This is a genomic window from Dyadobacter sp. LHD-138, from assembly GCF_030929615.1.
GTDB lineage: Bacteria > Bacteroidota > Bacteroidia > Cytophagales > Spirosomataceae > Dyadobacter.
In genome coordinates this window covers 115,344-173,014 of record NZ_JAVFVU010000012.1, presented here as the reverse complement: position 1 = coordinate 173,014, position 57,671 = coordinate 115,344, and the positions used below count along the sequence as shown (strand labels likewise).

Below are 57,671 nucleotides of genomic sequence, written 5' to 3'. Positions count from 1 at the left end.
TATCTTTCACTTAAATTTTGCCTCAATGAAGCAGTCATTTTCTGTGCCCTTTAAGCATCCGTTTAAACCGGATAAAAACTATACGAAATCGGTTGCCTATTTTTCAATGGAATTCGCCCTGGACCAGGCTCTGAAAACATATTCGGGCGGTCTGGGTTTTTTGGCGGGTTCTCATATGAAAAGTGTTTATGCTTTAAAACAGAATCTCATCGGCGTTGGCATGCTCTGGAAGTATGGCTATTACGATCAGGGACGGAAAAAGGATAGCAGCATGGAACCGCAATTCCATGAAAAAATATATCATTTTTTGACCGATACCGGTATCCACTTTCAAATCCCGATTTTGGGAAAGGATGTTTGGGTAAGGGCTTATTATCTGGAACCGGAGATTTTCAAAACCGCACCCATGTTTTTTCTGACCACCGACACGGATGGAAACGATGAGGCCACGCGGGCAATTTCTTATTCGCTTTATGATTTTGATGTTACCATGAAGGTGGCACAATGTATGGTGCTGGGAATAGGCGGGGCCAGGTTATTGGACGCGCTGCACTATGAACCCGAAGTGTATCATTTGAATGAAGCACATGCGGTTTCCGCAGCCTTTTATCTTTATCAGAAATATAAAAAAGTACCTGATTTGAAAAAGCGCTTGGTTTTTACAACCCATACGCCGGAAGAAGCAGGAAATGAAAAACACGATATCAATTTTCTGGAAGGACTGGGATTCTTTTCAGGTATGAAAATAGAGGATGTCAGGAAGATAACCGGCATTAAAGACAATACTTTTAACCACTCTCTGGCCGCCCTGCGACTTAGCAGGAAGGCCAATGGCGTATCCAAACTGCATGGTGAAGTATCCCGTCAGATGTGGAAAAGTTTCCCGGGTATTTGTGAGATCATTCATATCACCAACGCGCAGAATAATACGTACTGGGTAGATCCGGTGTTGGAAAAAGCGCGGGTGAAAAAAGATTCCAAAGCAATTGCTGCCCGGAAAAAAGAGTTAAAAGCAGTTCTTTTTAAAACGGTCGCTGACCAGTGCGGAAAGCTTTTTGATCCCAATATTTTGACGCTGGTGTGGGCTCGCCGGTTTGCTACCTATAAACGTCCGGATATCCTGACCTGGGATATGGAGCGGTTTAAAAAACTGTTGGAAAATAAAGCGCTGCCGGTCCAGATTATTTGGGCAGGCAAGCCTTATCCGAAGGATGAAGGCGCTGTCAATACCTTCAATGATCTTTTTTACCTGAGCCATTATTTCCAGAACATGGCCGTTCTGACCGGTTATGAACTGGCATTGTCAAAACTACTGAAAGACGGTTCCGATGTTTGGCTGAACACGCCGGTGGTGACGCGTGAAGCATCCGGAACAAGCGGAATGACGGCGGCCATGAACGCTTCGCTGAACGTTTCTACCTTCGACGGATGGATCTGTGAATTTGCTAAAAATGATGAAAATGCATTCATCCTCCCGGTGGCGGAAGGTGATGATATCAACAAGCAGGATTGTGACGCATTGTTTGACGTGATTGAAAATAAAGTGCTTCCTGCTTATTATCAAAACGAGAAGGAGTGGCAGCGGATCACTTTGAACAGCATGAACGACGTCAGCGAAGCATTCAATTCTGACCGGATGGCGCGGGAGTATTATGAGAAGTTGTATTGATATTGGTATAATTTCCTGGAACAAACCTCCGGCCAGCGTTTATGGGTCGGGGGTTTGTAAAATCACACCTTGTATGGAACGTCTCTTACAAGTTTCTTTCCAAATTTTCCGATCTCAATATAATCGTCGGGGCCGATCACGCCGCGTTCAATCCATTTGGAAACCACCTGCGTGGTTACGTTGTATTTTTGAGAATACTCAGTAATACTAAGCCATTTGCTTAGCTCCAAAACTTTTCCATCATTAACAATAAAATCCGCCCCCTCTTTGATAAGGGCATCAGCTCTTTTAAGAAGTTCATCGATGCTGACCTTTTCAATTGTCGTCGCCATATCTATTTCTGTTTTAAGGGGAGATTTCTCCTCCTTGATTAGCTTTCTAATTTTCTTACAATGTCCAGCAGGTAGCTTAGCCGATCTAACAATTTGTCCACCTGATCAGGTGCCAATGCTGCATCTTCTGAATCCCTAAGTGCCTGTCTGACTGCGACGATTTCCATTCGAAGATTGACGATCAGCAGGTTTTTATCCGTGCAGTGTGCTTTTTATTATTTAATGTAAGATCGCGAATGACACGTTTCGTGTCGAATATTTGTCGTTATTTTATCACCTTTTTACTTTACTGTTTTGAAATCGGTCGTTAAATGGGTGATCTGATAATCACAGATAGCATTCAAAGTGAATTAATTAGCTTACCTTATCAACCAAACCTGGCTAATTCGCTTTTATATTTTGATATGCCCGTTTGTAACTAAATGGTTCGGTTTTTTCTATTATGCTGGTTAAGTTTGGATCGTAGATTCAAACTTAAACGAACCTAATCCACTTCAAAATGAAAGACTATACTTTTGAATACATCAATCAGAAATTATTGTTGATACTTTTCGGTATTTCCGTAGCCGTTCTTGCAGGGCTGATAGCATGTATGTCCTATCTCGCTCCGGTTATTGATAAAAATATCTCTTTCATACTCGTGCTTGGCGGACCGGTTCTTATTTTTTGGTTAAATAAAGGAAAATTAAAAAGGCGATGCACGGCACATTTAAGCAGCACATCGGTAAGTTTTAATTTTGATGACAATATTGAAAACGTTGAGTTCACGGATCTTATGTCCTATAAGATTGAGCATTATAATGGGACAACTTTAGTCATGAAATTCCATGGACGCAAGAAGATAAAGCTTGTCGCAAATGGAAATTTCTGCGATTCTACTCCAATGGAATCATTTTGTCAGGCTTTGGAAGATGCGATTACGAAAAGTAACGTTACGGGACTTTCGGAAGTTATGCGCGCCAAGTCTGTTTTTGAGCAAAAATGGATACCGTTTTTTCTGACAATCATGACAGCAGCCGTTATCTGGGTTGTGGTCCATGCGTATCAATCGGGAAAATCAGTCCCCGTGTCGATTTATACTTCAATAGCCATTTTTTTAGGCATGTGGGGGGCGTATTTCAAAGCGAAACAAAAAAAGTCCAATACAGATCTTTAATAATCAAACCTTTGCTCCTATGAAATTTATTTATCTGATCTTTCTCTGCCTTTTAGCTCAGGCGGCATTTGCCCAGGATTATTCCGATAAAATAACGCTCGTCATTCATGGAGGCGCCGGGACGATCACGCGTGTCAACATGACCCCGGAAAAAGAAACAGCATACCGGGAAGTATTAAACACAGCACTCCGAAATGGTTATTCGGTTCTACAAAAAGGTGGTACGAGTGTACAGGCGGTGGAAGCGGCGATCATGGTGATGGAAGATTCACCATTGTTTAATGCCGGGAAAGGTGCCGTTTTTACCAATGAAGGCAAAAATGAACTGGATGCGGCAATCATGGAAGGGAAGACTCTGAAAGCGGGTGCGATGGCCGGTGTAACAACCATTAAAAATCCGATCAGGGGCGCCATTGCCGTGATGGAAAAATCACCGCACGTAATGATGGCTGGAAAGGGGGCGGATCAGTTTGCTAAAGAGCAGGGACTACAAATTGTTGATCCGTCTTATTTTTATACAGAGGCCAGATTTAAAGCCCTGCAAAAAGCAAAAGAGCAAGAAAAAATAGAACTGGATCATTCGGAAAACAAAAAGGAAATTAAGAAGGTGTCGAAAACAGGTTATGTTGAGGAAGAAGAGTTGATTTTTACGGAAGGTAAAAAATTTGGTACGGTTGGATGCGTTGCACTGGATAAATTTGGAAATCTAGCAGCCGGGACTTCAACGGGTGGAATGACGAACAAGAAATACGGACGTATTGGCGACGCACCGATTATCGGTGCTGGCACTTATGCCAATAATACAACCTGCGCCGTATCGGCAACCGGTCACGGGGAGTTTTTTATCAGATCCGTGGTGGCTTATGACATTTCAAGCCTGATGGAATACAAAGGTTTGTCGTTGCAAGATGCAGCCAATGCAGTGGTGATGAAAAAACTCGTGGAACGCGGCGGAGAAGGTGGCGTCATTGCGCTGGACAGAAACGGCAATATCGCGATGCCCTTCAACAGTGAAGGCATGTATAGGGGATTCATCAAAAGTGATGGAAAAAGTCAGGTGATGATCTATAAGGATGAAAAGTGAGGTTAATGACGCTAACACCGATTTGTAATCGGGGTTGCATGGTCTAGCGTTTGCAACGCGTGCATTAGCAATAATTGTAATAATCGCGTTACAAACGCTGAGCCATATCCGCCCCGATTGCAAATCGGGGCGAGCGAGGTAAAGCTGGTATAACTGTAAGTTACACCATACTAGTTAACAGTTCATTGAAGACATCGGCCTTTTCCCAAGGCATCAGATGTCCCGAATTTTCGATAACTGAAATAGAGCCATGCCAGTTAGCAAGAGTCAAGGATTCCAAATAGGTACTACTAGTAATCTGATCCCGGTCACCATAGACAACTAGAACTGGAAACTTACTGTCATTGATTAGTTTAATCTCGTCCTTGTAGCCGCTGTGGAACATACCCTGAAGAATTGCGTCATGAACATTAGGATCGGTCCTGGCAAAGTCTTCTACTATAAATGACGGAATTTCATGTTGTCTTGGGTGTAAAAGAAGAAGTGAATATTTTTCCAAAGTTTTGCGATCAGGATCTTTCTGATATACTTCATTGATAACACCAAGAGATTCTGTTTTGAACATTAACTCAAACTGAATAGGCTTCACAAGAGGATTTGTCATAATGAGCATTCCAAGGCAGCCTGTTAAGTAAGGCAATGTTTCCAGAACGATGTAACCTCCGAATGAATGACCTACCAAGAGATAGCGGTCAAGTTTTTTGATTGACAATATCTCAAGTAATAAATCTCGATAGCCAAACAAGCTATAATCCACTAGGGGATTTTGTGAATGATCGGATAAACCGTGTCCTGGAAGATCGATAGCAATCAAGTGATGCCGTTTTAGCTGATTACTGTTGAATTGTCGTTCCCACATACGTGTCGACAGACAGCGTCCATGGATCATAACGATGGTTGGCAGGTCGCCTGGCTTTTCGACAAAGTGGATTTGCTTACCGTCAATACTAATAAAGTAATCCGTAATAGTTCCAGTCATAAAATTCCTTTTATGGTAGCAAATCTTATTAATTCTGTTGTGTTCTGGGCATTAGTTTTTTCCAGCATATTTTTGCGATGGGTGGTTACCGTATGAAAACTGATATGAAGCCGATCAGCTACCTCACGACTGGTGTATCCTTCCTGAAGCCACTTCAATATCTCAATTTCTCTTTTACTGAGTAATTTGTTCTCCTCCAGATCGGGGTAATAGGATTTCGTAAGAACCGGTATCCAGCCGCGGTCTTGATCCCACTTTTCAATCTGATGCATTACTTTTCCTACTCCACTACAATGTGTGATATCAAGGACTGCTCCAAGTAATGCAACTGGTCCTGAGCCATCTTGCGATGGAATGAGAGTACAGTGTTGGAGAATATTGCTATATGCCCCATCAGTACGTTTAAAACGATAATTATGTGTAAAACGATATTGAAAAGAGCTGTCCGTGACCAATGAAGATAAAAAATGAAGCCGATCAGGGAAAATCAATCTATTATAGACTGTCAAATCTCTTTTATGATAATTGTGCAACATGAATTCAAGACCGCCTTCAATAAATGCATGCCTTGAGTGACCTACTATCGCCCTGGAATGTGCGTCAATGTAAGGATAACTTTTTGTAGAATAATCCAGTAAAAAGACGGCACTGGAAGTAAGATGGCAAATCGAACCAACCGTGGTTTGCTCTTTGAGATACTGCGCATAATCGAAAGCACTGGACTGCGGGTTTAACGCCAGATCACGGAGATATTCGTGATAAGTTTGGGGAGATAAACTTTCCATAGAGCCAATATGAATTCTTAATTGCGAATAAAGTCAATTCTAATATGTAAAGTTTTTACGTTTAGCTACTTACATGTAAATATACCTAAAATTAGGTATTTCAATACTGTTGGTATATGCTTTATTTGTTGCAGAATTTCGAACGAGGAATTCACACATTTATATGATGAACTTTTTATTAAATCTTACAGAAGCCAATATACTCTTTGACTCATACGATCTTTTGACATTGTTTGGGCACTGTTATGTTGTGTGAGGATTAAATAGGTTTAAGAACTCTTTGTCACTCACCTTAATACTGAATCAAAATGGAGAACTCATTACTTAATAAGTCAAATTATGGTTTCAAAGCCTGGTTGCAGTCGGTGATTTTGGTACTGCTAGCAATTACATCAGGATTGGCACAGTCTTGTGACTGTCCGTCAGCTCCAAGAAATCATTCCTATAGCCGTTCCTTCATCAACGCTCAAAAATCCCTAAGTAAGCATAGTATTGAGGTCGCAACTAATTTCAAAGCGCTTATTCCACTAGATATTCCAATTCCAATAGAGGGAAGCGGAAAATATCAAGAAGACGAGGCTATCAATACTGAACATAACGAAGCTGAGGCCATCCAGATTATTGACAGAGAATTAGACCAATTTCCGGCTCAAATCATGGCTGAAGCCAGTGCCTTTCTTTGTCAAATAGCCTGTAATAGTGAGAACGTTAATGGAGGCCAGACATACCAGGCATGGCACGCGATTGATGCATACACTAAAATTTGTGAACGAGTACTTAGTTTGACAGCGTTAGGAGGACGTTCTGTAAATAATTTTAATTACACTGTAAATAATGTATCTAACTACATCCCGGTTGAACCAAATTGCAAAGCTGGATTAAAAAAGGCCAATGTTACTATAATTAATAATTTGGGTAATAATAAATTTCTTTCTGATTTAGATCCTGGTATAAGAGGTCGAAAATATTTTAAATTAAAAAAGCAAGTTCGCATTCTTAGGTATAAGGTTGATATACCTGCAAATGTTACCCAACCTATTGAACGGAGGCTAGTTTTATATCCGAAAAATAATAGGAATAATCAGACGGAGGTAAAATTTATTATTTTTCCAAATTATGGCCCTTATCCAGAAACGGACTTTGGAGAGCTCAATCCTAATAGTTTTATTGATCCCAAATCAGTGGGCGGATATCCAAGCAGTAACCAGCTTTTTTATCCATTGACTTGGTCGGATCAAGGGCCGAAACGTTCCATATATGCTTCTAAAGGCACGGAGCAATATTATCACGATGGAGTTACCCCAAGGGCGAAAGCCAATTCGGAAATATTTTTCACAAAAAGGCAGGATAATAATTCAATTGTACATACTATTGAATTTAGCAACCGTTTGGCTTCGGAATTACTTGTGCAAAATGACTATGAATTACTGGCATCATTGGCTCCTATTTACAAAACAACAATTTATGTTAGCCCCAATACTACTTGGGAAGGCCATATTTCTTTCCAACCCGCTTTCAATAGTCGAGTCAGCATTGACCCAAAGGGTGTACAAAACTTTACCATTACTTTGAGTCAAGCTACCAAGCAAGTAACGACTGTTTCATTTTCAAGGGAAGGTCAAAACTTCATTTTCTCGCAAAGTAAACCGATAAGCCTGGAAGGGGGATCCCAAGGAAATCGATATACATTAACTATTCAATGTCCTTCAATGCAAATTTTAAGGGATCATGGAGTACTAGGCTCATTATTGGATGTTTATGGCAATGCCGTTTTTACTTTCAATTATAAGCAAAAGGAACCAAAGCGATGCCAGTAATCTTGGACGCAGGGATCATGTTCACCCCGTTTTAGCATGTACAGAAAAGTGGCACCAACGCCGATTTGGACTCGGTGCGGTCCGTGTGGGGTTGCAACGCGTGTATTAGCAATAATTGTAATTACCGCGTTACAAACGCTAAGCCATATCTGCCCCGATTGCAAATCAGTACCAGCTGCGCGCGATCATACACCAATCTGTTTTGCCAAAATCGCTATACCTTCCTGAAAAGTATGTGGCTTGTATCCCAGTATTTTTTCTGATTTTGTCAGATCAAAACCGGTGCGTGGGGGACGTTTGGCGGGTTGTGTGAAGCTGGAAGCATCCGTTGACGTAATCAGTGATTTATCCAGACCAAAATAATCGGCCGTCATGATGGCCATCTGATACGGTGTGTAGAGCTCTTTGCCTGAAATGTTAAAAATGCCTTCCGCCTTTTGATCCGCGATCAAAAAACAACCCTGAGCCAGATCTTCCGCGAGTGTTGGCGTTCTGAACTGATCCGTCACCACTTTTATATTTTTCCCTTCTTCCAAAGATTTTTTTACCCAAAGGATAATATTACTCCGGCTCATGTCGTGCGCAATGCCATACACCAGGACAGTCCTGGCAATCGCCCATTGAATATCGGAATGAATGACTATTTTCTCCGCTGCATACTTGCTCCATCCGTAAAAACTGACCGGGTTAGGTTCTGCTTCTTCCGTATAAGGACCGGCTTTTCCGTCGAAAATGAAATCGGTGGAAACATGCACGAGAAACACATGATGTTTTTTACAGGCTGAAACCAGAAATTCAACCGCATTGACATTTTGTTTCCAGCAACCGTCTTTTTCCAGTTCGCACTGGTCCACATTGGTCATGGCGGCGGTGTGAATGATCACGTCTGGTTTTGTTGCGGCAATGACTTCTTCAATCTGCTCAGGATCCGTGATATCCATCGGCAGATATGCATAGTGATCTTTAAATGGCAACCTATTTTCGCCACGTGCTGTCGCGATGGTATGGATTGATGAATCCTGAACCAATAATTCCACGAGTTTCTGCCCGAGAAGACCATTGGAACCTGTTATCAGAAAACGTTTTTTTGATGAATCTGCGTTTGAAGTAACCGTCATGTCGGTAGTGTCAATGTTTTTTGGATGCAAGATAGGATATTATAGCGTTTGCGTTATTATAAAAAATAATCCCTCAATTTTATGGAAAATTGAGGGATTGGGAAACTAACTGAAGTTAATTAATATCTGTTCAGCTTAGCTGGCAAAAACATAGCCGTATTTTTTTGTGATCTTTTTCTTCTTCATTTTTTTTACCGAAACCTTCATTTTGATATCCTTATCCGGGCGGTCGCGTTCATCTTTTGGTTTTGCGCTCATCGCATCTACCACCGCCATGCCATCAATCACCTGACCGAAAACAGTATAGGCACCATCCAGATGCGGCGTGCCACCCTCCGTTTCATACACCTTTTTCTGGGCATCCGTTAGTTTTCTGGCGGCGCGGGAAGCCTGTTTATCGAGCTCCGATTTGCTCCACTTTCTTCCTTCCACAATATAAAACTGGCATCCGCTCGATTCCTTTTTAGGATTATTATCTCTTGCAGCGGCCAATGCGCCTTTGCGGTGAAACAGGTTCGGTTCTATTTCGGCAGGAATTTTGTATCCGTTATCGCCTCTGCCCAGCATATCCTCCGGTTTTGCATTTCTGGAGTTAGGATCACCACCCTGAATCATAAAATCTTTAATGATCCGGTGAAAAAGCAGGCCGTTGTAAAATTTGTCTTTTGAAAGTTTTATAAAATTGGCTTTATGCTTGGGCGTTTCATCAAACAGGATCAGACGCATTTTTCCCTCATCCGTAGCAATAGTCACCACATAGTCTTTTTTTGATTTTTTTTGCGCAAAGGTGTTTAAGGCAATCAGACAGAAAACGGTCAGTAAAGTCAGGCGGTTTAATTTCATTGTCAATTATTTAGCAGCAAGTACATTTTTGTCGGGCGTGAACTGAAATTTCAGGCCGTAATCTTTTCCTTCCGATACATCTTCCATCGTTACATGTATCGCGTTTTTGTTCCAGGTAACTGTTTTGTCTTTTTCTTTTGGCGCTTCATAGGTTTCCGTAAAATGGGTTTTGCCAGCATTCCACAGTTGTTTTGTCGCATCCGGACTGTTCAGATATACATCGACAGTAATTTTATTTACGCGTTTGTCGGCCGTCAGGAAATACTGAATGTCGATCGTTTCAAGCTTTTCTGTTTCTTTGGTAAAACCCACATGATCCGCAACATCTTCGAACATTTCAAATGTTTCGGTTGCTTTGACCTTGCTCAAAGGATCTCCAAAAGTTATGCCACGAAAAACACCTTCGGAAGAATTGCCAAGTATTTCCAGGAGCAGCGCAGACTGGTCGCTGTTCAGTTCTTCGGTCGAAGGGTTGGCCAAGGCAGCGGAATCGGTGACCGTTGCTTCTTGCTCATCTTTTGTTTTACTGGTGCAATTTCCAAGTGCAAAGGCCAGAAGAACAAGTACTAATGTGTTTTTTAGGGTGGTAAAGTATGTCATGTTTCGCTAAAAGAATTAATACCGCAAATCTAACTATTATCGGCTTGTTTTTTAATGCGGACGGTCAATTTGTAGCAAAATGTTTAGCATTGCTTTTCAGCAAAGCAGGAGAATAACCCCCTGCTTTGTTATGGAGAAGCTAAAAAAGAAACCTATGTGGATAGTTTTTGGCGCTTTTTACGTCAACTGATCAGGGAAATATTCCCCAATTTTAATTTAAATCAGAATTCTCTGGCGATGTTAAAAAAGAAGCGGCGTTCTCCTTTGCCGTTGATGGTAAGGTTGAAACGGGCCACGATATTGTAAAAGGTCACAACATCAATTCCTGCGCCGCCGCCGTAAATTACTTTGTTGCCGAGCCGGGTATTGCTGAATTCCGGATAACTGTTTTTGACATAGGCGGCATCGGCAAAAGTATTCAGGTAGGCTGCGAGCGGGATGGTATTAAACTGCCGCACAGGAATCCAGGAGATATGTTTTTGCAATGAGAACAACTTATATTTTAGCTCGTTTTTGATTAATCCGTAGTCCTGGCCATCAACAACGTAAAGCTCATAGCCACGTACCAGATCATTGCGATAACCCAGCCCAATCGTTTGCAGATAAGGCTGTCTTTTCGGAACAGAAATACGGGCACGAATGCCGGAATTGGCAAATATACGTTCACTTAGCTGGAAAAATTGTTTGTAGGAACCATAGGCATAAGCCTGGTTTATTTTGTCTGACGGCAATAATCCAATTTTCGAAAACTGAATTCCCCCGACACGTCCTCTTAGCGGGTATTGGAAATTGTCTCGCTTGTCGTAGCTGTATGAATACGTAAGCTGGAAGTACGTTTGCTTGGTTCTGCCTTTTAGGAAATAATTTGGATTTAAAACAGCTATGGTATCTGTAATATTTGTCGAACTCCAACGCAGATCTAGGGAATGGAAGGTGTAATATTGATTCCGGCGTGTTAAGGTTACGAAGGAATAAAAGCGTTTTTTGTTGATGTCTTCACTGTTGAGATAACTTAGCTTATCGCGCCAGGTCCGGTATGCCATCGTTTTATTGGTCGAATAAGAAGCGCCGACGGTAATCCCCGTTTTTTGTGCTTTATCAAGATAAGGCAGGGAATAGGAAACCTCAAATTTTGGAATAAAACCAAATTCAGCGAGCACGCGCAGCTTGTCGGCACGGCCCGTTAGATTGCCATAACTTACATAAACACCATAAATCGTGCGGCTGAAATCACGGTTACGATCGTACCACCATTCGTTGAAATTTCTGTCGGCCAGCTGAAATACAGGCGTCGCAATCAGGTACCAGCGCTCTTTAACGACAACGCGCACATCGGTCCGGACTGAATCTGCATTGGGTTCAGGAATCATTTCAACGACTACAAACAAATTGGTGTTGACGATCTTGCGACGGTCGGTTTCCAGCGTTTCAGCGAGCAGGTTGGTGCTGATCGTATCCCCCGATTTAATGGCCAGCTCCCTGGTAATGATACCGGTCCGGGTACGCTGATTGCCCTCTATACGTATATCACCGATGGTTACGTGTCCGGTACTATCCGCAGGCGACTGAGCCCGTAAGGGGCCCGCAAAAAAGAAGAAAACAAATAAAAAGTAAATCGTTTGATCGCGTAGTGTATCCTTCATTCTGCCCGGCCCGTGTTTCTGTTTTGTCACGATTTTTAATTGCGACTGTGCTTTATATTTTTTCAAAAATACGCTTAAATCATTTGTTATGACGAAGTCCCGTCAAATAAACTCCGTGATCCTTCCAAATACGCCTAACCGTTTTCTTATGTTAACGTACTGTTAATTTAAAAAAAACAACTAAAAATGATAGTCTCTTCTTTCGGCGGTACAGTATCATATCACAGACTAACCAGCTAAGCACATGACACCTTCCCGGGCTGACAAATTGATCGGCAAACTGATCGCTAACAAGCTTTCCGGGGAAGAACTGGGTGAGTTGCTGGAAGGTATTAATAACGAAAATGAACAGCAAAAGTATTCCGATGCTCTTGAAATTTATTTTGACCGGTTGTTGAAAGAGAATGAAAAGGACAACGTACAAAATCAAGAGAAAACAAACCGGTGAAGCAACCACTCTTAATCCTCAATTATTATTGTATGTTTTTAACAATTACTCACTTGTAAGGCGATGAACTCAAAAACAATTATTCAATCAACATTCCGATGTCTGCTGGTGCTCCTTCTGTTGGAAGGGGTCGGGGCATCGGTTGTATTTGCAAATGCGCCTAATGGCAATTTCGCAAATAAGAAGATGATTAGTAAGCACGCTGATGTATTAACCAAAGCGCTTACGGCAGACCGGACCATTACCGGAAAAATAACTTCCGCGAAAGACAATACCGTGATGCCGGGCGTAAACATTATTCTAAAAGGCACTCAGATAGGAACAACCTCTGATGCCTCCGGAAATTATTCCCTATCCATAGATGAAGCCAGAAACCCAATCCTGGTATTTTCATTTATTGGATTTGAAAACCAGGAAATTACGGTGGGCAACCAGTCCATTATTAATATTTCCTTAAAGGAAGGTGCTGAGACTTTACAGGAAGTTGTCGTTACTGCCCTGGACATAAAACGCGATGCGCGTTCCCTGGGGTATTCAGTAGGACAGGTGGATGGAAAAGAAATCAGCCGTGTGGCTCAGGAAAATATTCTTAACTCCCTTTCTGGAAAAGTGCCTGGTGTTTCCATCAGTGCTACCGGCGGAACAGGATCGTCGGTGAGTATGATTATTCGGGGTGCTACTTCGTTAAGTGGTGATAATCAACCACTTTTTGTTGTGGACGGGGTGCCTATCGCAAACACGCTGAACAACATCAGTCAGGTTGGTAGTGATAACCGCGTGGATTATGGAAATGCAATTTCCAGCATAAATCCGGATGATGTTGAAAGTGTTTCAATTTTGAAGGGACCAAGCGCCGCTGCACTTTATGGATCCAGAGCAGGTAGTGGTGTCGTGCTAATTACAACGAAGAGCGGAAGTAAGGCTAAGAAAATGACCATTTCGATCACCTCCAATACGGTGTTTGACAAGCCCTATCGCTTTTTAAAAATGCACTCCAAGTTTGCGACGGGCGTGCTTCCTTTCACGCCTGACAATAACCCATTTCCGGGAGGCGTGCTGCAAATTGAGGAAGGATCGGCGGGTGGTGTAGGGCCGGAATTGGACAAGGGGTATAAGGCCATTCAATGGAATAGTCCCAAGGACGATCAAGGAAATCCAATACCAACTGACCTGGTTTCACATCCGAATAACGTTAAAAACTTCGTTAGAACGGGTATTACGACAACAAACGGTCTGTCGATTGCGAACAATACAGAGTTGATTACTTATCGCCTTTCGTATTCCAATATGACGAACCGCGGCATTGTCCCGAATTCTGACCTTTTCCGGAATTCATTGAATGTGAGTTCATCACTTAAGGCGAGTAAAAATTTGAGAATCAGTACGAATATTGATTTTAGCAGAAATAATTCAAACAACCGTCCTTCCGGTAACCGGGGTACCAATCCTTTGCAATGGGCCTATGCGGTATCTCCGCATATAGACATCCGTGACCTGAAAAATTACTGGGTGCCAGGGCAGGAAGGTTTGCAGCAGCTATCGCAGTCACAAAAAAATTACAACAATCCATACTTCCTGGCTTACGAAGTTAATAATGGTTTTGTTCGTGACCGTGTTTTTGGTAACCTGAAAGCCGATTGGCAGATCACGCCGCATTTGAGTTTGATGGGACGTTATTCTTTGGATACCTACAACGAAACGCGTGAAACGAAAATGGGCAATAGCTATACCGGCGATGCACGTGGCGGGTATGGAATTTTCAATCTTAAACGTTTCGAACGTAATGCGGACTTCTTAGCCACTTATAAGAGAGACATCAGTGATTTTAGCCTGTCTGTTTCTGCCGGCGGTAACACACGATATCAAAAAAACAGTAATGTGCTCAGTGCGACTAAAAATAAGACGGGTTTGATTATACCAGGATTATATACCCTGTCTAATATTGCTCCGGCAAGCCTTGATTATAGCAGTTCCTTTTCAGAAAAAGCCGTGTTCAGCGTATATGGATTGGCGAACTTAGGGTTTAAGGATATGATTTTCCTTGATGTTACGGCGCGTAACGATTGGTCAAGCACGCTGCCTAAGGCAAACCGTTCCTATTTTTACCCATCGGCTTCTTTGAGTATTCTGTTGAATGAAATGCTGCCGATATCGGAAGAAATTAATTTGCTTAAACTACGTGGTGGTGCCGCCCAGGTTGGTAAAGACACCGATCCATACACGCTGTTGGCAACATTGGATAACTCAGGGGCATGGGATGGGATTACAAGACTTTCAAAATCAAACAAAATACTATTGCCTGACTTGAAACCGGAAATTGCAACCTCTTATGAAGCGGGTATCGATTTGAATATGTTTAGAAACAAGCTGCGGTTTGCCGGTACCTATTATATGGTAGAAAACAGGAACCAGATCATTCCTACGGGCTTGCCGGGATCCAGTGGATTTACATCTAAAAATATTAACGCCGGTTTGCTTGTAAGTAAAGGTGTCGAGCTTTCTCTTGGCGGAACACCTTTGGACAAAAATGGCTGGAGATGGGATCTTACTGCAAACTGGTCAAGAAACAGAACAACAATTAAAAAGCTGTCGGACGGACTGGAATTTTATGATCTGTGGAGTGATGCAAAAGGTGGAGCCAGAACGTATGTTGGAGAAAAAATTGGAGATCTGTACGATGCTGAGGTCGTGACGGTTACCGATAAATCTTCTAAATATTACGGATATCCGATTTTGGATAGCGATGGTTCATGGCAGAGTGTTAGTTTTTCAAATACGAGAAACAAGATCGGGAATTTCAATCCGGATTTTATCCTGGGTATGCAAACCACGCTTACATACAAAGGGTTCAGCCTGAACATGACGTTTGACTGGAGAAATGGCGGGAACTTTGTTTCACAAACTTATCGCTATGCTGAGTCAGATTTAAGATCGCAAAGATTTTTGGATCAGTTAATTAATCCAAATGGATTAACGGGAGACGCACTGGCTAGTAAATTGCTTTCAGATCCTGATAAATATATCAAAATCAGTGGTAATCATTTTCCAATCGTAGGCGGGCCAACAGCTGAATATGGCGGATTCCCATATGAATATGGAGGCAATACTTATCCATATGCGGTATTTAATCCGGGTGTTATCGCCTCATACGATGCAGAAGGAAAGATTACCGGCTATACTGAAAACCTTGGCGGTGCGGGAACAAAATATATTCCATACGGCGATAACTATCCATGGAGCTTTATGCGCGCAGCTACCTTCGACGCATCCTTTATAAAACTTCGTGAAGTTTCTCTGGGATATGAACTTCCTACGGCATTTGTGAAGAAAATTGGTTTGCAGTCTGCTAATGTCTCGGTTTACAGCCGTAACATCATGCTTTGGACAAAAGCTAAAATTGGTATAGATCCCGAAACAGCGTTTCAACAGGAATCTGGTGCTCAGGCAGGAACACAGTTCCGTCAGGGTATTGAGCGCTACAACGTTACGCCATGGGTCATTCCTGTTGGTTTTAAACTTGGTTTAACTTTCTGATATCACAACATCGTTGTTTGACAACTATAATCATGAAACGAATTAGCAAAAAAATCATATTGTTTTCACTATTGTTCTGTGGCCTGACTTTCTCCTGTAAGGACTTGTCAGAACTGAATGTGAATCCCAATGGCGTTGCACCGGAGTCGGTGAACCCCAATCTTATTCTGCCTACTGTATTGACTGAGGCGGCGAAAATCTATGTAAATCTTGGTTATCAGGATATTGCAGGTGTGGTGCAGCATACACAAAAAGATGCTTGGGCGAGCGGCCATAATGACTATGACTGGGGCGGAGATCAAAATTGGAACGGTTATTACGATGTTTTGAGAAATAACGACCTGCTGTACAACAGAGCCGTTGCGATGAAACTTGAATTTCATCAGGGCGTGGCTTTGGTAATGAAATCATTTATGTTTGGTTTAATTACCGATTTGTGGGGCGATGCGCCTTATACCAATGCACTAAAAGGAGAGCTTGGAGGAGTGCAGGACATCAAACCAACTTATGATGACCAGTCTGTTATCTACGCCGGTATCATCGCTGACCTGGAAAAGGCAAATACTTTACTTTCAAAGTCAAAAGCAGATTACTCAAGCATTGTTGATAACGTGGACGTATATTATGGCGGTGATCCTGTGAAATGGAGAAAAATGGCTAATTCACTGCTGTTAAGATATTACATGCGGATTTCTGCCAAACAGCCTGATATTGCAAAAGCAGGTATCGAAAAAATTGTAGCCAATGCGGCGCAGTATCCTATCATTTCTGTCAATGCAGATGATGCCGCCATGTCTTTCCCGGGTAACAGCGAAGCCGATTCATGGCCAGCCAATACGGTGACGGATGTCAGCGGAAGTAATTACAGAAGATTAAAAATGTGTGCGACTTTCGTTGAAAAACTTCAGGGACTGAAAGATCCAAGACTTGCCATTTGGGCGAAAAAAGTGGAGGTTCCCCTAGTCGTTGATGCATCACTTCCAGCAGGCACTGATAAAATTGAAAATGGGAAGCGGTATCTTTCACCAGATAAAGTGGGTACGACGAAGGTGAATACCAATCCGGACTATGTTGGACTACCACCTAGTTTTTCAGCATTGCCTTCTGCCTATAACCTTAATCCGACGCCAGGGCAAACGTCCTTTAACCCGCACGTGTCTTTCCTGAATGAAATTTACAAGGCTGCAAAAGGTCCATTGCTGAAGGTCCGTTTGGTCTCAGCTTCTGAGGTTCATTTTATTCTTGCAGAAGCAGCCCAAAAGGGTTGGGCTGCTGGAGGGGCCAAAGCACATTATGAAGCGGGGGTTAAGGCATCCTTTACCACATGGACTGTTGGTGGGTCTTATGACGCGTATATTGCACAAACTAGCGTTGCGTTTGATAATACCCTGAAACAAATTATTGAGCAAAAATGGATCGCCAGCTGGACGGCCGCTACGGAAGCATGGTTTGATTATCGTAGAACAGGTTTTCCTGAATTGAAAGCAGGCCCTGCAGCCAAGCGTCAGGCTTTGCCGTTACGTTTTTACTATATGCGTGACGAAATCAATATCAATAAGGTGAATGCACAGCAGGCATTGAGCAAGCTTCAGATTACAAGTTTCTCACAGGCTGATAAGGAGAACAGTCCATGGTCTAAACAATGGCTTGTTCAAGGGACAAACAAACCTTGGTAATTGATATCATTCTTTAAAATGAAGACGAAAACGGGTCGATGTACTGTCACCCGTTTTCGTCTTTTTAACACATGAAATAATTTGGCTCCGGTGATTTTAATATTTGAAAATTCAATATGAGAAAGCTATTAACAGGGGTTTTTTATTTTTTATTTTTTTTGTCAAATACGTACGCTCAAACCTTTAAAGCCGCAGCCGCAGTTCGGGTTATTACGCCCAATCCACTGCTGCCGGTTTCGGGGGGGATCGGTACGCCAAAGGCAACGAAAGAGAAAAATGGTGATCTGTTTGTCAGGGTCTTGGTCGTGGAAAAAGGGGCGGCACGCGTTGCAATTGTAAATGTCGACAATCTGGGCTGGCCGGCCGCATTGGGAAATAAATCCAGGGCTTTGATCAAAGGCATACCACCTGAAAATGTTCTTATTGGCGCTACACACACGCATAGCGGGCCCGATGCTTATGCTTTCCCCAATGAAAAAGGTGAAAGTTTTGCGGATCTGAATTATCTGGATTGGTGTACCAAACAAATTGCCGAGGCCGTTAACGAAGCCGTGACGAAGCTTGAACCAGCTTCACTCAAAATTGCTGTTGCGGAAGCAAAGGGGAAAATCGCTTACAATTATTACGCAGAGCAATTATACGATCCCCGCTGCGGCGTTATTCAGGCGATCGCCAATGAGGGGAAAAACAAAGGCAAAGCAATTGCCACTTTGGTTAACTATGCCATTCATCCGGAAGTGATCGGATCCGGGAGAGGTATTTTAAGTCCCGATCTTTGTGGCCCGCTTTATGCTAAGATTGAAGCAGAAACCGGTGGTATTGCCCTTTTTATGAATGGCGCCCAGGGCGGAATGGTAACGGCTGATAACCGGACCGAAGATAAAAAGGAAGCCAGCGATTATCAGGAATGCAAACGGATCGGAGAATTGCTGGCCAGCGAAGCATTAAGGATTGTCGGCAGCGCGGAAGTTTTGCCCAATCCATCGCTTTACTGCACCTCCCGAAAAATAACGTTTCCCGTTGATTCGGAAATTATGCAGTATATTCTTAAAAAATCACCTATTAAAAATGAAATGGTGGGAGAAAATAAAGTGGTCACACAGTTGAATCTGATCAACATCGGTACCGCACAGATCCTTACCGTCCCGGGTGAGGCACTTCCGAATATCGGGTATTATGTAAAGCGTAAAATGCATACCAAACTTCCTTTTCTTTTTGGGCTTACCAACGACGCATTCGGCTATATGCTTACCAAAGTAGATTTCAACAGTTTCAAGCGTTATGATTATGTAAGCCGTACGAGTCTGGGTGAAATGACAGGAGAAATTTACATTGAGCAGGCATTGAAATTAATCGAAGAAAGTCCGTGGCCGGCTGATATCGTAAAAACATCCAAAAAATAACTTCATTACCAATAAACAAAAACCGCTGCACCATGAAAAAAAATACAATAAAACTGGCTTTTAAAGCGCTTCTGATCCAAATTATTTTCATAACGGGTGTACAGGCCCAGCAAAATATTACGCCGGAAAACGCCCTTCAGAGTTACCTGAACAATGGCGATAAGTCTCTGAAATGGGAGTTGAAGGAGACATTTACACAGGAAGACAATACCTTTTACAACCTGTTGGTGACCTCGCAAAAATGGCGGGAATTTACCTGGACACACCAGTTAACGATCATTGTTCCCAAAGCAAACAAATTTGACGGCGCGCTGCTTTTCATCACGGGCGGGTCAAATAAAGAAGGGCTGCCGAATTGGAGTAACAAAAAGGATGACAAGTTATTGTTATCGCTTGGTGGTGTTGCCAAAGCAAACAGTGCGATTGTCGCGTTGCTTAAACAAACGCCCAACCAGCCCAATTTTGGTGATCTGACGGAAGATGCCTTGATTTCATATACGTTACATAATTTTAAAAAAGACAAGGATTATAGCTGGCCGCTGCTTTTTCCGATGGTGAAAAGTGCGGTGCGGGCGATGGATGTGGTACAGGAGTTTTCGAAGCAAAAACTGAGCCATGACATCACGAGATTTGTCGTTTCGGGTGCATCCAAACGGGGCTGGACAACCTGGCTGACGGGTGCAAATGACAAGCGTGTGGTGGCGATTGCGCCGATGGTGATTGATATTTTGAACATGCCGGTCAGTCTGGATTATCAGATTAAGTCGTGGGGAGATTACAGCATTCAGATTGAAGACTATGTGAAACTGGGGATTCCGCAAAACAGCAACACACCGGATGGTTCTGCCATTACGGCGATGATCGATCCGTACTCCTATCGTGATAAGCTGACGATGCCGAAACTGATCGTAATGGGAACGAATGACGAATACTGGGTGGTGGACAATATCAAAAATTATCTCAAAGATATTCCGGGCAATAACATGCTGCATTATGTACCGAACGCAGGCCATGACCTTGGCGGTGGAAAACAGGCGATGGAGGCATTGGGCGCATTTTTTGGCAATACATTAACCAGAAGCCCATACCCGGTTTGTGAATGGAAACAGTCGACAAATAAAAAAGGGGTTAATTTGTCTGTAAAAGCTTCGGCTGACCCGCTGGTGGACGTTATTCTGTGGTCGGCAGATTCAAAAGACCAGGATATCCGTGATGATAAATGGACGGGCAAAAGTCTCGGGATAAAGAATAAATCTAAAATCAATGTCAACCAGGAGTTTCCGGTCAGTGGCTTCCGGGCATTTTATATCGATTTAAAATACAAGGATGCGAATGGCGGTACTTATACCGAAAGTACCCGCGTTTTCCTGACAAATGACAAAGCTTTGCTGTAACTTATTGCGTCGAAACGTAACGACGGTCGCGAGCGGTTGTTACGTTTTTGCTTATTTCCCAAACTCAATTCTTTTAAAATGAGATTTTATTTTAGTCTGAAAAACGTATTGTATTTTTTCCTATATCTCAGCTTTTTATCCTGTGAAAAGCAAAAGCCGGTATCAGGTACCATTAAAAGTGTAGTGGATGATGTAGTGACCAGATTGTATAAAGATCTGGACGAAAAACAGCTGGATACGCTGAGCGATAACTATATCATGACTTTTCTGACAAAAGACGAAAAGCAGGTGTTGGCGACAAAATTCTGGACATTTGATGTAAATGTGCCGGTTACTGTTTCGCTGATGCGTGATACGGCTCAGTCCGTTGTCCCATTCTGGATTGCGGAAAGCGGTTTTAAGAAAACGGCGATGATCGTTAAAAATGAAGAATATACTTATGAAGTCTGGCAAAAGGATTTTGATAAAGGTGCCGTTGAACTCGGAATTAATGGTTTTGACAAACACAGACCGGTTTATTTTGTCAGCGTAGGCGCTCAGAAAAAAGGCGATGATTTGAAAGTGACCAATGTTTATCCGTCGGAATTTCCGCTGATGACCATGAAACAGGGCGGATTTACTTATCATGACTGGGATGGTTTGATTCTGACAGAGGTACCCGCTGAACTTTCGGGTCAGGTGCTTTTTACAACGGTTCGCGGACGGGCAAGGGAGGCACATCTGGTTAGCGCATTCAGAAAAACGCAAACACCTTCTTCAGATATGCCGGATCAGGTTTTGCTGACATTCAGCGGTGATCCCAAAACGACGATGAATGTTCAGTGGCGCACGGCAGATGCCGTTGACGACGGGATTGTTAAATATTGGCAGGAGCAAACCAGGGATACCTTAACAGCAAAAGGATCACAGTTTAGAATGGAAGATCGCTTACTACAAAATGACCGTTTTGTGAATCGTTATACGGCAAAACTTGACAAATTAAAGCCGGGCACGAATTATCATTATACGGTTGGGTCGCTGTCGGGAAAATGGTCGCCGGTTGCGCATTTCAGAACCGAATCGGCTGCGAACGATGGATTTTCATTTATCTGGTTTGGTGATACGCATAAGTCGGAGATCTGGGGTGATATGACTCAGAAATCGCTGAAACGCCATCCTGAGGTTGCTTTTTATGATATTGCCGGTGATCTGGTCAGTACAGGTCTGAACCGGGATGAGTGGGATGAGCTTTGGCAGCATTCCGGCAATGTTTTCAGTTATAAACCGTTGATGGCAGTGCCGGGAAATCATGATAGTCAGGATGGATTGGGGGCAGGAATGTATCAGGAAATGTTCAGTCTGCCGGAAAACGGACCTAAGGGATTGCCCAAGGAAATGACTTATGCCTTTAATTATCAGGATGCGTTGTTCGTCATGCTGGATGCCACGCTTTCGGTTCCTTCACAAACTGCGTGGCTTGAAGAAAAATTAAAGGCCTCCAAGGCAAAATGGAAATTTGTTTTCTTTCATTTTCCTCCCTATAATTTTGTTGAGCCTTATGATGAGATCCGAAAAGAATGGGGCACGCTTTTTGACAAATATCACGTTGACATGGTCATGAGTGGGCATATGCACTACTATTTGCGTACAAAACCGATGAACAACGGGAAAGAAATGGCGTCGCCTGCGCAGGGCACAATCTATACGATGTCCATCAGTATTCCGGGAAAACAGGACGAGTGGCCAGCAGAAGATTATGCCGTGAAACGTTACCCGGACGGCCCGCTCTATCAGCACATTTCGATGAAAGGAAATAAGCTGGTTTACAAATGTTATAATCCGGAAGGAGAGGTTAAGGACGCTTTTGAGATTGTGAAGTAGGGGGGATTTTCCCCCACTTTACAATCTTTCAATACAAATTTTGAGGGCGTACTTTGCAAACGCCCTCAATGTAAAATATCTGCTTCCAGGTGGTTCAGCATTTCGATCCAGCTTGGATATGCACCGGTTTGTCTGGCCACTTTTTCGGGAGCGTTCTGATGTAATGTAAGTTTTGTCTTTCCGTCAAAATCTTCGAATGTAACGGTCACAATCGTTTTTAGAGGCCAGTTTTGATGTTGGGTTATCACCACATCATTACCGAACTCATCCGTATTTTCCATGCTGTAAACCAGTTTTTTGGGTGCGTCGATTTCAAGATAAACACCTTTCGCCCAACAGTCGTCATAGTTGGGGTTTTTGATGCAGGAATGAAAAGTACCGCCTTCTTTGATGTCTATATGCCTGAACTCAATCGTGCAATTTTCCGGTGCGTACCATCTTTTTAGCTGCTCGGAATTTGTCCAGGCTTTGAATACAAGTTCCCGTGGCGCGTTAAAAATGTGGGTGATCAATAAGTCCTGATCCGTCTGATCTTTAATGAGTTCTCTGTCCTGATTCATGGTTTTACTGATTTATACTGTTGATTAATTAAGCTGTTTTTGTTTAAAATTTACCCGGTCATTATTGTAATGCAATCAATTGGTTGCAAATATATACGCAACCAATTGATTGCGCAAGTGTTTTAAGAATTTTTAACTGAAGAAAATGATGAAGCCGGATTTATGTGCTTTGTGGCCGTTGTTTACCGAGCAATCGCCTGATAGAAACCAGGTGACCGAACAACACCACTGGCACTATAAACGTAGGCAGCCAGCAAAAAGGGAAATGGAGAATAGCGACGTTGGGCTGGGCAAAATCAAATTTTTGAAATGGCGTAGGTGCGGAGAAGATACCCGTGAAAACAACATGAATAAGCAAGCCAAGGCAGATGAAATTCCACGTTAAAATTAGCTTTCCATTGGAACCCGAGGTGAGGAGCCAGGCGGCAACCGGTGCGGTAATACCTGAAATAATGTCAAAATTCTGGCCTTCAAATGTCATTGATTTTGGAACGGTGTGTTCGGTATACAACCAGTACAACACCAGTTCAACCGGTATTCGGACGATGTTTAAATAAGTAAGATTGGATAGTGGCAGACTGTCAATAAACCTTTTTCCCCGTCTGGTTGAAAATAACAGTATCATGGTAAAGGCAGCCGGAGCGACACCGAGTATGAGAATTTTGGGAGGAACAGCATTTAAATCCGTGTTATAGGTGCCATTCAGTGTAAGCACGGCCTGCACGACAAGCCATAACACCAGACTTGCCAATATCAGGGTTGATTTATTCCTGACAATTTCAGAAGCGGATTTTAGCATCGTTACATAAAACAGAAAAAGTGTAACGAGTACCGTCAACTGAAAAATAACCGTAATATACAGAGGCAGATCTTTTATCATGACTTTGAGCCGACGTTGGTTATTCCTCAATATAATCAAAAAGGATAAAATAAGGCGCATACGCCATGGTATGTATGCGCCTTTGTTCCCCAAAGATCATTACCAGTCGTACGAACCCTCAATTGAATCTGTGTTCCGCGCCGTTTACTTCACCATGTGAGCTGACGGCGATGACCGTCATTAAGGCAATAGCGATGAGGATAAAAAGAAGATTAATCATCCAGCGGCTGATGTTGAGGCCGCGGTTGGTAAATGACGGCTGATAACGGCCAACCAAAAACGCGAGGGCTACAAGGTTTACAATGTATAAATATTGCTCGATCCGGTAAAGACTGATAAAGGCGCCGGTGATCAGCAGACTGAAAATGGTGTATAAGCCAAGATGTCCGAGGAAAAAAGTGTACAGATCCTGGTAAGCGATGGTCGTTTCGTTTGCTTTCTGTTTGAAGTAAAAATGATAGAGCCAATAGGAAGCAGTGATCAGAATAAGCAAAAATGACAGCCACTGGGTATTGACGGCAATGCTTTCCGCAGGAGCAGCATGATCGAAGCCTTTGGTGGTATTGACAATTTTTTCAGTTGTAAACGACTGGTCCCAAACGATAAACGGAATGATGAGTGTAAGAATAAGGAGCGGAGCCAGAAATTTATTCCGATTCGAATTTACAGCGGTTTCAGGCCATTCCGATGTAAACGTACCATAAGCCATCCCAATTCCTCCAAAAAAACCTATGCTGTATTCCATCACATTCCAGAAATTGAACTTAATCTCTGAGGCAGTCCCGACTGTCTGTAAGAAATTTCCAAAAGCAAAACCGAAAGCGGCGCCCGCGCCTGTGAAAACGGCAAGCCGCAGGGCGGAATAATGCTGATGCCGGATCATGTACCAAAACATCGCGACACTCATGCCAAAGCAGGCCGCCCAGGCCTCGGAGCGTGGCGGTGTCATAAGCCAACCCAATTCTTCAATCAGCAGATAGTAAAAAATAAATCCGCCGATTGTCATTTCCACAATAAGACGATGCCAAAGTACAGGTTTGTCTTCCCGGTCGGAAAGTACCAGGCCGAATAACCCGCCGCCCAGTAAGCCAAATAACCCGCCAATGACAAACAACATGGAGAGTCCGTAATAGACATTTCCAAAATCGATGCCGCGGCCATAACCGACCACGATACCATAACTGATGATACCGGTAACACCCCAGCCGGCGGCTGATGCAAGGGCCAACTGGAAAACTTTTGCGTACCAATCCTTTCTTTTGGCCAGTAAAACAATGCCCAACGCGCCAATGCCGCCTGCCCAGGCCGCTCCTTGCTCATGTCCAAATTGTCCGCGGATTGCCCAGGCGGTACCGAGGGACATGCCTGCTATGAGAAGGGTGGGTAGTAGGTGTTTGTTCATGGAAATAGCTGATTTTCGAAAAAAAGTTCTGTATTCTTTGGTAAATACCAGGAAGTAGAAAAAATGGACTATTTTTTACTTCTTGTATTGATTCTATTTGGTGCGTGGCGTTGACTGTTATAGGAGAATCATGAATTCGATATAAATAAATTACATACTGAAAAGATTTTCCCAAAATAGCCCGTTATGCACCGGCGCAGGTATTAAGCCATAGAACAACCTCTGAATTAATAAAGTATGAGCACCCATCTGGCAATTAACGGCGGCCCGAAACAAATTACCAGGACATTCCCCTGGCCCATATTTGATGCGCAGGAAATTCAGGCGGTTTCCGATGTTGTGGCAAGCGGAAAATGGGGGAATCCCGATTGCGGCGATTTGGTGGAGAAATTTGAAAAGGAATTTGCAGCCTTTTGCGGCAGCAAATATGCCGTCAGCTGTGTCAATGGTTCTGTATCGCTTCGGCTGGCTTTAATTGCCTGCGGCGTAAAACCGGGCGATGAAGTGATTGTACCACCTTATACCTTCATCGCGACGGCGTCGGTTGTAATTGAATGTAACTGCGTTCCGGTTTTTGTGGATATTCATCCGGAGACTTATAATCTTGATCACACAAAGCTGGAAGCGGCGATTACTGAGAAGACAAAAGCCATTATTCCGGTACATTTTGGTGGACTGGCCTGTGACATGGATGCGATTATGGATATCGCCAGACGTCATCATTTACGTGTGATTGAAGATGCGGCGCATGCACACGGAGCAGAATATAAAGGGAAAAAATTGGGTTCTATTGGTGATGCAGGCAGTTTTAGTTTTCAGTCGTCGAAAAATCTTACGGCGGGAGAAGGTGGAATTGTTGTCACAGATGATGACGATTTATACGCCATGATGAATTCGTTAAGGAATGTCGGGCGCGTGGAAGGCGGGCAATGGTATGATCATTACAATCCTGGCTGTAATTACCGGATTACCCAAATGCAGGCTGTTTTGCTTTCATATCAGTTAAAAAGACTGGAAGAACAAACCATGCGTAGAAATGAAAATGGATTGTATCTGAATGAATTGCTTCAAAAAGTAGCAGGTATTTCACCACTGACCAGAGGTGCGGAGATCACAAGACACTGTTATCATATCTATATTTTTAAATATGATGCGTCGAAGTTTGGCAACGTTTCGAAAGACCAATTCGTGGAAATGTTGGCGGCGGAGGGTGTTCCCTGTTTTAAAGGTTATCCACATCCGTTGTACAAACAGCCGCTTTTTCAGAACCGAAATTTTATGTGTTATGCCATTCCTGAAACGGTGGATTATACCCAGGTTTGGTGCCCGGTCGCGGAACAGGCTTGCAGCACCGATGCCGTCTGGATTTTACAACACGGTATGCTGGGAGACCGTCAGGATATGGAAGGGTTTGTTGCGGCGGTTTTGAAGGTTCAGAAGGCAGTAGACTGATATAGAATTTTACAGATCAAGAACACCAAATTGCGTGTGAAAAGGTATAGCTAAATCTATGAAAGTAAATTTGGGATTAGTTTCGTTTTTAAGAAGGTTATAAATTTTTAGACTTTCTGAGTCCGAAGAAAGATAGTATTCGACGCTTTTGTCACGGTCAGCTTGTGCAAATAGCTTAGTGTCATTTGGAATAATTTTCCTTTCATTAAGATCGAGTTTACCTTTGTTTCTGAAAATAATTCTAGCGAACTCGGCGGTCCTGAGCGCATGATCCAGATTAAAGGGAACAATCTGTAAATTTTTCAACGGCAGCTCATTGATTTCCCCTCTGACACAATACTCCGCAATCGCGATGGTACTTATCATAAGTTGGAAACCCGTTTCACTTAAATATTTGAAATACCCCTTCGCATTATTGTGTAATGGGTCATTTTTATCCAGTAACCGGATAAAAAAACTAGTGTCGCAGAATACGCCTGGTCTAACTTTCATAGTTCCCTCTTATTTCTCTCAGCCAGGAGTCTTTGTCTGTGATTTGAGCCCAGTTATTAGAGGCCTTATCAATTAGATTATTTAAATATTGCTCGTCATATTTAGGATGATAGTCTATCATTGAAACAAATTTAAGACTGGATGTGTCGATTTCCCCGGTTTCGGAGTGTTGCTTTCCGGTGGCCCTTATTCCAAAGGTTTTGTAAAGCAAGTTATCGTTATACTCTTCGAGGAAACTGATAGGTGTTTGTATCCTGATACTTCCCAGGTCTTCAGTCAAAACGTGTATGTTAGCCTTATCCTTCCCCCCCGCATTCGTTACTTTTCCGTAAAAATAAAATTCAGCATCTGCCCAAATCGCCTCGGTTCTGTGAAAATTTGTCGTTGCGTCAATCTCTATTGAATTCGTGTCGTTTAAAGATGTTCTGATGGTAAAAGCGTAGTTTCTTTTGGCTGCGATGTTTTGGATATTTTCAAATGCCTGTGCGGTAGAAAGGTCTAAAAAATCAATGTTCTGCACTTGATTGATTTGAGCTATAATTGCATTAAATCCAATAATATATTGAATTGAGGTTTTGAATATATGTCTTACCGAGCCTTCCTCAATTTTGTAACTTATTGTGGGGCGATCTTTTTTGTCGCCTGGATATAGCAAACCTTCCGCATTTTCGAGAATTGAAATGATCTCGCGAATGTCGTAATTGTCAGGCGAAAGGTCCAGATTTCCTTTTGAACCTGTAATTCTGATTTCTATATAACCGATTTTTTCCACGGTTGAAGGTAACGATTTTCTTAATGTGAGCAATTCAATTTATTAGGAACTATAACATAAAACGTATGGCAATAAAAATTATGTAAAACGCACGGAATTTTTATCAGAGTGATCTACATTAATTATTTCATAAAATACCATTTAACATTTTAACAATCAGGAAAAGTATAAACACTGCTCGTTGCCACTTTGTACAATATGAACGTTCTTTAAATATTATGTTTAAGGAAATATAATTTATACAGATACAAATTGTACAGAATTTAGTTTTATAGCATATGCGTACGGTAATTTTGATTGGTGCTGTTGTGATCATGCTCGTTCTTGGAAAAATTTATGTGTTTCCTAAATCGGAAAGTGATAAATCGGGTGGAGCGAATGGAGGCAAAAGTGGCGAGAAGCCGGCAAGCGCATCGGCCATTCCCGTGAACGTATATGTGGTGGGCATGGAAACGGTCGATAACCAGATTTTTGCATCGGGCACAGTTTTGCCAAACGAAGAAGTTAATCTGATGTCTGAAATTTCGGGGCGGTTAATCAAACTGAATATCCAGGAAGGTGCTTACATTGCCAAAGGGCAGCTGATCGCCAAAATTAATGACCGCGAATTAAAAGCACAGCTGCAAAAAGTGAATTACAATCAGGAGCTTGCCCGAAAAATAGAACTTCGCCAGCAAAAACTGCTCAAAGTGGAGGCCATTAACCTGGAAGAATACGATGTAACTGCCAATAATATCCGCGTGCTGGATGCAGAAAAAGAAGTGATTGAGTCACAGTTGGAAAAAACAGAGATCCGCGCGCCATTCAGTGGCAGAATTGGATTGAAAAATATCAGCGAAGGAGCATATCTGGCTCCGGGCACGTCCATCGCGACCATTGTGCAAAGCAATCCGATCAAAATTGATTTTACTGTTCCCGAAAAGTATGCCTCGGATATCCGTGTGGGCGGTCCGCTTACATTTAATCTGGACGGTGATGTGTTCAACTATTCTGCAAAGGTGATTGCGCTGGACCCAAAAGTTGATGAAAGTCTGCGGACCCTGCGCATCCGGGCAACGGCGGCCAATTCTGCTGGTAAATTTGTACCCGGCATGTTTGTAAAAGTCAAGGCAAATCTGGCCGCGAATCACAAGGCTGTGATGATCCCGACGGAGGCGATCGTACCGGTGCTGAAAGGCAAGAAGGTTTTTGTCGTTAGAAATGGTAAGGCTGAGGAAGCTATGGTTACTACGGGTTTACGCACGGACAAAAGGATTCAGGTTTTGGATGGGTTACAGCCTGGCGATTCGCTGATTACTTCGGGTATCATGGCTTTAAAGCCGAATTCGACAGTTAAAGTTAAATAACGAGCGCACGATCCGACTTTCCATCGCGGTGATCCGCGTAACAAATAGCAATTTATTATGAGTATTTCAACGCTCTCGATCAAGCGACCGGTTTTAGCCATTGTGATGAACCTGCTCATCATTTTGTTTGGGTTTCTTGGTTACAAATTTCTGGGGATGCGGGAATTTCCTTCCATCGATCCGCCTGTGGTTTCGATCCGTACCAGTTACACGGGGGCGAATGCAGATATCATCGAATCCCAGATTACCGAACCCCTGGAAAAACAGCTCAACAGCATTGAAGGAATTAAGTCGATTAACTCGACGAGCAGTCAGGGGACCAGCCAGATTACGGTAGAATTTGATATCGGCGTGGATATGGAACGTGCGGCAAACGATGTACGCGATAAGGTGGGTTCAGCGTCCCGCACATTGCCTTTGGATATTGACGGGCCGCCGGTGGTGAGCAAGGCCGATGCAAACTCGGAGCCAATTATCGTACTTACTTTTCAAAGCAACACCCGGTCGCATCTTGAAGTGAGTGATTATGCCGAAAACGTGATCGCGCAGCGTCTGCAAACGATCGAAGGGGTAAGCGAAATCCGCATATTTGGTCAGAAAAAATATGCGATGCGTATCTGGATGGATCCTGTGAAAATGGCGTCTCTCGGTGTTACCACGCAGGATGTAAAATCCGCTTTGGATAAGGAAAATGTGGAGTTGCCAAGTGGAAAACTGGCTGGTGACAACACAGAACTGACGGTTAAAACGGTTGGTCGATTTAGGACCGAAGATGATTTTAACGAGATGATCGTTAAAAATACGACTACACAAACGATTCATTTAAAGGATATTGGGCATGCGCTGCTGGGTCCTGAAAACGAAGAAACAATTCTGCGCCTGAATAATGTGCCGATGATCGGTTTAGCGATTTCGCCGATGCCTGGGGCAAATTATATCAATATTTCCGAAGAGGTTAACAAGCGTCTGGCTGAAATCAAGAAGGAATTACCGAAGGATTATGAGCTGGATACGCTGATAGATAATACCATTTTTGTAAAAAGATCGATCGAGGAAGTGGGAGAAACACTATTGATCGCAATCATTCTGGTAGTGATTATCATTTATCTGTTTTTCCGCGACTGGCTTATCGCGTTCCGTCCCTTGATCGACATTCCGGTTTCGCTGATCGGGACGTTTTTTGTCATGTATATGATGGGATTTTCCATCAATGTACTTACCCTGCTGGCCATTGTTCTGGCGACGGGTTTGGTGGTGGATGACGGGATTGTGGTCACGGAAAATATTTTCAAGAAGATCGAAGAGGGGATGAGTCCCATAGAAGCGGCCATCAAAGGATCCAATGAAATCATTTTTGCCGTTCTTTCAACCTCCATCACGCTGGCGTCGGTTTTCCTTCCGGTGATCTTTATGCAGGGGTTTGTCGGGAAATTATTCAGGGAATTCGGGATCGTTATTTCGGCGGCAGTACTCATTTCTGCTTTTGTTTCGCTGACACTGACACCGATGCTTAATGCGTATCTGGTGCGTAAAACACATAAAAAGAGCTGGTTTTATGAAAAGACTGAGCCGTTTTTTGTCAATTTAACGAATAGTTATGGCGATGCGCTGGCGCAATTTTTGAAGATACGGTGGGTGGCTGTTCCGCTTATTTTCCTGACCCTGGGCATGATCTGGTTTTTTGGAAAGGATCTGCAATCGGAACTGGCACCACTGGATGATCGTAACTGGTTCAGGATCCAGATGACTGCGCCGGAAGGTTCTTCATTTGAATTTACGGATAAGTATGTTCAAAATGTGGGGCAGATGTTAATGGATTCCATGCCTGGAAAGAAGGGAATTATGCTGATCACTTCTCCCGGAAATTCGGGTTTGGGAGCCGCCAATACCGGAAGCGGCAGGATTGCCCTGACCGACCGGATGGAAAGAAAGGAATCTCAGCAGCAAATTGCAGATTTTATCACCAAACAGCTGAAACGTTTTCCCGACGCAAAATCTTTTGTCGTACAGCAACAGACGATTGCTGTGGATTCAAGGGGCGGTTTGCCGGTTCAATATGTGATTCAGGCGCCTGATTTTGAGAAGTTACGTGAATACCTTCCGAAATTCATGGAAGAAGCCTCCAACGACCCGACTTTTGCCATTACCGACGTCAACCTTAAATTCAGCAAGCCCGAATTACAGATCATGATTGATCGTGAAAAGGCAAAATCTCTGGGAATATCCGTGCAGGATGTGGCACAAACGATGCAGTTTGCCTTTGCCGGACAGCGTTTTGGCTATTTTACGATGAATGGAAGGCAATATCAGGTGATCGGTCAATACGACCGGGTAAACCGGGATGAGCCGCTTGATCTGAAAAGTATGTTTGTCAGAAGTAGTAACGGAAGCCTTATCCAGCTGGATAATATCGTCAAAACGGTAGAAGAAAGCAGTCCGCCGCAGCTTTTCCACTTTAACCGCTACATGAGTGCCACGGTTCAGGCGTCACTGGCGCCTGGAAAAACCATTGGCGATGGGATTGCGGCCATGGATAAAATAAGGGACAAACTAAAAGATGAGGCGATCCAAACCTCATTGAGCGGGTCTTCACGGGATTATGCGGAGAGTTCTTCGAATACGCTGTTCTCGTTTTTCCTGGCTTTGGTCCTCATATATTTTATCCTTGCAGCGCAATTCGAAAGTTTTATAGATCCGTTTATTATCATGATCACGGTGCCTCTGGCGATTGGCGGAGCCGTATTTTCGCTTTGGTATTTTAACCAGACGCTTAATATTTTCAGCCAGATCGGGATGATTATGCTGATTGGACTGGTGACAAAAAATGGGATCCTGATCGTGGAGTTTGCCAATCAGCTGCGGGAGACGGGACTGGGCATTAGAGAAGCGGCCCTGGAAGCGGCGACGCTTCGTTTCAGGCCGATCCTGATGACCAGCCTGGCAACGATTTTGGGCGCATTGCCCATTGCCATGGCGCTGGGTTCCGCAGGACGCAGCCGTATGTCGATGGGGATTGTGATTATGGGTGGATTGCTGTTCTCGCTTGTCCTGACGCTTTATATTATTCCGGCCATGTACACTTTCCTCTCAAGAGAAAAGGATCTGGAAAAAATGAAAATGATCGAGCGAATCGCCAGAGAAAGCGAGATCGACGAGCAAGCCCCGGTATAAAATCTTCTTTGTAAATTATGCGATTGTCAAAGACGATTCCGTACCCATTTTTCGAAGCATACGCACGTGTGATCCCAAAGCATTGATAAAGTCAGATTTTGCATTATAGTCCAGGCCAAATTCTTTGGCTGTTTGGCTGACAATCGGGGAAAGCGCGTGGTAATGGATATGGGAAATGGATGGGAATAAATGGTGCTCGATCTGGTAATCCAGCCCGCCGATATACCAGGATAAAAACCTGTTTTTTCCCGCGAAATTTGAAGTCGTTTGTAACTGGTGCACTGCCCAGGCATTTTCTATGCTTCCGGCATTGTCCGGCATTGGTTGGTCGGTTCCTTCCACGACGTGTGCCATTTGGAAAACCGTACTTAAAATCATGCCTGCTGTGCAATGCATCGCCATAAAGCCGATAACCCACTCCCCAAAAGTCAGGGATGTAAAACAAAGAGGCAGCACACAGATAAATAAAACGTAAGCCAGTTTACTTACAATAAGCCGTACCAGTTCTTTCTTTGGATACGGTTTGGTCATACCGGATTCGGCCATTTTATTGAAAAGCGAAATCTCTTTAAAGTCTTTCCATAAAAATGAAATCGTCATCAAGCTATAAAGCAGAAAGGCGTAAACATGCTGAAAGCGGTGAATGTATTTTTGTTTTTCATGATAAGACAACCGAAGCAAAAACTTTCCGGTGATGTCTTCATCTACTTCGTGTATGTTGGTGTACGTATGATGGAGCCGGTTATGCTGCACTTCCCAATTGTATGCGTTGCCGCCTAAAAGGTATATTGAACCGCCAAAAATTTTATTGAGAACATTGGATTTAGCCAAAGAACCGTGAATAGCATCATGCATAACGGACATGCCAACGCCTGCAACACCGACGCCCATAATGACCGAAAGTCCGAGCATGGTCAAATCAGTAAAAAGGCCTGAAAGGATTAGTGCATAAGGAATAATATACAGGCTTAACATGAACAAAGCCTTGTAGATAATTTTTGATCCACCGGTTTTACACAGGTCGTTTTCAGAAAAATAGAGATCAACTCGTTGTCTTAGCGTGGGAAAGAAATTGGATTTTTCTTTGTTGGTAAATTTGATCTTCTGGTACTGCATAAAAGGCCTGACGATGAGGTCATAAGGAGGAATAATTTTTATTCGACTCCATAACAACGAATTAGAGGGTTGATTATTAGTCAAAAGTACTCATTAATTACCCATTCCAGAGAATTATTCTAAATAATACCTAAAATTCATAATAAAATAATGTTGAATTCTGTAAATGGTGCAAAAAATTAGGCCGACTAATGGGCCGGCCTAATTTCACTTTATATAATTATTGTAATTTAAAGAGCGAAAGCTTCTTTAATCTTATCAACGTAATCAAGTTTTTCCCATGTGAAAAGCTCAACTTCAACTTCTTTTTCTTTGCCGTCTGCGCTCTTGAATGTTTTCTTAACGATCTCATTTTTTCGCCCCATGTGTCCATACGCAGCAGTTTCCGAATAAATCGGGTTACGCAGTTTCAATCGTTGTTCGATCGCATAAGGACGCAAGTCGAAGATCTGCTCAATTTTAGAAGCAATTTCTCCATCATGACCAGCCACTTTTGAAGTACCGTACGTATTGATATACAAGCCACAAGGCTGCGCAACACCAATCGCATAGGACACCTGAACAAGTACTTCGTCACACAAACCGGCAGCTACCATGTTTTTGGCAATATGACGCGTTGCATAAGCCGCAGAACGGTCTACTTTGGAAGGATCTTTTCCTGAGAATGCACCACCGCCGTGGGCACCTTTTCCACCGTATGTATCGACAATAATTTTACGACCGGTAAGGCCAGTGTCTCCGTGAGGGCCACCAATCACAAATTTACCCGTTGGGTTGATATGGAACGTGATATCTCCTGAGAACAATTGCTGCAACGCCGCTGTCAATTTTGCTTTAACACGAGGAATTACAATGTTAATGATATCTGTTTTGATCTTGGCAAGCATGGTTGCTTCCGAATCAAAATCGTCATGTTGCGTGGAAACAACGATCGTGTCAATCCGCAATGGAACGTTCTCGTCGCTATACTCAATCGTTACCTGAGACTTGGCATCAGGACGAAGGTATGGGATAAGATTTGGCTCGTTGTTGCGGATGTATGACATCTCCTGAAGGATCTTATGTGCAAGATCGAGTGCAAGAGGCATGTAGTTGTCCGTTTCGCGGGTCGCGTAACCGAACATCATTCCCTGGTCACCGGCACCCTGCGCATTCGCTTTTTCTTCAAAAGTTTCGCTGGCCACTGCGCGGTCAACACCCTGGTTGATGTCAGCACTCTGATCGTGGATCGCTGATAAAATACCACAAGAGTTCGCTTCAAACATATACTCGCTTTTTGTATACCCGATTTTACGGATTACTTCACGAGTGATTTTCTGTACATCCAGATAGGTATTTGTTTTCACCTCTCCTGCCAATACTACTTGACCCGTCGTAACCAATGTTTCACAGGCTACTTTGCTGTTGGTATCCCAAGCTAAAAAATTGTCAATAAGGGCATCTGAAATCTGGTCAGCTACTTTGTCGGGATGTCCTTCAGATACGGACTCCGAGGTAAATAGATATGGCATAGTATGTACTAAGTTTTATGTATGGTTATAATTTATGCTGATTAATAAAGGACTGTTTTTAGAGTAACAAAATTGAATTTTTTTAAGACATTAACCAAATAATCAGCAGGGAAAAATAAATAAGGTCCCCTTATATGGTCAATATGAAAAAGATTATATCGTTTTGGAGGCAAATAATTAAGCCTGACCAGGTTTCGACCGGATCAGGCTTAATATAAAATTATGGATTTTGTACGAATCAGATCGGCACATTCACATGGCGTTCTGCATGGTAGCTGGAACGCACCAACGGGCCGGATTCTACATATTTCAAACCACGTTTCAATCCTTCTTCTCTGTAATTATCAAACATTTCGGGTGTAATCCACTCGATTACTTCATGGTGCATTTTAGTGGGCTGAAGGTACTGGCCAAGTGTCAGGATATCGAGTCCGTTGATAACCAGGTCGTCCATCGCTTTGTGTACTTCGTCCTGAGTTTCTCCCAAGCCAAGCATGATCCCGGATTTGGTACGTTGCCCAAATTCCTTAGTTCTTTTAATTTGTTCGAGACTTCTTTCGTATTTAGCCTGTGGCCGAACCGAACGGTAAAGGCGTTCAACCGTTTCCATGTTGTGCGAAACAACTTCCTGCCCCGCTTCGATCATATGGATCAATGCATCCCAGTTGTTTTTTACATCCGGAATAAGGGTTTCAATCGTTGTTTCAGGTGTATTTTCTTTAACCTGACGAACAGTCTGATACCAGATTTCCGCACCACGGTCTTTCAATTCATCCCGGTTTACCGAAGTAATAACCGCATGTTTAACCTGCATAAGTTTGATGGCCTCGGCAACACGGCGTGGCTCATCTGCGTCATACTCATTGGGGCGCCCGGTAGCGACAGCACAAAAACTGCAACTGCGCGTACAAACATTCCCTAATATCATAAAAGTTGCCGTACCGGCTCCCCAGCATTCACCCATATTCGGGCAGCTTCCACTCTCACAAATTGTATGTAATTTATAGTTGTCAACTAGTTGGCGAACCTTACGAAATTCAGGTCCTGCCGGCAGTTTTACTCTTAACCAGTCCGGACGTTTTTTGCGCGCAGAAGGTATAACTGGAAGTTCAATCATGATTTTCTAATCAAAGTCAATAATCACCGTTGGAATTTCATCCTCGGATGGAAATACTATATAAATTTAACGACTTATTTCTTGCTGCCAAAATAAAGTGTGATGAAGCCCGAAGGATAGAAGCTGCGATTTTCCGCATAACCCATGATTTCAATTTTTCGTGTAAAAGCTTCTGCGAGAAAGCCAATTTCTACACCGGTTACGTTATCGCGGAATGCACTTAATTCGAAACTCAAAGCAGTCTTGATGTGTAAGCCGGGTACTACTTTACTCTGACCAAATCCGGAGAAAAAACTGCCTACACCGACAAAACCCTCATAAGGGTCTGTTGTTGTATTATTTGGATCGATACGTACGGGGGCATTAATGACTTTCCCGCCGGTAAGCTGCTTTTGTATCATGTATGGTTTTTCAAAACCAAGTGAAGGACCTGCGGCAACGATTGCGCTGATTGAAATGCCCTCATCTTCGTGACGGTTAAACAGGGTTATTTCTCTTCCGTATTCAGGACGAAGTACAAAAAGATAGTTTTGCTTGCCAAAAATAAAACGGGCGCCGGTATTAAAAGTTTGAGCGAGTTCTTTTGGATGTCTCACATTGACCAGCTCAACCGCCATGTACTGGTATTGATTTTTACCAAATAATGTTCCTGAAACCGCGTTGGATTTGCGAAATACAACACCGCCTAAAATCCCTGAATTGGTATTGGTCGTTAAACCAATGGAGGTAAATGACTTGTAAACGTCCTCTTTGTCATCACTGTTTTTCACCCGGCGCTGGGCGAAGATATCCGTGGAGATGACAACCAGAATACAGATCGAAAGTAAAAGTTTTACACGAATCATATTTACACGAATATATCTCTTGGTGACCTTTTTATAAAAGCGAATAAGCAGTAAAATTACGAAATATTCGTATATCCGTTCTCATCCCGACTTCACTTTAACGGTTTTTTGTACATTTATGTTCTTGAAACAAAAAAAGAATCAAAAATGCCTGCAATTCACATGATATCCCTATAATAATCTGTTATTGTTCTAACGAAAATATACGCTAGAAATTGGGTGTTTGATGCAATGCGGATGTTATAATTATAAGTCTAAAATTTTAATAATCCTATCATTTTGTCCGAATTTTTGTACCAATTGGCGATGCATGGCTTTTCCGGGATTATGCGTCTGGCTGCTATGTTTATTCCCAAGGTAAAACTTGGTGTGACAGGGCGTGAAGGTCTTCTGGAAAAGCTGGAACGAGCGTTGCCTGATTTAATCAACAATCGTCCCGTGGCCTGGTTTCACGCGGCATCTCTGGGCGAATTTGAGCAGGGGAGGCCTGTGATGGAACAATTTAAAAAGGATTATCCCGATTATTTTATCCTGCTGACTTTTTTTTCACCATCAGGATATGAGGTCAGGAAAAACTATAACGGAGCGGATTTTATCTGTTATCTGCCCCTGGATACCGCCAGAAACGCGAAAAGATTTGTCGCCGTTTTTAAACCCAGCATTACGTTTTTTATCAAGTATGAATTTTGGTGCAATTATCTAGCCGAACTGAAACGGAGTGGATCTTACATCTTTTCCTTTTCGACCATTTTCCGTCCCGGGCAAATATTTTTCAAACCCTACGGCGGTTTTTACAGAAAGATGCTTGCCTTTTTTGACCACTTGTTTGTTCAAAATGAGGTATCGCTGCAACTGATGCGTGAAATTGGGATTTCAAAGTGCTCACTTGCCGGAGATACCCGTTTTGATCGTGTCAGGACCATCGCTGAGGGTATTAAGAATCTTCCCGAAATTGCTGCATTTAAGCAGGATAAACCCTGTCTGGTTGCCGGTTCGGTTTGGGAAGCTGATATGCAGGTACTTATTCCTGCGCTCAATTCTGCGGGTCAGGCGCTGAAAGCGATCATTGCTCCGCATGAGATCGACTCAGGTCATATGGAAAGCTGGCGGAAATTACTTCGCGGAAAAGCGATGCTGTATTCAGAATATAAAAAGGCTTATGATCAGCAAGCCGAAATTAGTGCCTTTGATTATCTGATCATTGATAATATTGGGATGCTGTCTTCCCTGTATAGCTACGGGGATATGGCTTATATTGGCGGTGCTTTTGGATCTGGTTTACACAATATTCTCGAAGCTGCGACTTTCGGTGTTCCGATTATCTTCGGGGATAAAAAATACCAGAAATTTCAGGAAGCGGTCGATCTTATTGCCGAGGGGAGCGCAAAGGCAATTGCTGGTACCGATGAGGCAACGCAATATCTTTCGCAATGGGTGGAAAATCCGGAACTGAGAGGGAACCTCGGGGCGATTTCTGAAAAGTATGTCGCATCACGCACAGGCGCAACAGACATGGTGATGCAGGAAGTAAGGAAACTTTTGTAGACCGTTAAGATACAAAAAAGCCGTTCATGAAGATTTTATTCATCATGAACGGCTTCGTTTTTATATGGGTCAGGTAAACTCTTTAACGATCAGATGTTCAAACAAATGAGCCTGAGTACCCAGCAATCTCGCTTTGGGGCCTAGTTTTGAAATGTGCAAAGAAAGTGTATTCTTAAAATCGGAAAGACAATATTTATTGATGGCCTGCTCGATCGGGTTTGAAATAAACGGACCGGCTTCGGCTAACAAACCACCTACAATTATAACTTCGGGATTGAAAAGATGAACTGCCGTAGCCAGGCCTTTGCCCAGTTCAGTACCTACGGTACTCAATAAGTCGATCGAGAATTCATCACCCGCATGTACCGCTTCAATGATATGGCTCGTGTCGAGTAAATCCAGATCATGATTAACGAGCTGGGAAAGAATTGTAGCGCGCCCATTCGTTATGCCTTCCTTGGCCTGACGAATTAACGCCATCGCGGAAGTGATGGTATCCAGACAGCCGATTTTACCGCAATGGCAAAGTAAACCATCCGGTTTTACCTGAATATGGCCCAGTTCTCCTGCAAATCCGGAAGCACCGTTGAAAACTTCTCCATTCAGCAAAATGCCCAGACCGACGCCCCAGTCAATATTAATCGTTAAAACCTGGGACTTATTGACCGCATAGCCGAAACGATGCTCGCCTATGGTTGTTGCTTTGGTATCATTGCAAAGACAAACCGGAAGCTGAAAGTTTTTCTTTAAATGGGAAACCAGCGGAACTCCGGGAGGTGTCAGATTCAGGTAGGTAAGATTCACACCTTGCTTTGCATTGATCAAACCAGGCATGGAAACACCGATTCCCCACAACTTGTCACGCGGGATATCATGGAATTTTAAGAAATTATCAGTCTCTTTGAACAGTTCTTCAAGAAAAGTTGCCGAATCATCCAGCCGAATATCGACTTTGCGCTTCACGATGATCTGATTGTGCAAGTCAAAAATAACCAGATGTGTGTCATGGCGGTTGATATCCATGATCAGCGTAAGATACTTTTTGCTGTTTAGTCCGTATAACACTGGCGGGCGACCTGCGCGGGCGGGGCCTGTGCCGGTTTCAGAGATCCAGCCTTCACGGATAAGCTCGTTCACAATACCCGTTGCAGAAGGTATGCTGGCATGGAACAAGCGGGCCATTTTGTTAATGGAGGTATCTCCGGACTGGTATAATTCTAATAAAAGATTACTCCGAAGACGGTTTTTTCTAATGTCAATAACGGAATTTGGCTCTTCAACAGCGGAATTCATAGCTTAATTTAATCATGTGGCAATAATGGCAAAAACCGTTATTGGCCAATAAAAATGATAGTCTGGGACTAATATATAAAATAATATATTAAGAAAGTGTTTTTTATTAAAAAAAATTAATATATTATTTTCAATCTCTTTCCGGTAAACCCATATAGTAAGTAAAGACGACATCGACAAAAAAACTACTTAACCGGAAAGTCTCTTTTTGCAATTATTTCAATATCACATCAAACAAGCCTAAAAGTTCTGTTATATTCGTTACTACATAATGATATTGAAAGTTCGAATGGAGTTTGAAAAAGGATTAGTGATTCGCTCGACCGGGTCGTGGTATGAAGTAAGGGATGACAGGGATGGGCATATCTGGCAATGCAGGTTGAAGGGGAAATTTAAAACGATGGGTTTAAAAGTGACAAATCCGATCGCTGTGGGGGATTTTGTGCGTTTTGAAATAGAAGATGAAAATGAAAATTCAGGCATTATATTTGAAATTCTTCCGCGGGTAAATTACGTTGTGCGACGTTCTGTGCATAAAACGGCCCACGCACACCTGATTGCCGCCAATGTGGACCAGGCCATTCTGATTGCTACGCTGGTATTTCCGCGCACCTCACTGGGTTTTATGGACAGATTTCTCGTTGCCATCGAGTCTTTCCGGATTCCGGGTGTTATCATTTTTAACAAACAGGATTTATTGAATGATGAAATCAAGGATTTTCAAGCGGAATTGATGGAGTTGTATACCGGTTTGGGTTATACCTGCCTGGCTACAACGGCTGTAACGGGGGAAGGATTGGAAGATTTTAGAGAATTGTTAAAAGGGAAGGTGTCTCTTCTGTCGGGGCACTCAGGGGTTGGGAAATCCACCCTGGTTAATTCTATTGCTCCGGATCTCGATATTAAAACACAGGAGGTTTCAACATTTGCCAACAAAGGCGTGCACACCACGACATTTGCGGAAATGTTTGAACTCGCACCCGGCATGTTTATTATCGATTCGCCGGGTATCAAGGAACTTGGTCTGGCCGACATCAAACCCGAGGAGATCAGCCATTATTTTCCCGAAATGCGCGAGTTATTGAATCAGTGCCGCTTTAACAATTGCCAACATATCAATGAACCGGGTTGTGCGGTAAAGGATGCCGTAAGTGGTGGTGAAATTGCTTTTAGCCGGTACGAGAGTTATTTGAGTATGGTTGGCGGAAGCGATAACCGTAAATAGGTTTCAGATTAAAATGAGCACTGAGGAGATGAAGAATGTTGAACACATCGGGATTGCTGTAAAAGATATTGAGGCTGCTGAAAAGCTGTTCAGTTCTTTATTTAACAGCCAGCCCTATAAACGGGAGACGATTGCGTCCGAGTTTGTGGAGACCTCTTTCTTTAAGATTAACGAGACCAAAATAGAGCTGCTGGAAGCAACCGATCCCAACAGTGCGATTGCTAAATTTATTGAGAAAAAAGGAGAGGGCTTTCACCACATTGCCTTTGAAGTTGACGATATTCTGGCTGAAATGGAGCGGTTGAAAGCAGAAGGATTTGTACTTTTAAACGAAAAACCCAAACCCGGCGCAGATAATAAGCTTGTTTGTTTTTTGCATCCGAAGGGGACAAATGGGATGCTGATCGAGCTTTGTCAGGAAATCCGGTAGCAGGGTTTTGTTGGCAAACCTGCTACCGGATAATATTTAAAATGGAAGTCCAACGGCAATATTCAGCACAAGGTTTTCTTTTCTCCACGCCTTGCTTCCAAAATTAATCTCTTTAAATACCCATGGGTTTTTATATTTGACGGGAGCATCCGGGTCAAATGGCGCGTTCGGATCTACGTCAACCGGAGTGACCGTATACCAGGGTTTTCTGAAGGGCGTTGCCAGGTCGAGACGGAAAACCAAAAAGGAGAAATCCATACGTAACCCAATTCCTCCGCCTACGGCAATCTGATTCAGGAAACTTTTCTTGAAAACGGATTCGGCACCGTAGCCCTCAAAAGCATTGCCCCGATAGGACCAGATATTACCCGCGTCGACAAAAATCGCTCCGTTAAGGATATCAGTAAATTTCATCCGAACTTCTGAATTGACTTCCAGTCTGATATCGCCAAAAGCATTGTATCCGAAAAGATTGACTGATGCGGTGTCCGGATTATAAGCCCCCGGACCAAGAGCCCGGGCTCTGAACGCGCGAAGTCCGGTGCTTCCGCCCGCGAAATACTGTTTAAATGTGGGAAGCTGCATCGTTTTAGAATTTCCGAACGGAATTCCTACGCCTGCCACAAACCGGTTAGCCCATTTGATTTTCGAATTGATGGTTCTGTAATAACGAACATCTCCATCCAATTTGACAAATTGTAAAATCGGGACATTGAAAATTTCTTTTGCCTCAGTTTTTAGTGTGTCTTGTTTATTTCTTTTACCAAATAAACTTAGCAGATTTCCACCATAATCAACGCCTCCAATAATCACAAACTGGTTCTTACTAAATGGTTTGGGTGTTGGTCTGAACGACACGCTGTAATTGGAACCCGCTATAAAATAACTTGTCTCAACTAACTTGATATACCGTTTAGCATCCAAAGGATTCGTATTCGGGTTCGTAATGATGTTTACGTAGCGCTCATAATTTACATTTAGCGGTTCCACCAGGTTGAGTGCAATGGGTGTAAGCGTATGTTCCAGACGAGCGTTTTTACTCCAGACGTAAGACCAGTCAAAACGAATGGATCTTGTCGTGTAAAAATCTTTCTGTATTCTGTTCTCGTAAGTGAGTGCCAGAATGGTTTTTGGTAAAAGCTGGCTTTTTTCCGGGCGTATTTTCAAAAATGGAATAATGAACCGCGGGATAGAAAGACTGGCAGAGGCTCCGTATCGGGTATACTCATTTCCAACTTTGTTTGGATTTTCCACCCGGTTGCCGCCTAGCTGGACGTCAAACCCGAAATATGGACTCAGTGTTAAAATTTCTCCGCCACGGAAGAAATTTCTGTTTTTTAGGTTAACGGTGATCTGTGAGCCGCCAAGGTTGTTAGACTTTGTACTTGCACTTAAAACCGTTTGCAGCGATTTCTTTTTTAGGGGAGCAAGGTTGTAATAGACATTTAACAACGCTGAATCTGACCTTGGGACCAGCTCAAAGCTGTTTTTTACAAACTTGAAATTTTGAAGATTAACCAGCCTGGTCACCGAGATATCCTGCATGGTATTTGTATACAAAACCCCGTGTCTGAATCCGATTGCATCATAGAAAATCCGCCGTTTATAAAGTTTGCCTGGGTCGTTAATTGTTAACCCCCTTCTTATGCGCCCTTTGTTGGATGCACTGTCTGCACTTTTATCCTGACTGGTACCTGTGTTGACAAAAATTTTATTGATATAATATTGTTTTAATGCGGTTTGTGCCGTTTCTTTTTTTACTTCTAAATATAAATTCACCTGTTGGCGGGCCAGTGTTGAATCCTGTTTTCCGATCGTTGAATCGACCCGGACAATTAATTGATCCGGATTGAAATAATAATATCCTTTTCCTTTTAATTGCTGCTCAATACGGGAGCGTTCAGCGGTAACCACATCAAGCCGGATCGGATCACCTTTTCTCAGATAGGTGTCCTTTTTAGAAAAAATCAGGTCTTTATTAAATTGTGCGCTGTCTTTTACGACAAAATTGACCTGATTAATAAAGTACCTTGGCATTACGTACGCTTCGTATTCGGCCTTTGCGGTCCTTTTTTTAGGATTAGCGTTTAACTTCCCCTTTGCCGAAGACCTGTAATAGCCTTCGTTGTCCATGAGTCCAACCATGTTGGCGGCATTAATATCAATCACACGCTGTGTAGCAAAAACAGGCGATTGTCCCAGTTTTTTACGAAACCAGCTCCGTAATCCTCCCTCATCTTTTGGTTCGCCGATCCAGTAGTAAAACCATACTTTCCAAGGGAATCCAAAGATGGTTTTATTTGGCGGTGGCTTGACAATACCTTCCAGGCTTTCTGACAAACCAGTCACATCCGGCTTTGAAAGCGAATCAGGCGTTACTTTTACACTATTCCCAACGTACAGGCTTTGGCCAGCCGGGACATATTTTCTTACTGAGCAGCCGCCCAACAGTATACATATCACAAAGATGGCGAATGCACTAATTCTCATTTTTTTTCTTTTGAAAAATTTCACGGAACAGATCGTAATCTGCCGTTATAATAAAACTGACACCTGTTTCAATGATAAATCCTTCCAGAATGGACTGGTACTGGTTTTTTCTGTATGCCCGGAACAGATACCGTCCATCTTTACTAAGGGAATAATCAAGGGCAATATTGTCGAATACTTCTGATGAACTTGGTGTCTGCGATTTACTTTCCAGCTCAAAGTTTTTACCCACAGAAATTTTCAGCCGGTCGCCCAGAAATGCTTTGCTCAATCCAACATTCAGGTCAGTTCTTGCGCCGGCACTCTGATCGGTTGTGGAATTCAGGTTTAGATCCAGGTTAACGCCTTTTACCAGATCGCCGGCCAGGTTATTCAATTGATCACTTAACAGCTGGCTCACACTTTGGCGTGCAATAGCTTCGGCGCTTACACCTGACAAGAACCCGGAGGAACTCTGGTCAGTGATAAATTTATTGGTTATAAGCAGGGCAAATGCCTGTTTGTTCATCTCGGAAGGGTTGTTTTGCATGTCGGACCAAAACGTTTGGGCGGTAATGTCACTTTTGACCGTTTGCGAAACTGACTCCCCGGGAACCACATTAAATGTAATATTCGGGGTAGATAAATTGCCTGTAATAACGATCTGAACCGCTATCGGGATCTTCCGGTCACCCTTGTATTTGCTGTCCACTGTGCCGGGATCTACCATTACTTCATAAGCAGCCGTAATGTTAAGATCAGCCTTCATCGGGTCGCCTGTCCAGATCAGCGTACTGCCTTTTTGAATTTCAAATTGTCTTTTTAGAATTTGAAGCGTTAAATCATACGAGCCCTGGGTTAAATCATAGGCCCCGATCAGATACAACTGGCCGTTTGGCGCTATTCCCGTATTTAACTTGGCATTCCCTTTCAATTTGATGTTATCACCATTCAGTTCATCTATCACCACAGTAAACTGCGATTTATCATCTACATCAATATCCAGCGATATTTGTGAAGCAAAATCAACAATGATTTGTTTTGACGCGTCAACAGAATCGATTTTTGCAAGCTGTGTGGAATCGCTCATGTCAATAAATTCGATAACGCCTTTACTCGCATCGCCCGCTTCGGTGGCATCATCGGACATCACAACGGTAATATTGCTTTGGGGATCCAGTTTTACATTGCCATCGATGATGGAATTGCTGCCTTTTCCTTTTACAGTAAGATTTGCATCAATAATCGCCTTCCCAAAAAAGAGGTTGTTTTGTTTTTGCGTCGCGTCAAGAACTGTGAAATTTTTGGTGTCAATTTTAAGGTCGTAACCAACGTCCGGGATAGTGGCCAGGTTGACATTTCCGTTGATTTTTAACGGTTGTTTCAGGGAATCAGCAACGATGAAATTGTTGAAATTGATGCGCTGATCAGCAAATTGTAATTTTTGATTGGTTAATGCATAACGAGCACCCAGCTGTGTTACATTGAACGCAACGTCGTCAAAATTTATGTCACCATTTAATCTTGGACTATCCGTGGAACCGGTAATCGCGACCTTGCCCGAAAGATTGCCATGGGCATTTTTCAACTGCCCAAAACTGAATGCCTCGATGGTTTCAGCCCCGAATTTTTTCATGTCCAGCGTGAAATTCAACGGCTGCTCTTCCTTTAACCGGTAGCTCCCGTAAAGCCGCATGTCGTTTTTATCACTGGTCAAAGAGACGCCCACGCGGATTCTGTCTTCTGTTTCATTGGTTGAACGGATCGCCAGATTTCCGATTGGTATTTTCATCAAAGCAAAACTATTGATGTCCAGACGGCCGGTATAAACCGGGGAGGTCATGTAATTGCTGAGCTTAATATTGCCGCTTAATGTACCGGAAGCCATCGTGGAATCGCGCGTTACCAGTGCAGCGAAAGGTCCGATGGCGATGCTGTCTGCCGTGATATCCAGCGGACTATTTGGTTCATCGGTCGATGAATTGATGGATAAAGACTGATAATCCTGGCGGATGACAAAGCTTTTAACCCATACACTATCGGGCGCATATTGAATGTATCCCTCGCTATCAGTTGACCATTTGCGGTAGTCAATCAACAATCCTTCACGCAGGCGTAACTGATAACGGTTATCTACCAATGCCAGATTTCCATTTATACCGTGGCGATCCGTGTTGACTGAATCTTTAACGATGAAATTAAATTTGGCATCATTGTTGGCGATATCGGTTTTAAGCGATGCATTCTGAACCCGAAATCCGCCTGTTTGCACACTGCCGACATTGGCCGTCATCACGGCTTTCTCTTTAACATTGCTCAGCTTGACCAATACTCTTTCGGCGTGAATGCTGTCGTATTCCACCAAAGGAATATTAAGATTAGCAACGATAGATGAATCGGTCTGGTTATTCAGTTTGGCATGCAGCTGAACGGGTTTAAGTTCTGTAAGCTGCGGCGCGAAAATTTTGAAAACCGGGTGATTCGATACACTTGCGTCCAGCGTAAAATTGACTGGCTTGGTGACTGGTTTATAAGTCATCCCCGGAATGGCGAAGTGCTTACTCGTTTCGGTGAAAACTGCATCTGCAATTTCTGTATAAACAAAGTCTCCCTCCATTTTTGCGTTTAAAAATGGCGAAGTAATGACTGCTCTCTTATTCCCTGCCGTATCGCTCAGTTGTACTGTGAGGTCGGATATGGTAACCGGTTTTTTGTGGTGTGTCAGTACCAGATCGTTAACGGTAATCGTACCAAGCGGGTTTTCCGGGTTGGTAGACAGCATATCAACTTTCAAATTTCCCTTCACCTGCAACGAATCCGAATAAAGGTTCAAAGTCGTTAAGTCCATGTGATCAATGGTCGCTTCACCTTTAACGCTCGGGAATTCCTTGGAAAGATCGACCTGTCCGTTTAGGGCAATGCCAATGTTGTCGTCTTTCATATTCGCCGAAACATTGGCCAATCCGTGATCGATATCACCTTTAAGCGCCAGGTTATTATAAACATATCCTTTGATATCGGCGCTTTGGATGGTTCCGTCCAGATTAGCCTTCATTCGGGAAGCGGTGTAGCCAGTGCCGGCAACTTGTGTGGACAGCGTCAGTTTACCAAGTTCCTGAGGCGGTTGTTTCAGCAATTTTCCCAGGTCAAAATTAGTGAGGCTCAACGTGCCGCCGTAGCTGGCTTTGATGCTGTCTGTAATATTGACAAGTTTTCCTGCAAATGTTCCGTTTCCAAATGATGTGGCAATGGTGGTGTTAAGTGTCAGGTTTTGGATAGAGCCGTTCACTTTTCCCGAAATTTTAACCTGCTCCGGTAATTCAATGCTGGATGGTAAGGCGCTGTCGGGCAGCATTTTTAACAGATCAGCCTTTGTAGAAGATATTTCGTTGACCGTCATATCCGCTGCAAGTTTATTGGCATCGGGTAAACCCCGGATGCGTCCGTTTATGCTTAAAACGGTGCCACCCAGCATGCTGAAACGTGCTTTTGATATCAGCATGTTATTCAAAGTGCCTGTTACCAATCCGGAGCCCTGGACAGATCCGTTTGGCTCTTTGTTAAATGGAGGCGTAGCGGCCAGATCGGGCGCAAGGAGCAGCAGGTCCGAAAAAGCCACTTTTGTATCTTTCAAACTAAGACGGATTCTGACATTTGCCAGGTTTTTTGTCAGGTCGTCCAGGTTGTTATAATGTAACGTCAATTCGTCACGGATAACCGTTTTTGGCGTTTTTACAAGAAGCTTGCGCAGATAGGTTTGTTTGGCACCATAGGCGAAATCCGTCCGAAGTGTGAGCAATTTAAAACCGCTTTTTTCTTCAAATGACCCCTCTTTTAGCTTTCCGGTGATATTATCTGTCGAGAAGAGGAAATCTTTCAGGTCAACATTTAATTTTTTGACATGTAAGTGTGCATAGTCCAGTCCTTTGGGGATAGGTTTTGAATTGAAGTCATCGTAGCGCAGGTTGTTGTTAACCAGCTTGATGTCTTTTATAACGGCAAACCAGCCCGGTGTTGCCGTACTGTCGGTCTTTGTATCGGGAGGACTTGTTTTTGAAACCGCCTTTTTTGCAAACGCTGCATAGGCTGTCATGTTATCCAGCAAAATGCTTTCGATCTCTACACGTTGACCGGCGACATAAATTTTATTGATTTTTCCCCGCAACTGATCCAGGGTAACGCCATTGTTCAGGCCGGAAGTTTCATCCGTAAATTCCCATTTGAATTTGCTGATATCAATATCGCCGAGTTTAATATCAAGAGAATCCGAAGGACTTGATGGGGTAGTGGTGGTATCTTTCACCAGCGCCTCGTACATCCTTAACCTGGCTCCACTGTTGTAAAGCGCAATTTTTGTCGGATGATATTGGGATCGTGAAGGATTGAATTTATCAAATTGAATGTTGGCGGAATCAATGTTCGCATCGGCGTCGGTACCAATGATCGCATCTTTATAGGAAAGGCGGACCCGCTTTAATAAAATTTTATCAAGGCGCATTTCCATTGGTTTCGCCGTGGTGTCCTCGGGTTCGGTAGGATTTGTGCTGGCAAATGCGTCAACGATAAACTGGAAGTTGAAAACGGTATCGGGTAAGGTCCGGTGAATATTGGCCGTAGCACCTTCCAGTTCAATTTTATTGATTCCGACATTTCCTTTTAACAGGGAATACATGTCCAGATCGACACGCAGCATTTGACCGGCAACCAGTGTATCGCCTTTTTGATCCGCAAAGAAAACGCCTTCCAGGACGATCCAGTCGGGAACGTCGAACCTTATTTTCTCAACATTAAGTTTAGTTTTTAATTTTTTTCGCAAATAAGTATTTGCCTGCGCAGTAAGAAAGTTTTGCCCGGCGGGAGTCTGAATACCCCATATCAATACCCCAATCAGAATTAAAACTGTCAGTACGATAATTGCCGTTACTTTAAGTGCTTTCTTCATTCTTTATGATTATTCCAGCTATTTCCACGGAGAAAAAGACTGGGTGAAGTTTTGTACACAACTGGTCAGAACATTTTTATGAGTAACCTACGATCCGGCTGCCGGATCGTAGGTTACTCATAAAAATGAACGGTGAGCGCTTTTAACGTTTGAATAACTCGGGACTCACTGTTTCATTGATTGAAACAGTTGAAGTGATTGTAACCGCTTTTCTGTCTCTGCTGTTAATTTCAACGAGTTTTGCCGGATAAAGGATACCGAATTTTGATTTGGTATAGTTGGACAGATCTGTTACCGTTTCTACACCGGCCATGGTTTGTTTCTGACGAACGAGAAGTCCGGAAGCTGCGTCAAAATAAAGGTTATATTTTACATCTTTACCCTGTAATTCAACCTGATTTACGGATACGCCATTCAATGTCTCGGTGCCCACGGTGCTTGCAATCAATCCACGGTTGTGGTAGTTGATAAACGGAGCAAGGACGTCATAAAGCTCATAGCGCATGCTGCCTTGTTCTGCCTGGCTTAGATCCTTGACATCTGTTTTGTTTCCAAGCGGAACCTTAATCCAGCCCTCGTTGCCTTTTACGGTATACACAAAGCTGCGGTTCATGATGTTTTTCGATTTATAAATAGAGTTATCCGGAACCGAAACGGAAATGTCGGACGTGTAAGGTGCGGCCGCAGCTGCTGCGTAGCTGCGTTTCAGACTGTAAGTTTTCACCGTTTCCCAAAGCGCTTTTCCGCCCGTTGCTTTGTAATAATTATTAAAGATGGTATCAGCCGGAATCCGTGTCTGAGCGAATGAGATTGAAGCAGACAGAAGTATTGCAAGTGAAATTCCAATAATTTTTTTCATGTGATGGGATTGTGTTTAATGTTATAAATAGGTTACGGCTAACGATTAAATAAGTAACCAGGTTTTTGTTATTGTATGCCGGTTTTGTTTAGCTGTTAAGGTTAAAAAGGTAAAAATACCATAATTATTATACGGTGTTGCAAAAACTGTTCCAGTCTTCAGGAATACCCGCCGAGGTTACAAACTGTTGCATTGATTTTAAAGGATGTTTTGTTTACAATGTACAAAAGAAGAATTCCGAAACCAGAATCCAATGGTTAGATTTTGCAAAAGGGAATAGGTTTAAAGTAGAAAAGGGAATACAGCGTGTCGCTCCGTATTCCCTTTTCTGCTTTATTTTTAACAACTCGTAATGTCTTGATGATCAGGATTCGTCTCCGCTCATGGTAATTTTTCCAAACCGATATTGGAACGTCAGGTTGACCAGACGGTTGGTTTGCTGCCACAAGGAATTCTGGATATAAGTATCCGTGGCAAGCTGGCTCTTGTAGGCACGGGACAAAAATATGTCCTGGATGTTAAAGGAAAGTGTTGCTTTTTTTTCCAGTATATCTTTTCTGATACCCATATTGGCGACAAAAACGCCCTGGCGGGTTCCCTGCGCAATGGCTCTAGGGCCTTCGTAATTAACGTAAGCAGAGGCACGGAAATCCATAGGCAAAGTAATGAAAGCATTCAAATTGCCGGAATAACTCCAGGTACGGTTGTTGATGTTGGCCAGAGCGGACACGACTTCACTTCTGAAAACCCGGCCGCTTCCGTTTATTTTCAATACATCACCAATTTTTTGAGAGAAATCTGTTTCAAAACCATAAGACATTTCACGTCCGACGTTATCATATCTTGTCAGTGAAATACCTTCTGCATCAACCGTTCGGATCCGGGTAATGGCATTGTTGGAATAATCCATAAATAAAGATGGTCCCCATCCGCCGGACTCTTCGTAATTCGAATAGGCCATTTCTGCTTTGTGCGTAAATTCAGGGCGCAGGTCGGGGTTTCCTGACTGGATATTTCTTGGATCTGAAACATCCGTGTATGGATTAAGCCAATCGGCTTCCGGGCGTTGCACGCGACGGCTGTAATTTAATTTAAACATGGCATTCTCATCCAGTTTTCGGGACAAGGATAGGGATGGTACCAAGGTCAGGAAGTGCACGCCAAATTCTTTGCTGGCGCTCACCTGATCAATCTGCTGATTGGAATCCGTAAGTCTTAACCCTGCTCTTACACCCCAAAGATCTGTTTTCTTCGAGAAGGTCATGTAGCCGGAGTAAATTGAATTCTTGTAATTAAAAATGTTACTGATGTTTTTGTCAAATTCAAAATTACCCGTTTCAGCATTCTGAAGGTAGAAATTGTTTGTGTTATCGTTTGAGTTGATCCGCGTACGAAATCCAACTTCCAGCGTCGCTTTTGGCGTGATAGGCCAGGTGTAATCCGAATTCAGGAATACTGATTTGCTGTTATTATTGCGGAAATTCTGCTGATAACGGCTCAGGCTGTCCACGTCATTCTCCTGGTCGTACTTCGATTTTCCTTCCGAAGCACCCTGGGAATAGTTTGCCGTAAAAGTGATCAACTGATCCGTTTTATTAAACTTATGACGGTAATCCAAACTCGTACTAACATTATGGCCGTTTCCTTTACTCTGGTTGATTCTTTCAAAATGATCAAGCATAGGGCCGGTCAGCAATGCAGAGGTATTGGACAAATTACTACTGTTCCTGTTTTGGTCGCGGGAATAATTAACGCCTACTTCTACGGAGTTTTTATCGTCTATTTCATAGTTGGCACCAATCCGGCTGAACATATTTTTGTTTGTATTATGGCCGGTTCCGCGCTGTTCCAAACGCGACTGTTCGTCACCTAAAAAGTTATCGCGGTTCAGGCGGCGTTTCCAGAAAGTATTACGCATCTGTCCGTTCAGTGATGCATTCATACCCAGCTTTCCGGCGCGAAAACTTACATTTCCCGAACCGCTGTGGTTTTCTTTCAGACCAAGGCTCGCACGACCGCTGCCGTTAATACCCCGGATTTTATTCTTTTTGGTAATAATATCAATCACACCCGAGGCACCTTCTCCTTCATATTTTGCCGAAGGTGTCGTAGAAACATCAATGCGTTCAATTAAGTCGGCCGGGAAGGATTGCAAAATGGTGGGTAAATCACTGCCATATAATGAAGAAGGTTTTCCGTCAATCAGTACCACCACATTTCCTTTTCCGCGAACCTGCGGGTTTCCGTTTTCGTCGAGTGAAACGGCCGGTACTTTTTCCAAAAGATCACTGACATTATTACTCGTAGCCAGCATGTCTTTTCCGATATTGATCATTTTTTTATCAATGTCTTCAACGATCATACTTTTTTCTCCCTTGACAATCACCTCATTTAGCTTTTGAGCCGAAACGATGACGGTTAAAGTTCCTAGATCAACAATGTTGGATTCAGGAGAAACACGGACATTGGGAACAAAAAGCGTTTCATAACCCATGTTGGTCACACGCAATATATAACTTCCTGGCTTAACATCCGGAATGGTAAATATGCCGTTTTCGTCTGTGATGACACCTGTGCTCACAGCGGAGTCTTTGGCCATTAACACGGCAACGGTTGCAAAGCTAACGGGTGTATTTTTCGGTGCTTCGACGATCTTGCCGACCATTTTGCCCCCATCGATACGGATTTGTTTTACATGCTTTTCGGAAGCGAAAGAATTGAAGCCACTGCCAGCAACCAGTAACCCTGATAGGACGAATACATGAAGCCGTTGAGGATTAAATAAATTTTTGAGCATTACTAATTTTTAAAGTTGTTAGGGATAGGAGCTGCACTTCATTCGACCTTTTTCAATGCACCTACTCAATTGATCCATAAAGTATAAAGCATTGCGCGTGGCAAATATAATCAACGGGTCAATTTTAAATTTAATTGCATAAAATTACAAAAAAGTTAAAATGTGTAGTATTTTAAAATGTTGTTGCGTTAAATTGCATACTTTTTAAAATTATTTAATAAATGAATTCTAAACGCTTACTTGAATGAAAAATTTTCTGTTAACGATCATGTGTTCCCTTTGGTTCTGCGTGAGCGGGGCTCAGCCGAACATTATTCCTAAACCGACACAGATGCTTGTCGCGAAAGGTGAATGGACACTGGGAGCTAAAACAAAAATTGGGGCGCCGGCGGATGCGAAGTGGACAAAAGTTGCTGAAATGCTGGCTGGTCAAATCAATAAGGCCAGTGGATATGCTGTAAAAACGGTTAAAGGGAAAGGCGATATTACCTTCACACTTTCTTCTGACGCGAGTTTGGGAGAAGAAGGATACCGTTTGCTGGTTACGCCCAAAGGTGTGACAATCCAGTCCCGGACGGCCAAAGGAGCTTTTTATGGTGTTCAGTCATTGTTGCAATTATTGCCGGTTGAGATTTTTAGCCCGGCAGTGGTTAACAATGTAAAATGGAAAGTGCCGTATGTGACGATCAAGGATGTGCCGCGTTACGCCTATCGTGGATTGATGCTGGATGTAGGCCGTCATTTTATGCCTTTGGATTTTGTGAAAAAATATATTGATCTGATTGCGCTGCATAAGCAAAACCAGTTCCACTGGCATTTGACAGAAGATCAGGGGTGGAGAATTGAGATCAAAAAATACCCGGAGCTGACCACGATAGGTTCGAAGCGTAAGGAAACGATGAAGGGACATTATAGCGACCAAAAGTATGACGGAAAACCATATAGCGGCTTTTATACGCAGGCTGAAATCAAGGAGGTGCTTCAATATGCAGAAGATCGTTTTGTAAATGTAATTCCGGAAATTGAACTGCCAGGACATGCTTTGGCCGCTTTGGCTGCATACCCTCAGTTGGGGAACAATCCTGATAAAATCTATGAGGTGGGCACGAAATGGGGTGTTTATGACGATGTTTACATGCCTCGTGAAGAAACTTTGAAATTTTTGGAAGATGTATTAACCGAAGTGATAGATCTTTTTCCAAGCAAATACATCCACATTGGCGGTGACGAATGTCCGAAGACACAATGGAAGGAGAGCCGTTTTGCGCAGGATCTGATCAAAAAGGAAAATCTTAAGGATGAACATGGCTTGCAAAGTTATGTGATCAAACGTGTTGATAAATTTATCACCTCAAAAGGTCGTCGGATGATCGGCTGGGATGAAATCCTGGAAGGTGGACTTTCTCCGAATGCTACGGTGATGAGCTGGCGGGGAACAGAAGGCGGAATTGCGGCAGCAAAAGAACGTCATGATGTAATTATGACGCCGAACAATTTCGTTTATCTTGACCACTATCAGGCGGACGCGAAAACGCAGCCTGTCGCGATCGGCGGCTTTACCGATCTGGCCGAGTCTTATTCATACGACCCAACGCCGAAAGAACTTTCTGCCGACGAAGCAAAACACATTTTAGGAGTTCAGGGCAATGTGTGGACAGAATATATGAAAACACCAGCTTATGTGGAGTACATGGTATGGCCACGCGCGATTGCTTTGGCGGAGGTAGCCTGGACACCAACCGATAAAAAAGATTTTGCCGATTTCAGCAAACGCATGGAAATACATAAAAAACGTCTTGATTATCTTAGTGTAAACTATTTTGGTGCGCCCATCAATGATAAATTTGAATACGTTTGGCCTGAAAAAAAGTAAGGTCTAGTTAAACGGATTAGTAAAAGGCATCTCACGGATTGGGATGCCTTTTTTGTTATATTTACGTAATTATCCAGTGCAAATTTGATGGTTATGGAAAAGAAAAAGCGGATTAAGATTTATAATACTTTCGAAGAATTAGAAACAGATCAAATTCAGATCGGGATTGAAATGTCTTTGCAAGAGCGGTTTGAGGCCTTTTTTCAAATGAGAAAATTCCACGATCGCCTATTTTCGATCCAAAATGCTGCTTCTGATCGAGATGGAAAAACTAAAAAACGTATTTTAATTTCGAAACCCGGATGGATTTAGAAGATAACGAATTTTTGAAATTTGTTAAGGCTGCCGGTGAAAATAATCTCGAATATCTACTTATCGGCGGATTGGCATTGGCGATGCACGGAATTCATCGATATACTAATGATGCTGATATATGGATAGAGCCGACAAATGAAAACAAGGACAAACTTATCAGCACTTTATTGTCGCTGGATTATGAGGAAGAAGAGATAGAAGGAATCAGAGACTTAGACTTTACTCAGGCGCAGATTGTCAGATTAGAAGGTCCGATTGATATATTAACTTCAGTACATTTTAGAATGGAGTACAATGAGTGCCGCGAGAGGGCCAGAGAATTTGTGTCGGCCGTCGGGTTTAAAATCTACTTTTTCCATATTAACGATCTGCGAGAGAGTAAAGTTTTGGCACGGCGTCCGAAGGATTTGAATGATATTCTGTTAATCGATGATTTGCTGAAAAGGTTATCGGGAAATCCCGATAATTCGTAAAATAAGATATCTGAAATCTCTGAGAAAATCCTTAGAACAGGTTTTAAAAGAACTTTAAGATTACAGCGAATCCCGGAAACTGTGATCGATTCATATCTGAAAGAACTATTGAAGGAGTTATAGATTGAAGACAATTCCGGATTGATCGCCCCGATTTCTGAAATAATAAAATAAAAACCCCCACACCTTCCTTCCCTTCCCCCCAAACATTCTATTTTTGCAGAATGTATAAATATATCCTTTTACCGATCTTTTTCCGGTTCGATGCCGAACGCGTTCACCACTTTGTTTGTGAAATGCTGCAAATCGCTTTTAAAATTCCCGGTGTTCCTGCTTTGCTGAGAAGTATGTATACTTTCGAACACCCCGATCTTGTTCAGGAAGTGGCAGGTTTGCGTTTCCGGAATCCGATCGGACTGGCTGCCGGTTTTGACAAAAATGCCGAAATGGTAGACCAGCTGGAAGCCCTGGGATTTGGTTTTATAGAAATCGGAACGGTTACGCCCCGTCCGCAGCCGGGAAATGATAAACCGCGTTTGTTCCGGGTAAAAGAGGATAAAGGACTGATCAACCGGATGGGTTTTAACAACAAAGGTGCCGAAGTGGCAGCGGCGAAACTGCGTTATCGTAAATCATCGATTCTGGTTGGGGGCAATATTGGTAAAAATAAAGATACGCCCAACGAACAAGCCCTGAGCGATTATATCAGTTGTTTTAACACGCTGTTCGACGTTGTCGATTATTTCGTGGTTAATGTGAGCTCGCCAAACACGCCGGGATTGCGTGATTTACAGGAAAAAGAACCGTTGATGGCTTTGCTTAACGATCTTCAGATCCGAAATAAACAAAGACCTAATCCCAAACCAATATTCCTGAAAATTGCGCCGGATCTGACTTTCAGTCAGCTTGACGATATCATTGATATTGTCAAGGAAACCGGAATAGCCGGCGTTATCGCTACGAACACAACGATTAGCCGCAAAGATTTAAAAACTTCGAAGGAGACGCTCGAAAAAATTGGGGCTGGCGGACTTAGCGGGCAGCCGCTGAAATACCGCGCTACGGAGGTTATTCGTTACCTATGCGACAGATCCGGAAATGCCTTCCCGGTTATTGGCGTAGGCGGTATTGCCTCTGCGGCGGATGCGCTGGAAAAACGGAATGCAGGTGCAGGACTTTTGCAGATTTATTCAAGCTTTATTTATGAGGGCCCGGGATTGGTAAAAAGGATTTGTAAGGCCATGGTCGCTAAATAAATATTGGCCGACCTGATTGACAAAATAGAAAGCACTTCATACATTCATAAAAAAATAGATCTGAGATAAATGTCTGTAAATAAGCCGCGAGGAAATACACAAAGAACAAAAGCAGAGGAGGGCGTACGACCAGGTTTTCAGTTATCTCTGGATTGGGAGAGTATTTTTTCAAGCCCTAAAAGCACTTTGGCCTGGGGGATTTTCTTCCTCATGACTGGAATCATCCTGGAAGTATCTTTTTTGTCATACATCATTACCGGCCTTGCCGATCAAAGTATTGTGGACTCTTTCGGACAGGAATCCATTCGGGATGCAGGGCGGCAGACACGTAACTTTTTTGGTGTTTTGGGTGCAACATTTTCACACATTTTTGTCTATCGCTGGTTTGGTGTTGGGGCTCTGCTGCTGCCTTTCGTGCCTATTCTTGCCGGATGGAAAATTGCATTTGGGAAAGAACTATTGCCCCTGACCCGCGCCACCAAAGAGGTTATCTTTTTTACGTTATGGTTAAGCGCGCTGATGGGGTACGTGGTGCTCATGAGCAATACTGAAAATACCCTGAGCTTTGTTTCCGGCGGAATTGGTTATATGGTCAATGTCTGGCTGTTCGACTGGCTGAAATGGGGTAGTATTCTGCCAATATTGTTCGCGCTCTTCGTTTTTGTAATTTATTTTTATGATGCAAAAGCGGTGCTGGACAAATGGCAAGCCAGACCTGAGAAAGGAGAAGATGAAGAAATCAGCGTTGAGGGAGCTTCGGAACCGGTTATTACGGGTGAAAAAGAACAGGAAACTGAGCCGACAGTCGTTAAAGAGGTTGAATATGTTTCGGTGGTTAACGATACTTACGACGATGAGCTGATCCCTGCGGTTGAAGAAATCAAGGAAGAGCCGGTTGTAAAAAACAATCATGTGCTGGAAGTGCTGAATACGGAAGAGGTCAGTAAGCTGGCTTCCACGCCTCCGATCGTGCCATTTGTTCCTGCCCCGGTTGTACATGCGGTGCCTGAGCTGGAATTGGAGCTCGAAGTTGCGGATCACTTAACCGCGGTAGAGGTGGTTGATATTCCGGAAGATGAGGATATTAATGCGTCGATTCTCCGGGAGTTTGGACAATATGATCCGATGCTGGATTTGCCGACGTACCGGTTCCCAACCATCGAGCTGATGAGTGAGGTGATTGAAAATC

The 57,671-nt window shown here is 43.1% G+C and carries 43 protein-coding genes (1 of these 43 only partly in view); 21 read left to right on the top strand and 22 right to left on the bottom strand.

What is annotated here, in order from left to right; genetic code table 11:
• The first annotated feature begins 25 nt into the window (after window positions 1–25).
• Window positions 26–1,669: an alpha-glucan family phosphorylase gene (gene glgP, locus RB622_RS11380; RefSeq protein WP_308046669.1), complete on the top strand. Its 1,644-nt coding sequence runs from the start codon at window positions 26–28 to the stop codon at window positions 1,667–1,669.
• A 62-nt stretch (window positions 1,670–1,731) separates the two neighbouring features.
• Here glgP and RB622_RS11375 read toward each other — a convergent pair whose 3' ends face one another.
• On the bottom strand, window positions 1,732–2,001 hold the full coding sequence (locus RB622_RS11375) for a hypothetical protein (protein WP_308046668.1): 270 nt from the start codon (window positions 1,999–2,001) through the stop codon (window positions 1,732–1,734).
• A 38-nt stretch (window positions 2,002–2,039) separates the two neighbouring features.
• Window positions 2,040–2,168 (bottom strand): hypothetical protein, encoded by a 129-nt coding sequence (locus RB622_RS11370; protein WP_308046667.1) that lies wholly within the window; start codon window positions 2,166–2,168, stop codon window positions 2,040–2,042.
• Window positions 2,169–2,500: 332 nt separating this feature from the next.
• Here RB622_RS11370 and RB622_RS11365 point away from each other — a divergent pair, with 332 nt between their 5' ends.
• Both RB622_RS11365 and RB622_RS11360 read left to right on the top strand, forming a co-directional pair.
• Window positions 2,501–3,157, top strand: coding sequence for a hypothetical protein (locus RB622_RS11365; protein ID WP_308046666.1), 657 nt, complete (start codon window positions 2,501–2,503; stop codon window positions 3,155–3,157).
• A gap of 19 nt (window positions 3,158–3,176) precedes the next feature.
• Window positions 3,177–4,241, top strand: a complete 1,065-nt coding sequence (locus RB622_RS11360; protein WP_308046665.1) for an isoaspartyl peptidase/L-asparaginase — start codon at window positions 3,177–3,179, stop codon at window positions 4,239–4,241.
• A 160-nt stretch (window positions 4,242–4,401) separates the two neighbouring features.
• Here the strand turns inward: RB622_RS11360 and RB622_RS11355 are convergent, their stop codons facing one another.
• On the bottom strand, window positions 4,402–5,220 hold the full coding sequence (locus RB622_RS11355; RefSeq protein WP_308046664.1) for an alpha/beta hydrolase: 819 nt from the start codon (window positions 5,218–5,220) through the stop codon (window positions 4,402–4,404).
• Complete coding sequence (locus RB622_RS11350; protein WP_308046663.1) at window positions 5,217–6,005, bottom strand: helix-turn-helix transcriptional regulator; 789 nt, start codon at window positions 6,003–6,005, stop codon at window positions 5,217–5,219. Before RB622_RS11350 ends, RB622_RS11355 begins: the two co-directional genes overlap by 4 nt.
• Window positions 6,006–6,313: 308 nt before the next feature.
• On the opposite strand from RB622_RS11350, the gene RB622_RS11345 reads away from it, so the two are divergent.
• Window positions 6,314–7,822, top strand: coding sequence for a hypothetical protein (locus RB622_RS11345; RefSeq protein WP_308046662.1), 1,509 nt, complete (start codon window positions 6,314–6,316; stop codon window positions 7,820–7,822).
• A 185-nt stretch (window positions 7,823–8,007) separates the two neighbouring features.
• Here RB622_RS11345 and RB622_RS11340 read toward each other — a convergent pair whose 3' ends face one another.
• The 4 genes from RB622_RS11340 to RB622_RS11325 form a co-directional block, all read right to left on the bottom strand.
• Window positions 8,008–8,940, bottom strand: coding sequence for an SDR family oxidoreductase (locus RB622_RS11340; protein WP_308046661.1), 933 nt, complete (start codon window positions 8,938–8,940; stop codon window positions 8,008–8,010).
• A 135-nt stretch (window positions 8,941–9,075) separates the two neighbouring features.
• A complete protein-coding gene (locus RB622_RS11335) occupies window positions 9,076–9,783 on the bottom strand; it encodes a peptidylprolyl isomerase (RefSeq protein ID WP_308046660.1) in 708 nt (235 codons plus the stop codon).
• A gap of 6 nt (window positions 9,784–9,789) precedes the next feature.
• A complete protein-coding gene (locus tag RB622_RS11330; RefSeq protein WP_308046659.1) occupies window positions 9,790–10,383 on the bottom strand; it encodes a hypothetical protein in 594 nt (197 codons plus the stop codon).
• A gap of 221 nt (window positions 10,384–10,604) precedes the next feature.
• Window positions 10,605–12,056 (bottom strand): BamA/TamA family outer membrane protein, encoded by a 1,452-nt coding sequence (locus tag RB622_RS11325; RefSeq protein ID WP_308046658.1) that lies wholly within the window; start codon window positions 12,054–12,056, stop codon window positions 10,605–10,607.
• Between the two features lie 214 nt (window positions 12,057–12,270).
• Here RB622_RS11325 and RB622_RS11320 point away from each other — a divergent pair, with 214 nt between their 5' ends.
• The 6 genes from RB622_RS11320 to RB622_RS11295 all read left to right on the top strand — a co-directional run bounded on the left by RB622_RS11320 (window position 12,271) and on the right by RB622_RS11295 (window position 22,341).
• Window positions 12,271–12,474, top strand: a complete 204-nt coding sequence (locus RB622_RS11320; protein WP_308046657.1) for a hypothetical protein — start codon at window positions 12,271–12,273, stop codon at window positions 12,472–12,474.
• Between the two features lie 63 nt (window positions 12,475–12,537).
• The gene (locus tag RB622_RS11315; protein ID WP_409021421.1) at window positions 12,538–16,008 is read left to right on the top strand and encodes a SusC/RagA family TonB-linked outer membrane protein; all 3,471 of its coding nucleotides are present in this window, start codon (window positions 12,538–12,540) and stop codon (window positions 16,006–16,008) included.
• Between the two features lie 32 nt (window positions 16,009–16,040).
• The gene (locus RB622_RS11310) at window positions 16,041–17,684 is read left to right on the top strand and encodes a SusD/RagB family nutrient-binding outer membrane lipoprotein (protein WP_308046656.1); all 1,644 of its coding nucleotides are present in this window, start codon (window positions 16,041–16,043) and stop codon (window positions 17,682–17,684) included.
• Between the two features lie 116 nt (window positions 17,685–17,800).
• Complete coding sequence (locus RB622_RS11305; RefSeq protein WP_308046655.1) at window positions 17,801–19,087, top strand: hypothetical protein; 1,287 nt, start codon at window positions 17,801–17,803, stop codon at window positions 19,085–19,087.
• Between the two features lie 32 nt (window positions 19,088–19,119).
• On the top strand, window positions 19,120–20,481 hold the full coding sequence (locus tag RB622_RS11300; protein WP_308046654.1) for a PhoPQ-activated protein PqaA family protein: 1,362 nt from the start codon (window positions 19,120–19,122) through the stop codon (window positions 20,479–20,481).
• Window positions 20,482–20,559: 78 nt separating this feature from the next.
• A complete protein-coding gene (locus tag RB622_RS11295) occupies window positions 20,560–22,341 on the top strand; it encodes a metallophosphoesterase family protein (protein ID WP_308046653.1) in 1,782 nt (593 codons plus the stop codon).
• A 65-nt stretch (window positions 22,342–22,406) separates the two neighbouring features.
• Here RB622_RS11295 and RB622_RS11290 read toward each other — a convergent pair whose 3' ends face one another.
• From RB622_RS11290 to RB622_RS11280, 3 genes are all read right to left on the bottom strand, one after another.
• The gene (locus RB622_RS11290; RefSeq protein ID WP_308046652.1) at window positions 22,407–22,901 is read right to left on the bottom strand and encodes an SRPBCC domain-containing protein; all 495 of its coding nucleotides are present in this window, start codon (window positions 22,899–22,901) and stop codon (window positions 22,407–22,409) included.
• A gap of 160 nt (window positions 22,902–23,061) precedes the next feature.
• A complete protein-coding gene (locus RB622_RS11285) occupies window positions 23,062–23,781 on the bottom strand; it encodes a hypothetical protein (protein ID WP_308046651.1) in 720 nt (239 codons plus the stop codon).
• A 118-nt stretch (window positions 23,782–23,899) separates the two neighbouring features.
• Window positions 23,900–25,183 (bottom strand): hypothetical protein, encoded by a 1,284-nt coding sequence (locus tag RB622_RS11280; protein ID WP_308046650.1) that lies wholly within the window; start codon window positions 25,181–25,183, stop codon window positions 23,900–23,902.
• Window positions 25,184–25,420: 237 nt separating this feature from the next.
• On the opposite strand from RB622_RS11280, the gene RB622_RS11275 reads away from it, so the two are divergent.
• The gene (locus tag RB622_RS11275; RefSeq protein ID WP_308046649.1) at window positions 25,421–26,635 is read left to right on the top strand and encodes a DegT/DnrJ/EryC1/StrS family aminotransferase; all 1,215 of its coding nucleotides are present in this window, start codon (window positions 25,421–25,423) and stop codon (window positions 26,633–26,635) included.
• Between the two features lie 9 nt (window positions 26,636–26,644).
• On the opposite strand, the gene RB622_RS11270 is transcribed toward RB622_RS11275, so the two are convergent.
• Window positions 26,645–27,127, bottom strand: a complete 483-nt coding sequence (locus RB622_RS11270; protein WP_308046648.1) for a hypothetical protein — start codon at window positions 27,125–27,127, stop codon at window positions 26,645–26,647.
• The gene (locus tag RB622_RS11265) at window positions 27,117–27,932 is read right to left on the bottom strand and encodes a hypothetical protein (protein ID WP_308046647.1); all 816 of its coding nucleotides are present in this window, start codon (window positions 27,930–27,932) and stop codon (window positions 27,117–27,119) included. The genes RB622_RS11270 and RB622_RS11265 overlap by 11 nt, the downstream gene beginning before the upstream one ends.
• Window positions 27,933–28,177: 245 nt before the next feature.
• Between RB622_RS11265 and RB622_RS11260 the strand changes: the two genes are divergently transcribed.
• Together RB622_RS11260 and RB622_RS11255 are read left to right on the top strand one after the other, a co-directional pair.
• Window positions 28,178–29,245: an efflux RND transporter periplasmic adaptor subunit gene (locus RB622_RS11260; protein WP_308046646.1), complete on the top strand. Its 1,068-nt coding sequence runs from the start codon at window positions 28,178–28,180 to the stop codon at window positions 29,243–29,245.
• 57 nt (window positions 29,246–29,302) lie between these two features.
• Entirely contained in the window at window positions 29,303–32,416 is a 3,114-nt protein-coding gene (locus RB622_RS11255; RefSeq protein WP_308046645.1) for an efflux RND transporter permease subunit, read from the top strand.
• 15 nt (window positions 32,417–32,431) lie between these two features.
• On the opposite strand, the gene RB622_RS11250 is transcribed toward RB622_RS11255, so the two are convergent.
• The 4 genes from RB622_RS11250 to RB622_RS11235 all read right to left on the bottom strand — a co-directional run bounded on the left by RB622_RS11250 (window position 32,432) and on the right by RB622_RS11235 (window position 37,005).
• On the bottom strand, window positions 32,432–33,532 hold the full coding sequence (locus RB622_RS11250; protein ID WP_308046644.1) for an acyl-CoA desaturase: 1,101 nt from the start codon (window positions 33,530–33,532) through the stop codon (window positions 32,432–32,434).
• A 230-nt stretch (window positions 33,533–33,762) separates the two neighbouring features.
• Window positions 33,763–35,043, bottom strand: coding sequence for a methionine adenosyltransferase (gene metK, locus RB622_RS11245; RefSeq protein ID WP_308046643.1), 1,281 nt, complete (start codon window positions 35,041–35,043; stop codon window positions 33,763–33,765).
• Window positions 35,044–35,281: 238 nt separating this feature from the next.
• Window positions 35,282–36,160 carry a lipoyl synthase gene (gene lipA, locus RB622_RS11240; protein ID WP_308046642.1) on the bottom strand — a complete coding sequence of 293 codons (879 nt, stop codon included), beginning with the start codon at window positions 36,158–36,160 and terminating at the stop codon, window positions 35,282–35,284.
• Between the two features lie 74 nt (window positions 36,161–36,234).
• Entirely contained in the window at window positions 36,235–37,005 is a 771-nt protein-coding gene (locus RB622_RS11235; RefSeq protein ID WP_308046641.1) for a hypothetical protein, read from the bottom strand.
• A 279-nt stretch (window positions 37,006–37,284) separates the two neighbouring features.
• Here RB622_RS11235 and RB622_RS11230 point away from each other — a divergent pair, with 279 nt between their 5' ends.
• Entirely contained in the window at window positions 37,285–38,550 is a 1,266-nt protein-coding gene (locus RB622_RS11230; protein ID WP_308046640.1) for a glycosyltransferase N-terminal domain-containing protein, read from the top strand.
• 69 nt (window positions 38,551–38,619) lie between these two features.
• On the opposite strand, the gene RB622_RS11225 is transcribed toward RB622_RS11230, so the two are convergent.
• The gene (locus tag RB622_RS11225; RefSeq protein ID WP_308046639.1) at window positions 38,620–39,843 is read right to left on the bottom strand and encodes an ROK family transcriptional regulator; all 1,224 of its coding nucleotides are present in this window, start codon (window positions 39,841–39,843) and stop codon (window positions 38,620–38,622) included.
• A 289-nt stretch (window positions 39,844–40,132) separates the two neighbouring features.
• Here RB622_RS11225 and rsgA point away from each other — a divergent pair, with 289 nt between their 5' ends.
• Together rsgA and mce are read left to right on the top strand one after the other, a co-directional pair.
• Window positions 40,133–41,068 (top strand): ribosome small subunit-dependent GTPase A, encoded by a 936-nt coding sequence (gene rsgA, locus RB622_RS11220; RefSeq protein WP_308046638.1) that lies wholly within the window; start codon window positions 40,133–40,135, stop codon window positions 41,066–41,068.
• A gap of 28 nt (window positions 41,069–41,096) precedes the next feature.
• On the top strand, window positions 41,097–41,498 hold the full coding sequence (mce, locus tag RB622_RS11215; protein WP_308046637.1) for a methylmalonyl-CoA epimerase: 402 nt from the start codon (window positions 41,097–41,099) through the stop codon (window positions 41,496–41,498).
• A gap of 36 nt (window positions 41,499–41,534) precedes the next feature.
• On the opposite strand, the gene RB622_RS11210 is transcribed toward mce, so the two are convergent.
• From RB622_RS11210 to RB622_RS11195, 4 genes are all read right to left on the bottom strand, one after another.
• The gene (locus RB622_RS11210; RefSeq protein ID WP_308046636.1) at window positions 41,535–43,988 is read right to left on the bottom strand and encodes a BamA/TamA family outer membrane protein; all 2,454 of its coding nucleotides are present in this window, start codon (window positions 43,986–43,988) and stop codon (window positions 41,535–41,537) included.
• The gene (locus tag RB622_RS11205; RefSeq protein WP_308046635.1) at window positions 43,978–48,909 is read right to left on the bottom strand and encodes a translocation/assembly module TamB domain-containing protein; all 4,932 of its coding nucleotides are present in this window, start codon (window positions 48,907–48,909) and stop codon (window positions 43,978–43,980) included. Before RB622_RS11205 ends, RB622_RS11210 begins: the two co-directional genes overlap by 11 nt.
• A 142-nt stretch (window positions 48,910–49,051) precedes the next feature.
• Window positions 49,052–49,768 carry a hypothetical protein gene (locus RB622_RS11200; RefSeq protein WP_308046634.1) on the bottom strand — a complete coding sequence of 239 codons (717 nt, stop codon included), beginning with the start codon at window positions 49,766–49,768 and terminating at the stop codon, window positions 49,052–49,054.
• Window positions 49,769–50,132: 364 nt separating this feature from the next.
• Window positions 50,133–52,565 (bottom strand): TonB-dependent receptor domain-containing protein, encoded by a 2,433-nt coding sequence (locus tag RB622_RS11195; RefSeq protein ID WP_308046633.1) that lies wholly within the window; start codon window positions 52,563–52,565, stop codon window positions 50,133–50,135.
• A 268-nt stretch (window positions 52,566–52,833) separates the two neighbouring features.
• On the opposite strand from RB622_RS11195, the gene RB622_RS11190 reads away from it, so the two are divergent.
• The 5 genes from RB622_RS11190 to RB622_RS11170 form a co-directional block, all read left to right on the top strand.
• A complete protein-coding gene (locus RB622_RS11190) occupies window positions 52,834–54,438 on the top strand; it encodes a beta-N-acetylhexosaminidase (protein WP_409021422.1) in 1,605 nt (534 codons plus the stop codon).
• 93 nt (window positions 54,439–54,531) lie between these two features.
• Window positions 54,532–54,750, top strand: a complete 219-nt coding sequence (locus RB622_RS11185) for a hypothetical protein (RefSeq protein WP_308046631.1) — start codon at window positions 54,532–54,534, stop codon at window positions 54,748–54,750.
• Window positions 54,741–55,226: a DUF6036 family nucleotidyltransferase gene (locus tag RB622_RS11180; protein ID WP_308046630.1), complete on the top strand. Its 486-nt coding sequence runs from the start codon at window positions 54,741–54,743 to the stop codon at window positions 55,224–55,226. Before RB622_RS11185 ends, RB622_RS11180 begins: the two co-directional genes overlap by 10 nt.
• 224 nt (window positions 55,227–55,450) lie before the next feature.
• Window positions 55,451–56,482, top strand: coding sequence for a quinone-dependent dihydroorotate dehydrogenase (locus tag RB622_RS11175; RefSeq protein WP_308046629.1), 1,032 nt, complete (start codon window positions 55,451–55,453; stop codon window positions 56,480–56,482).
• Window positions 56,483–56,551: 69 nt separating this feature from the next.
• Window positions 56,552–57,671: the 5' portion of a DNA translocase FtsK gene (locus tag RB622_RS11170; RefSeq protein WP_308046628.1), read on the top strand. 1,442 nt of this gene lie beyond the right edge of the window; 1,120 of the gene's 2,562 nt are visible here — the first part of the coding sequence; the start codon lies at window positions 56,552–56,554; the stop codon falls past the right edge of the window.

Excerpts from the sequence above, each read along its gene's own strand:
- glgP (WP_308046669.1), top strand. The coding sequence starts at position 26 with ATGAAGCAGTCATTTTCTGTGCCCTTTAAGCATCCGTTTAAACCGGAT.
- RB622_RS11375 (WP_308046668.1), bottom strand. The coding sequence starts at position 2,001 with ATGGCGACGACAATTGAAAAGGTCAGCATCGATGAACTTCTTAAAAGA.
- RB622_RS11370 (WP_308046667.1), bottom strand. The coding sequence starts at position 2,168 with ATGGAAATCGTCGCAGTCAGACAGGCACTTAGGGATTCAGAAGATGCA.
- RB622_RS11365 (WP_308046666.1), top strand. The coding sequence starts at position 2,501 with ATGAAAGACTATACTTTTGAATACATCAATCAGAAATTATTGTTGATA.
- RB622_RS11360 (WP_308046665.1), top strand. The coding sequence starts at position 3,177 with ATGAAATTTATTTATCTGATCTTTCTCTGCCTTTTAGCTCAGGCGGCA.
- RB622_RS11355 (WP_308046664.1), bottom strand. The coding sequence starts at position 5,220 with ATGACTGGAACTATTACGGATTACTTTATTAGTATTGACGGTAAGCAA.
- RB622_RS11350 (WP_308046663.1), bottom strand. The coding sequence starts at position 6,005 with ATGGAAAGTTTATCTCCCCAAACTTATCACGAATATCTCCGTGATCTG.
- RB622_RS11345 (WP_308046662.1), top strand. The coding sequence starts at position 6,314 with ATGGAGAACTCATTACTTAATAAGTCAAATTATGGTTTCAAAGCCTGG.
- RB622_RS11340 (WP_308046661.1), bottom strand. The coding sequence starts at position 8,940 with ATGACGGTTACTTCAAACGCAGATTCATCAAAAAAACGTTTTCTGATA.
- RB622_RS11335 (WP_308046660.1), bottom strand. The coding sequence starts at position 9,783 with ATGAAATTAAACCGCCTGACTTTACTGACCGTTTTCTGTCTGATTGCC.
- RB622_RS11330 (WP_308046659.1), bottom strand. The coding sequence starts at position 10,383 with ATGACATACTTTACCACCCTAAAAAACACATTAGTACTTGTTCTTCTG.
- RB622_RS11320 (WP_308046657.1), top strand. The coding sequence starts at position 12,271 with ATGACACCTTCCCGGGCTGACAAATTGATCGGCAAACTGATCGCTAAC.
- RB622_RS11315 (WP_409021421.1), top strand. The coding sequence starts at position 12,538 with ATGAACTCAAAAACAATTATTCAATCAACATTCCGATGTCTGCTGGTG.
- RB622_RS11310 (WP_308046656.1), top strand. The coding sequence starts at position 16,041 with ATGAAACGAATTAGCAAAAAAATCATATTGTTTTCACTATTGTTCTGT.
- RB622_RS11305 (WP_308046655.1), top strand. The coding sequence starts at position 17,801 with ATGAGAAAGCTATTAACAGGGGTTTTTTATTTTTTATTTTTTTTGTCA.
- RB622_RS11300 (WP_308046654.1), top strand. The coding sequence starts at position 19,120 with ATGAAAAAAAATACAATAAAACTGGCTTTTAAAGCGCTTCTGATCCAA.
- RB622_RS11295 (WP_308046653.1), top strand. The coding sequence starts at position 20,560 with ATGAGATTTTATTTTAGTCTGAAAAACGTATTGTATTTTTTCCTATAT.
- RB622_RS11290 (WP_308046652.1), bottom strand. The coding sequence starts at position 22,901 with ATGAATCAGGACAGAGAACTCATTAAAGATCAGACGGATCAGGACTTA.
- RB622_RS11285 (WP_308046651.1), bottom strand. The coding sequence starts at position 23,781 with ATGATAAAAGATCTGCCTCTGTATATTACGGTTATTTTTCAGTTGACG.
- RB622_RS11280 (WP_308046650.1), bottom strand. The coding sequence starts at position 25,183 with ATGAACAAACACCTACTACCCACCCTTCTCATAGCAGGCATGTCCCTC.
- RB622_RS11275 (WP_308046649.1), top strand. The coding sequence starts at position 25,421 with ATGAGCACCCATCTGGCAATTAACGGCGGCCCGAAACAAATTACCAGG.
- RB622_RS11270 (WP_308046648.1), bottom strand. The coding sequence starts at position 27,127 with ATGAAAGTTAGACCAGGCGTATTCTGCGACACTAGTTTTTTTATCCGG.
- RB622_RS11260 (WP_308046646.1), top strand. The coding sequence starts at position 28,178 with ATGCGTACGGTAATTTTGATTGGTGCTGTTGTGATCATGCTCGTTCTT.
- RB622_RS11255 (WP_308046645.1), top strand. The coding sequence starts at position 29,303 with ATGAGTATTTCAACGCTCTCGATCAAGCGACCGGTTTTAGCCATTGTG.
- RB622_RS11250 (WP_308046644.1), bottom strand. The coding sequence starts at position 33,532 with ATGCAGTACCAGAAGATCAAATTTACCAACAAAGAAAAATCCAATTTC.
- metK (WP_308046643.1), bottom strand. The coding sequence starts at position 35,043 with ATGCCATATCTATTTACCTCGGAGTCCGTATCTGAAGGACATCCCGAC.
- lipA (WP_308046642.1), bottom strand. The coding sequence starts at position 36,160 with ATGATTGAACTTCCAGTTATACCTTCTGCGCGCAAAAAACGTCCGGAC.
- RB622_RS11235 (WP_308046641.1), bottom strand. The coding sequence starts at position 37,005 with ATGATTCGTGTAAAACTTTTACTTTCGATCTGTATTCTGGTTGTCATC.
- RB622_RS11225 (WP_308046639.1), bottom strand. The coding sequence starts at position 39,843 with ATGAATTCCGCTGTTGAAGAGCCAAATTCCGTTATTGACATTAGAAAA.
- rsgA (WP_308046638.1), top strand. The coding sequence starts at position 40,133 with ATGGAGTTTGAAAAAGGATTAGTGATTCGCTCGACCGGGTCGTGGTAT.
- mce (WP_308046637.1), top strand. The coding sequence starts at position 41,097 with ATGAAGAATGTTGAACACATCGGGATTGCTGTAAAAGATATTGAGGCT.
- RB622_RS11210 (WP_308046636.1), bottom strand. The coding sequence starts at position 43,988 with ATGAGAATTAGTGCATTCGCCATCTTTGTGATATGTATACTGTTGGGC.
- RB622_RS11205 (WP_308046635.1), bottom strand. The coding sequence starts at position 48,909 with ATGAAGAAAGCACTTAAAGTAACGGCAATTATCGTACTGACAGTTTTA.
- RB622_RS11200 (WP_308046634.1), bottom strand. The coding sequence starts at position 49,768 with ATGAAAAAAATTATTGGAATTTCACTTGCAATACTTCTGTCTGCTTCA.
- RB622_RS11195 (WP_308046633.1), bottom strand. The coding sequence starts at position 52,565 with ATGCTCAAAAATTTATTTAATCCTCAACGGCTTCATGTATTCGTCCTA.
- RB622_RS11190 (WP_409021422.1), top strand. The coding sequence starts at position 52,834 with ATGTGTTCCCTTTGGTTCTGCGTGAGCGGGGCTCAGCCGAACATTATT.
- RB622_RS11185 (WP_308046631.1), top strand. The coding sequence starts at position 54,532 with ATGGAAAAGAAAAAGCGGATTAAGATTTATAATACTTTCGAAGAATTA.
- RB622_RS11180 (WP_308046630.1), top strand. The coding sequence starts at position 54,741 with ATGGATTTAGAAGATAACGAATTTTTGAAATTTGTTAAGGCTGCCGGT.
- RB622_RS11175 (WP_308046629.1), top strand. The coding sequence starts at position 55,451 with ATGTATAAATATATCCTTTTACCGATCTTTTTCCGGTTCGATGCCGAA.